Genomic DNA, 56,694 nt, shown 5'->3' on the forward strand with positions numbered 1-56,694 from the left:
GCCCGGCCCGTCTCACCCGCCGCGGCCTCCGCGACCGCGAGGCAGTACAGCGGCCAGCAGCTCCGGCCACGGGAAAGCGCGCGTTCCCAGCTGCGGACGGCCTGGGCGCGGTCGCCGGCGTGCCACTGGGCGACGCCGAGGTGGTAGTCGGACGACGGGCTCGGGCCCGCGGACTCCAGGAGGTCGCGCCAGGGCGGGGCGACCAGCGACGGGCCCGGCACGCCCGGCTCCTCGGGGAGGTCGCCGGTCCGCAGCAGCTCCAGCCAGGGCCGCTGTTCCTCGCCCAGGGTGTCCTCGGTGAACGGCGTGCCCGGCAGGTCGTACCCGGCGCGGGCCACCTCCAGCGCGCCCCAGCCGGAGCCGGTGGCGAGCCGCTCCTTCGGTTCGAGGTCGGCGTACGGCCGCCAGGCGGCGTACGCGGCGGCCACGTCGGCGCGCGGCAGCACCGCCTCGAGCCGTTCCGCGACCTCACCACGGGCCGCGCTCCAGTCCGCCCCGTGCACCGTTTCCGGGTCGGCGGCCAGCGGCCCGTACGCCTCCAGCCACGCGAACTCCGCCCCGGCTTCCAGGGGTACGTGCTCCAGCTGGGTGCGGGCGAGTCCGGCCTGGATCTCGGCGTACCCGGGGGTGCCCGGCTCGGTCAGCCACTCCTGCCAGTGCCGCCCGGCCCGGCCGGCTCCCCACAGGAAGAGCTTGCGGCCGCGCAGGGTGTCGGTGGAGGTGTGCACGAGGCCGTGCCCCTCGGCGTCGAGGGAGGCGATCCAGGGGCGGTCGCCGGGTCCGATCTCGTAGAAGTAGTCGGCGGGGTACTCGCCGCGCAGCGAGTACGTGCGGTCGGCGCCGCCGGACTCGGGGACCGGGACGCGGCGCAGCGTGCGCTCGTACCCGAAGTGCCACGCCTCGTCGGCGGGGGCGAGGACGCGGGTGCGCGCCTCCTCGGGTACCGCGATGTTGGACCACCAGTAGACGGGCGCGGTGTGGTGGTGCGGATTCTGTATGCGAACGCCCACATACAGAAAATCGGATCCGTCCGGGAGCCAGAGGTCGACCTGGAAGGGCAGGTCGCGCAGGCGCTCCCACTCCCACAGGCGCAGCATCTCCCCGCCGTCCGGCGCCGGCACCCGCGCGGCGTGCACGGGGGCGCAGGAGAGCGTGGTGTGTCCGGTCGCCCCGATGTTCCATTCGATGCCGCCGGAGAACCACGCGCCGTTGAGCGCGAAGTCGGCGGGCTGGAACACGGGGTTGCGGTAGAGCAGTTCACGTCCGGTGGGCTTGTGGTGCAGCGAGTGGACGCGGCCGCCGAGGCCCGGCAGGACGGTGGCGCGCAGCCGGTCGTTCTCGATCACCAGCGCGTCGAGGTCGGTACGGGTGCGGTCGCGGCCGTAACCGTCCCTGCGGCGTACGGGCAGCAGGGAGTCCAGCGGCCGGTAGGCGAGCTGCCGGGCCATGTCCGTGGGCACGCCCGCGTCCTCGGGGACGGTGATGCGGTGCACGTCACGGGGGCCGGCCAGCGCGGGCAGCGGATTGTCGGGGCCGACGGCCGCCGCGGGCAGGGAGAGGGTGGTGCGTCGCACACTCGTGGCCACAGCGCCTCGCAGTCGGACCGGGCCGCCCTGGTCACGGCGGCCGTCTGGTGACCATGGAACCCGCTCCCGGCCGCGCTGAACAGGGCGTCCTCCGGTCAGGGTTGCGCAAAAAGAATTCACGCGACACGGCGCCGGTGGATGATGGATGCTGGCCCCGTACACCGTATGACGCACACCGCATGGCGCGGACCGTATGGCATCGACCGTATGCCGCGGACTGTATGGCACCGACCGGATGCCGCCGACGCGCCGCGCGGCGAAGACGAGGACGAGGACGGACGAGATGGCCACCGAGCACACCTACCGCGTGATCGTGCGCGGCAAGTGGGACGGGCTGACCGAGGAGGACCGGGCGCGACTGCGGGCCGAGGCCGACGAACAGGGCCTGGCGCAGCTGCAGTTCACGCCCGAGGGGTCACTCGCGTGCGACCCGTCGATGACGTCCTTCGCGTACCGGTACGTCGTCGTCTCGGACGCGGCGGACGGCGAGGAGATGGCGGCCGCGCTCGCCGAGGAGAAGGCCGAGCACGCGCTGCGTGCCGCCGGGTACGGCTACCGCGACCTGCGCTCCTCCGCCACGGACATGGACACGATGAAGGTCAACCGGAAACGGCGCTGAGGGGGCGGGCCGGCGATGCGCGGATCACGGGCCTTCCGGGGACCACGAACCCTCCGGGGATCACGGGCCTTCCGGGGGCATCATCTCGCTGGTGATGGCCCAGCGCTCATGATCCCGCCAGGCCCCGTCGACGAAGAGGAAGTCGGGCGAGTAGCCCTCCTTGCGGAAGCCGTTGCGGCGGGCGAGCGCGATCGAGGCGGCGTTCTCCGGCTGGACGTTGACCTCGATGCGGTGCAGGCCGAGCGACCCGAAGGCGTACCGCAGTACCAGCTGCAGCCCTTCGCTCATCAGCCCGCGGCCCGCGGCGTGCGCGAAGGCGCCGTAGCCGGCCGCGCCGCAGCGGAAGCCGCCGTGCACGATGTTGTTGATCGTGAGGTAGCCCGCGATGCGGCCGCCGTCCTGGAGGTCGCAGATGAGGAAGCCCGCGCGCGAGGGGTCCTGCAGCCGGGCGTAGTACGCGTCGTAGGACGCATCGTCGGCGGGCGGGAAGAGCCAGGGGCGGTGCAGCTCCGCGCTCTCCCGCGCCCGCGCGGTGAACTCCGCCCGGTCCGCGCGACGGAACGGCCGGATGCCCACGCGGTGGCCGCGGGCGAGGTACGGGTCCGGCTCCGGCGCGGCGAGGGGCGCGGGCGCGGGGTGTCGGTCGTCGGCCATCGTCGGATGATATCGGTCAGGTGTGCGGGGTGCGGGTCCCCGGAGCCGCCCCGCCGTGTCGTGGCGGCGGGGCCGGAAGCCCGGTTCTCACCACCACGCGGGCGCGTCGCTGCCCCAATTGCTCGGTGGGCGCGACCAGTTGACAGGGCCGTCGGCGAAGGAGACCGGCGGCAGGGCGTGCCGGAGGCGGCCCAGGGGGCTGTCGGCGTCGGCGAGCCGGACCTCCGGGTCGAACGCGTCGGCGGCGCCGCGGGCGTCGGGAGCGTCGAGCGTGTGCCGCGGCACGACGTCGGTGAGCAGCGCGGCGGTCTGCGTGAGGGCGAGCGTCGCCAGCCGGGAGCCGCCCGTCCGGGACCGCTCGGTGAGCGCCCGCAGCACGGCGGCGGCCAGCAGGTAGCCGGTGCCGTGGTCCAGCGCCTGGGCGGGCAGCACGCCGGGGGTGCCGTCGGCCGCCGCCTCGGTCACGGCGATGCCGGTGGCGGCCTGGACGAGGCTGTCGAAGCCGCGGCGGGCGCCCCACGGGCCGTAGTCGCCCCAGGCGGACAGCCGCGCGACAACGATGCCGGGGCGGCGTTCGGCGAGCGCTTCCGGGGCCAGCCCGAAGCGGTCCAGGGCGCCCGGCCGGTAGCCGGTGACCACCACGTCGGCGAGCGCCAGCAGCTCCTCGAAGGACGCCCGTCCTTCCCGCGCACCGAGATCCAGTACGGCGGAACGTTTCCCGAAGCCGGTGTCGCCGTGCGTGTCCCGGTTCTCCGGCAGGCCGGGCGCGTCGATGCGCAGCACGTCGGCGCCGAGCAGGGCGAGCGTACGGGTGGCGACCGGCCCGGCGAGCACCCGCGTCAGGTCCAGTACGCGCAGCCCGGCGGCGGGCAGCAGCGGGTCGCCGGCCAGGCCCGGCGGCCGGACCGGCGGCGTGGCGGCGCCGAGCGGCGCGAGGGTGAGCAGCGGGCGGCGGGCCACCGCGGCGCCCTGCGGATGGGCGGCCCACTCCTTCGCGTCCCGTACGGCGACGGCCAGGCCGCCCGCCGCGTACACCGTCTCCTCGACCTCCTTCGCACTCCGGCCGGAGAGCTCGGCGGCGAGCGCCTCGGGCCCGGCGTCACCGGGCAGGCCGAGGGCGGCGAGCAGGCGGTCGCGGTGGTGCGGGTAATTGGCGTGCGTACGCAGTCGACCGTCGGCGGTGTCCCAGAAACCGGAGAGCGGCGCGAAGGCCGTGGGCGCCCGGCCGTCGATGCGCAGGTGGCGCTCGCTGAGGAAGGCGGTGGCCACGGCGCCGTCGTCGACGGTCACGGCGGGCACGGGACCGCCGGTACGGGCCGCGGCGAGTTCCGCGCCGGCCAGCGCGCAGACCGCGACGGCCGTCCTGGCCAGGTCCATGACCGGCAGCCGCGCGGGCAGCAGCCCGCGCGCGCCGCCGTACCGCACGCGTCCGGTCAGTCCGGCAGGCCCGCCGAGCGCGGCCCAGACCGGCGCCGCCGCGTCTCCTCGATACCCCGCTTCACCTCGATATCCCGCGTTGCCTCGATACCCCGAGTCGCCTTGATACCCCGTGTGGTCGTCCATCCCGCCAGTGTGGCACTGAGTGCCACCCACGAGAAGAGCGCCATTCGGGGCGCTGCTCGGCGCACCACTCGGGGCGGCGCTCGGGGCGGCGCTCGGGGCGGCGCTCGGGATGGCGAGCGGCGCGGCCCTCAGTACCGGATCGGCGCGAACCGCTCGCCGCACCCGGCACTTCTCGGCCACCGCGGCCCCGGCCGGACGGCGCCGCTGAGGAGCGGTGGCCTCCGCTCGGCCGCCCGCCGGACGGCCCGGCGCCCCGTCCCGCCCCGATACGTCCAGCTCAGCCGCCCGCTAGCAGACGCGCCGGTCAACTCGTGTCAGTAACCGACTACTTGGCCGAACATGGCGTAGTGGTTTCTCCTGACATGACATGAAATGAGAAGCGGCACAACCGAGTTAGCGCACCGGAGGTACGCCGTGTCGGAAGCCATAACCGAAGCGGCCGCGGAAGCCGTCAAGTTTCCGCAGGACCGCGCCTGTCCCTACCACCCGCCCACCGCCTACGCGCCCCTGCGCGAACAGGGGCCGCTCGCCCGTGTCCACCTCTACGACGGCCGGGAGGTGTGGGTGGTGACAGGGCACGCCGAAGCCCGCGCCCTGCTCACCGATCAGCGGCTGTCGTCCAACCGGTCGAACCCCGACTTCCCGATTCCCACCGCCCGGTTCGAGGCGCTGCGCAACGAGTCGCGCAGGAGCCGCGCCATGCTCCTCGGGGTGGACGACCCCGAGCACAACGCCCAGCGGCGGATGCTGATCTCCAGCTTCGGCCTGAAGCGGATCGCGGCGCTGCGCCCGCGCATCCAGCAGATTGTCGACCGGCTACTGGATGACATGGTGGCCGCCGGGCAGCCCGCCGAGCTGGTCTCGGCGTTCGCCCTGCCCGTGCCGTCCATGGTCATCTGCGAGCTGCTCGGCGTCCCGTACGCCGACCACGAGTTCTTCGAGGACGCGTCGCGGCGGCTGCTGCGCGGCCCGACCGCGGACGACTCCCGGAAGGCCCTGACGGACCTGGAGGAGTACTTCGGCGAACTGATCACCCGGAAGGAGGCCGAGCCCGGCGACGGGCTGCTGGACGAGCTGATCGCCGACCGGCTGCAGACCGGCGACCTGCCGCGCGAAGACCTGGTCGGCATGGCGATGATCCTGCTGGTGGCCGGGCACGAGACGACGGCCAACATGATCTCGCTGGGCGTGTTCACGCTGTTGCAGCAGCCGGAGAAGCTGGCGGCGCTGCGCGCGGATGCCTCGCTGATGCCCGGCGCGGTCGAGGAGCTGCTGCGGTACCTGTCCATCGCGGACGGGATGCTGCGGGTGGCGACCTCGGACATCGAGATCGGCGGCGTGACGATCGAGAAGGGCGAGGGCGTGGTGTTCTCCACCTCGCTCGTCAACCGTGACGCGGCGGCGTACGAGTCGCCGGACGAGCTGGACTGGAACCGCTCCGCGCGGCATCACATCGCCTTCGGGTTCGGCATCCACCAGTGCCTGGGGCAGAACCTGGCCCGCGCCGAGCTGGAGATCGCGCTGCACGCGCTCTTCACCCGGTTCCCCGGCCTGCGCCTCGCGGCGCCCGCCGAGGAGATCCCGTTCAAGCCCGGCGACACCCTCCAGGGCATGGTGGAACTCCCCGTCGCCTGGTAACAGTCGACCGACAACCGGATACCGCTCACCGCACCACCGGAGCCGGCCCCGTCCCCGACACGGCAGTACGACCACCGCGCCGGGCCGGCCCCTCCCCCACAAGCCACCCACGGACTCAGGGACCGACCATGCCGACCACCCAGCACATCAGCATCGACACGGACCGCTGCATCGGCTCGGGGCAGTGCGCCCTCACTGCGCCCAAGACCTTCACGCAGGACGACGAGGGATTCAGCGCGCTGCGCCCGCGCGCCGAGGACGCCCCCGCCGACCCCCTCGTGCGCGAGGCAGCACGCGCCTGCCCGGTACAGGCGATCACGGTCGCGGAGGACTGACGACTGTCGACGGCCCGACTACCGCCTTGCCAGCGGGAGTTCGAGCGTGCCCGTGTCGTCGGGCGCGCTGGTGACGGTCACCGGCTTGATACCGCGGTTGCCGTAGTACGCCGTGTCGCTCGCCGCGATGACGAACCGCAGCCGGTGGCCGGGCTGGTAGCGGTGCACGATGGCGGGCAGCTCGACGGTGAACGGGCGGGTCACGTCCGGCACCCGCGCGGGCGCCACGAGCCGGTGCACGAGCGTCTTGGAGCCGTCGGGCGCGATGTCGTACAGCTTGGCGAAGAGCACCAGCTTGTCGGCCGCGTCACCGGAGTTCTGCACGCGCTCGGTGCGCGGTGAGACCACCTTCAGGGTCGCCTTCGGGGCGCCGACCACGTCGACGGGCGTGCCCTCGACCGGCTCGGAGGTCCAGCCCAGGTAGGTCCCCTTGAGGTCGTACGGCTCGGGGTCCCGCAGTCCGATGAGCCCGGCCAGCGAGCTCTCCGAGTGGCTGGTGGGCAGCAGCCCGTTGCGGTACTCGCGGCTGCCGCGCGCCACCTTCGCCCGGTTGTCGACGAGCTTGCCGTCGCCGGAGAGGTACAGCTTCCAGGCGCCGCCGCTCGCGGGGAACGTGGCCGAGGTGCCGTACGTCTGGCCGACCGGCATCCAGTCCCGGTAGTAGGCGAACGCGGGCCCGGTGTCGGTGCCCTTCTTGTGCTGGAGGTAGCGGTCGAACCAGGCCAGGATGCGCTGCCCGACGTAGCTGGTCTCCAAGTTCCCCTGGGAGAGGTTCAGTTCGTCGGAGGCCGGGTCGGTCATGCCGCCGCTGTGGCCCCAGGACTGCCAGATCATCTTGGCCTCGGTGCCCTGCGCCGTGAGCGTCCGGTACGTGGCCGCCGCCTCGTTGAGATTGAACAGGCTGTCCGCCTGGCCCTGCACCAGCAGGGTCGGCGCCTTGACGGACTTCAGGTACGAGACGGGGCTGACGCTGCGCGCGTAGTCGAGGATCGACTGCTTACTGTCGTCGGTATACCGGCCCGAGTCCAGCCAGCGCTTGGTCTCGCACGCCTTGGCGACGAAGTGCAGACAGCCGGCGCCGCCGAGCCGGGACGGATCGAGGCTGGGGTTGAGCAGCCCCTGCGCCTCGCCGATGAGGAAGAACCCGTTGGTCCACTGGTGCTTGTACACACCGGGGACGTCGTTGCTGACGCTGCCCGCCGGCTGGTCGGCGTTGTTGGGGTCCAGGGCATACGCCAGGTCGTTCCAGGTGATCAGGGGGACGAGGGCGTCCACGCGGTGATCGACGGAGGCGGTGGCCAGCTGGATAGCACCGCCGTACGAGCCGCCGATCATGCCGACGCGCGGGTCGGCACCTCGCTCCCCGGGCCCACCCCGCCCGTCACCGTCCTTCGTCACGTAGTCGACGCGAGTCCCGTCGTCCGCCGTACGCGTACCGGCGAGGAAGTCGATGAGCTGACTGGCCGCCCGGCCGTCGGCCCGCGGGTCGTCGAGCGAGATGGGGCAGCCGGACTTGCCGAAGCCGAGTCCGGAGTAGGCCAGGCCGACGTAGCCGCGCTCGGCGAAGGCCCGGGCGGTGGCGGCGGTCGAGCCGTCCGCCTTGCTGCCGCCGAAGCCGTTGGTGGTCAGGACGGCGGGGGCGGGATGCGCCGCGTCGACGCCGGCCGGGCGGTAGAGGTCGGCGTCCACCGTGCAGTCGCGGTCGCCGGCCCGCACGGTCAGCTTCACGGCGGTGACGTCGTACGGGTCGGCGGCCGCGGCAGGGGCGGCAAGCGCGAGCGGCGCGGCCATGGTGACGGCGGCCAACAGGGCGAGGGACGTGCGCAGAACGGGGCGGGACACTGCTGGGTACACGCTGACCTCCACAGAGACACGCCATACCTACCAGTCAGTACGGCGCGCTCATGGTCCGGCATGCATTTCGGACATGTCAACGGAGGTGACATGAGTTATTACCGGGGAGTCAGTTGGGGTGACAGTCGGGGTGCCAGTTACCGCTGGTCACGGCCCGGTTGACCTGGACGGGAAGAGCCGAGAGGAATGCGCGGACGTGCCGCAGCCACGTCATACGGTCGACCGCATTCAATATGTGGGCCGCGCCGGGCAGTTCGATCAGCTCGGCGCCCGCGATGCCGGCCGCCAGGCGGTACGAGCTGTCGGGCAGGACCAGCCTGTCGCCCATCGGGGCCACCACCAGCGTGGGCGCGGACACCTCGGCGAGGTCCGCCCGGACGTCCACCCGGGACACCAGGTCGAAGTGGTCCACCATCCCCGGCGGCATCCCGGCCAGGGTCTGTGCCACCAGCGCGTCGAGGTCGGACGGCGCCAGGTCGGCCAGATCCGTACGCGACAGGCACGACACGCAGGCGAGCCGGGCAACGTCTTCCCAACGACCGACGGATGCAAGGGACTTGATGAGCCGAGCGGCCAGCTCCAGGACCGGGTCCGCGACCGGGAAACCGGCGGTGAGGACGAGCGCCCTGACCCGTTCGGGATGCCGGGTGGCGACCCGGACGGCCACGGCGCTCCCGAGCGACTCGCCGAGTACGGCGAACGACTCCTGCCCCGCCGCGACGGCGGAGGCGACCAGTTGGTCGGCGAGTACGTCCAGGTCCAGGGGCTCGGTGGCGGCGGGCGAGCCGCCCGCACCCGGGTAGTGCGGGCCGATGAGGGTGTGGTCGCGGGCGAGATCGTCGAGGACCAGCCCGAAGTTGCCGGCGATGCCGCCGCCGGCACCGTGCGCGAGCAACAGTGCGGGACCGCTGCCCTGCACGACGACGTCGAGCTGAGGGGCGGGGAGTACGCGCTCCGAGCGCGCTGGATTGACCGAGTGCTGTGAGTGCTGTGAGTGCTGTGAGTGCTCTGCGTTCATGTCGCCGACGCTAAACTCTGACATCAGTGTCAGAGTCAAGTCGCTGCGCCAGGGGGGCGAACCACGTGCGGATGAAGGAGATGGTCCGGCGCACGGGAGTCCACGAGCGGCTGCTGCGCTACTACGAACAGCAGGGGCTGCTGGCACCGCGGCGGCTGCCGAGCGGCTACCGGGTGTACGACGAGTCGGACGTGGAAACGGTGCACCGCATCCGCTCCCTGCTGGCGGCCGGGCTGACGACCTCGCTGATCGCGGAGGTACTGCCCTGCATCCGCACGGACGACGGCCGTCTCCTCCCCACCTGCCCGGACCTGGTCGCCCGGCTGGAGCAGGAGCGGGAGCGGATCAGCCGGGCCATCGGCGAACTGCAGGCGTCCCGCACGATGCTCGACTCCGTCATCACCGCAAAGCCGTCCTCGGCGTGAGGGTAATCGGGATACGGGCGGATTCCCTGGGGAAAATGGGCGGCAGAGTCCCAAGCCCCTTGGTACGGTGCGCCGATGTCGGCGATCAGGAAATTCCAAGTCACCTTTGACTGCGCGGAGCCTGAGCGCCTCGCTCGTTTCTGGTGCGAGGTGCTGGGGTACGTCGTACCGCCGCCGCCGGAGGGGTTTGCCACTTGGGATGATTTCAAGCGTTCGCAGCCGCCTGAGCAGCGGGATTCATGGTTCGCCTGCACAGATCCCTCAGGTGTGGGCCCGCGACTGTACTTCCAGCGCGTCCCCGAAGGGAAGGCCGCCAAGAACCGGGTGCATCTCGATGTGCGGGTCGGCACCGGACTTGTGGGGAAAGAACGCCTCGCCGCACTTGAGGCCGAATGCGCACGACTGGTCCCGCTCGGCGCAGTACACGTGCAAACGCTGTACGACGGCAATGATGCGTGCATCCCGATGCTGGACATCGAGGGCAACGAGTTCTGTATCGACTGAGCGTACGGGGCGGGAGTCGGCCGGCCGGCATGGCCGCTGAGCCGCGTATTCCAGGTTCAGAAAGAGGCTTTCAGGTCAGTGGCGGTGTCTCGAAGGTCAGGGTGCAGGTGTCCGCGTCGAGGGTGGCCGGTACGCCCAGGGGAAGCGTCAGCGCCGAGTCGCCGTGGCCGAAGCCGAATTCCTCGACCATGGGCACGCCGAGGCCGCCCAGCCGCTCCGTCAGTACCGCGCGCACCCGCTCGTACGGGCCGCAGCGGGCCCAGGAACCGAGCAGGACGCCGGCCACGCCGGTGAGCGTGCCGGAGCGCAGGAGTTGGGTCAGCGCGCGGTCGATGGCGTACGGCGGCTCGCCCACGTCCTCCAGCAGCAGGAGGCCGCCGGCCGCGGGCGGGCGCGCGTCCGGCGTGCCCGCCTCGCTCGCGAGGAGTGCCAGGCAGCCGCCGAAGGTGACGCCGTGCGCCCGGCCCGGTATCAGCGTCCGCGCCGTGCCGGGCGCCAGGGTCAGTACGGCCGGGTCCTCGGGGGTGAAGAGCGTGCGCCGCAGGTGGTCGCGGGTGGGCTCGTCCTTGAGGAAGACCTCGCCGGCCACCGCGGGGCCGTGCAACGTCGCCATCCCGGCGCGCAGTGCGAACGCCTCGTGCAGGACGGTCACATCGCTGAAGCCGATCAACGGCTTGGGCGGTGCGGCGCGTATCGCCGCCCAGTCCAGCAGGTCGACCATGCGCTGCGCGCCGTACCCGCCGCGGGCCGCGAACACCGCGGCCACCGCCGGGTCGCACCAGGCGTCCTGGAGATCGCGGGCCCGGTGCTCGTCCGGCGCGGCGAGGTACGTCAACTCCTCGTGTCCGGTGCGGACGTGGGCCGCCAGTACCGGGTCGAGGTCCCAGCCGCGCAGGATGTCCAGGCCGGCGTCCAGCCGCTCGGGGGCGACCGGGCCGCTGGGCGCGACGACGGCCACCCGGTCGCCGGGCCGCAGCCGGGGCGGCCTGGCCCCCTCCCGCACCGTCACCGCGGCCCCTCCCCCATGTGCCCGCCCCTCACGTGCCTGTCCCCACGTGCCCGTCCTCACTTGCCCAGTTCCAGTGTCGGCACGTCCGTCCGCGCGATGCCGAAGGTCTGCGCGTACAGGGAGAGTTCGGCCTCGACGGCGCGGACGATGGTGTCCTCGCGGCGGAAGCCGTGGCCCTCGCCCTCGAAGGACAGGTACGCATGCGGAATGCCGCAGCGGGCGACCTCGGCGAGGAACCGCTCGGCCTGCGCGGGCGGGCAGATCACATCGTCCAGGCCCTGGAGCAGCAGGAACGGCGCGGAGATCCGGTCGGCCCGATGCAGCGGCGAGCGGTCACGGTACCGGTCGGGGACCTTCGCGAGCGGGCCGACCAGCGACTCCAGGTACTGCGACTCGAAGTCGTGGGTCTCGCCGCCGGCCCAGGCCGTCAGGTCCAGCACCGGATAGCTGATCGTGCCGCAGGCATAGAGATCGGTACTGGCCAGCGAGGCCGCGGTGGTCCAGCCGCCGGCGCTGCCGCCCCGGATGGCGAGCCGGGAGCGGTCGGCGGTGCCCTCGTCGGCCAGCGCCCGGGCGACCGCGGCGCAGTCCTCGACGTCCACCACGCCCCACTGCTCGCGCAGCCGCTCGCGGTACTCCCGGCCGTATCCCGTCGACCCGCCGTAGTTGACCTCCGCGACGCCGAGGCCGCGCGAGGTGAAGTAGGCGATCTCCAGGTCCAGGACGAGCGGGGCATGGCCGGTGGGGCCGCCGTGCGCCCACACCACGAAGGGGGCCGGCTCGCCGTCCGGCGGGGCGTGCGTGGGGCTGTGCGGCGGATAGACGTGGGCGTGGATGTCCCGGCCGTCCGGGCCGGTGAAGGTGCGGATCTGCGGCTCGGGGTAGTACGCGGGGTCCAGCGCGTCGACGTGCCGGGCGGCGATGACCCGTGAGCGGCCCGTCAGCGTGTCCAGCTCGACGATCTCGTACGCGCTGCGCGGGCTGGCGGCGATGCCGATGACCCGTGTGCCGTGCACGGCGAGCGAGGGGGCCCACTCCGTCCACGGGCCGGCCGCGTCGACCAGCTCGCCGGTGACCGGGTCCAGTATGCCGAGACGGTTCGTGCCGTGGCCGTGGAGCGTGGCGATGGTGCCGCTCTCCAGCGGCAGGAACCAGCGCAGGCCGATCTTCCACAGCGGCCCGCCGAACTCCTCCCGCCGGCCCGGACACAGGCGCCGGACGGTCGCCGCAGCGCCCTCCGCCCCCGCGGCCGCCGCGTCCGGGTCGACGCTCCGCAGCTCCCACCAGCCGTCGGCGTCCGAGGCGTACAGCAGCGAGCCGTCCGCCGCCCACTCGATCTGCGCGACGGCCTCGTCGACGCCGCCGACCAGGACGCGGGCGCCGGTGAACGCGCCGTCCGCGGTCACCTCGGCGACCATCACGACCGTGCCGTCCCAGGGCATCCGGGGGTGGTCCCAGGCGATCCAGGCGGCCCGGCCGCCGTCCGGGGAGAGCCGCGGCCCGGTGACGAAGCGGTGCCGGTCGTCGCTCAACTCCCTTATGGCGCCCCGGTCTTCGGCGGCCGAGCCGTCCAGGGGCACGGCGGCGAGCACCCGGCGCACGTCCGTGGGCCCCTCGCCCGTGAACTCCTCCAGCACGCACCACACTTCGCCCCGGTCCGGCAGCACGACCGGGTCCACCCACCGCAGGCCGCCGCCGACGGCGGAGACCGGGGTGAGCGGGCGCGGCTCGCCGCCCCCGTCCGGCGCGTACACGTACAGCCGCTGGTCGGGGAAGTGGACGAAGACGAGGAGGGGCGCGCCGTCCGCGTCCAGGGCGCCGGCCCAGGGCTGGCCGCCGTACTCGATGACCCTGCTGCGGACGTTCCACGGCGGGGGCAGCACCGACTCCTCCACGCCCTCCGGCGTGCGCCGGACGAGCGCCCGGCGGCCGCCCTCCTCGGGGCGCGGCGCGGTCCACCACACCTCGTCACCCACCACGCCGAGGTACTCGGGGCGGCCGTCGTGGGCGGCGACCAGCCGGGCGTCGATGGGCGACGGCCAGGCTCCGTAGGGCGCCGTGGTCACCATGGCGGTGTTCCTCTCAGTCCGATCGGTCCGTTCGGTCCATGTCAGCGGCGCCCGGCCCGGGCGCTCTCACCCCGTACTGTCATCCCGTACAGTCACCCCGTGCTGTGCACCAGGAAGTCGTCCAGTACCCGCACACCGAAGTGCAGTGCCTCCACCGGCACCCGTTCGTCGACGCCGTGGAAGAGCGCCTGGTAGTCGAAGCCCTCGGGCAGCTTGAGCGGCGAGAAGCCGTACCCCTTGATGCCCAGCCGGGAGAACTGCTTGGCGTCCGTGCCTCCCGACATGCAGTACGGCACGACCTTCGCCTGCGGGTCGAAGCGCTCGATCGAGGCGCGCATCGCGGCGTACGTCGGCCCGTCCACCGGGGCCTGCAGCGCCACCTCGCCGTGGTGGAACTCCCACTCCACATGGGGTCCCGTGAGCCGGTCGAGGGTGGTGCGGAACTCCTCCTCGCCGCCGGGCAGCACCCGCCCGTCCACGAAGGCGGTGGCGCTCCCCGGGATCACGTTGACCTTGTAACCGGCGTCCAGCATCGTCGGGTTGGCGCTGTTGCGCACGGTCGGCGCAACCAGGTCGGCGGCCGGGCCGAGGGCCGCGAGCAGCGCATCGACGTCGCGCGCGAGGTCGTGCGGATCGGTGGCGTCCAGCCGGGCCTCGACGCCGTGGAGCGCGGCCAGCTCGCGCAGCGCGGCGCGGACCGTGGGGGTGAGCCGCACCGGCCATTCGTGCTCGCCGATGCGGGCGATGGCGGCGGCGAGCCGGCTGACCGCATTCGCGCCGTTCACCTTGGAGCCGTGGCCCGCCGTGCCCGTCGCCGTCAGCTTCAGCCAGGCCGTGCCCCGCTCCCCCGCCGCGATGGGGTAGAGCTGCATGCCGTCCCCGGCGTGGAAGGTGAAGGCGCCCGACTCGCTGATGCCTTCCGTGCAGCCCTCGAAGAGGTCCGGGTGCTCGTCGGCGAGGAAGCCGGAGCCGTCCTCGGCGCTGGCCTCCTCGTCCGCGGTGAAGGCGAGCACGATGTCCCGCCGGGGCCGGACGCCGGCACGCGCCCAGGCCCGCACGGTGGCCAGCACGATCGCGTCCATGTTCTTCATGTCGATCGCGCCGCGGCCCCAGACCACGCCGTCCCGGACCTCGCCGGAGAACGGGTGCACGCTCCAGTCGTGCGGCGCGGCGGGCACCACGTCCAGATGGCCGTGGACCAGCAGCGCGTCGGCTCCCGGATCGCTGCCCTCGATACGGGCCACCACATTCGTCCGGCCCGCGCTCCGCTCCAGGAGGGTCGGCTCGATGCCCGCCGCCGCCAGCCGCTCCGCGACGTACTCGGCGGCCGGGCGCTCCAGGCAGTCGCCGTTCCCCCGGTTCGTCGTGTCGATCCGGATCAGCTCGGAGGTGAAGCGGACCACCTCGTCCAGCGCCTGGGCATCCACCGCGCTGTCCTGCCGGATGCCAGGCTCGGGTCTTTCGCCCGCGAGCGCATCCTCCACATCGATCATCTGCTCAGCCATACTGCTCCTCCACATGGGACGAGACGAGGGTGGTGACCGCCTTGAAGCAGCGGATACCTTCGTACATGTTCGGGCTTTCGTAGCTGACGCGGCGGGTGCCGCTGCGCTCCACACCCGGCACGCAGGTCGCTGCGCCCACCAAGTGCTCGGCGTCGAACTCCACTTCCACGGTGAACGGACCGCGCCGCACGGGCTCGTGCCGCCGCGCCAGCGCCGCGGCCTCCCGGGCCGCGGCCCGGATGTCGGCGGCCGTGCGCGCGGGCGGGCGGCACACCGCCGCATACCGCGACACATAGTCCTTCACTGCGATGCCCCGCGCCCCGGGCGCGTACCCCTTGGCGTCCTCGCACGTCCGGTCGTCGCCCGTCACGAGCACGACCGGCACGCCGTACTCCGCGACCACCAGTGCGTTCAGATAGCCCTCGCTCGCCGGGGTCCCGTCGACCCAGACGCCGGTGATCGAATTGGCGAGGTAGGTGTGCGCCAGCACGCCTTCCGTACCGGCGCCCGTGTGATAGCCGACGAAGGCTATGCCGTCCACATCGCCGTGCTGCACGCCCTCGACCATGCTCAGCGACTTGTGCCGCCCGGTGAGCATCTGTGCCCGCTCGTCCAGCTGCTCCAGCAGCAGATTGCGCATCGTCCAATGCGCCTCGTTCACGAGCACGTCATCGGCACCGCCGTCGAAGAACCCGGCGATCGCCGCATTGACGTCGGAGGTGAACATGTGACGGCAGCGCTCCCACTGGCTCGTCCCCGGCAGCACATCCGCAGGCCAGGTCACGCCGGTGGCGCCTTCCATGTCCGCGGAAATGAGGATCTTCATGTGCCGCACGTTACGCGACCGCGCAGGCTCCGACCATGCCTGTGGATAACTCCGGAGGTCCAGACCGATGGCGGTCCCCGGAGCCGTACGGCGAAGGCCGTGAACACCCCTTCCGGGACGACTCGCGCCAGTACGGTGAGTGGGTGAACGAGACGTGGAACGAGGGCGGTACGGGGGTGCTGCGGCTGCCGTCCGGGCGGCTGGTGCGCGGGCGCGGACTGCGGCGGCCGCTGCCGGCCGGGCCGGTGCCGACGTACGCCGTGTACCTGCTCGGCAAGGAGCCGCCCGAGGTGCCCTGGGAGGCGCGGTGGCTGCGCTGGCCGGACTTCTGGCTGCCCAGCGACGGACGGCAGCTCCGCGCCGCGCTCGGCGAGGCGTGGGACCGGGCCGGTGCCGGACGGGTCGAGGTGGCGTGCGACGGCGGCCGGGGGCGCACGGGGACGGCGCTGGCGTGCCTCGCCGTACTGGACGGCGTACCGCCGGAGCGCGCGGTGGAGTTCGTCCGCCGGAACTATGACCGCCATGCGGTCGAGACGCCGTGGCAGAAACGGTACGTCCGCCGTTTCGCCCCCTGAGCGGGACAGCCGGCCGCCCCGGTCGCCGCGCTAGGCCAGACGCTCCACCAGCAGCAGGCCGCCGATGAGGATCATGGCCGCGCCCGAGAGGCGGGTGACGGCGCGCGCGACGACCGGCCGGGCACGCAGCACGGTACGGGCCAGCACGCCGACACCTGTGTAGACCGCCCCGCAGTTGGCCATGTGCACCAGGCCCAGTACGGCGATCTGAGCGGCCAGCGGCCAGCCGCTGCCGCCTCCGTGGGCCGCGGCGAACTGCGGGAGCAGGGCGATGTAGAGCAGCAGCGCCTTGGGGTTGAGGCCGCTGATGCCGGCGCCCTTGAGGATCCGGGCGCCGGGGGCCGCGCCCGCCGGGACGTCGGACGGGTCGGCCGACGCGGGCGCCGCGGGCGCCGCGGGCCGGGCCAGGGTCATGACGCCGAGCCAGATCAGGTACAGGGAGCCGAGCACCGTCAGGGTGGTGAGCACCGCCGGGTTGTTCGCGACCACGGCCGCCACGCCGGCGACGACCACCAGGGTGAGTCCCACATAGCCGAGCATCAGGCCGCCGACCGCCGGGAGAACGGACCGGTCGCGGAGACCGGCGGTGATCGCGTACGCCCAGTCCGCGCCCGGCACCAGGACGAGGAGGACGGACACGGCCCAGAAGGCGGCTATGGAGTTGGCGGCCATGGAGTATTTCTCGCTGGTTCTCGCTGTGCGGATGGGGCGAGAGGGAGAATAGACGCGACAGCGCGGAAAGTGTTTCCCGATACTGTCGCCTCACGAGGTAACAGTGGAAGGATTTTCCCCGTGGATGACCTGGACCGGACAATTCTTGCCGAGCTGCAGAACGACGGCCGCCTGACGGTCACGGAGCTGGCGGCGCGCGTCGGGCTCAGCCTCTCGCCGTGCCACCGCCGGCTGCGCGAACTGGAGCGCAGCGGCGCGATCCGCGGCTACCGCGCGGTCGTGGATGCCGAGGCCGTCGGGCTGAAGTTCGAGGCGCTCGTCTTCGTGACGATGCGCCAGGAGGACCGCAGCACCGTCTCCGCCTTCGAGGAGGCCGTCGCGGACATCCCGCAGGTGCTCCAGGCGCAGCGGCTCTTCGGTGACCCCGACTACCTGCTGCGGATCGTCAGCGCGGACCTGCCGGCCTTCCAGCGGCTGTACGACGAGAAGCTGGCGACGCTCCCGGGCGTGCAGCGGCTGAGCTCCACGCTCGTGATGAAGCACGTCGTGTACGAGCGCCCGCTGCCCGCGTGACGACATGTACGAACCGCTGCCCTATGAGACGACGCGGCCGCGCAGCCCGAAGGCGCGCGGCCGCGTACGAAGGCGGGCGCTCAGCCGGACGTGTCGGCTCCCGTGGGGAGCGGCGGCTCGGCCTCGATGTCGGCCAGCTCCTCGTCGGTGAGCAGCCGGGAGCGGATGAGGAAGCGGACCCCCTCGGGGGCCTCCAGCGAGAAGCCGCTGCCCCTGCCCGGCACCACGTCGACGGTGAGGTGGGTGTGCTGCCAGTAGGTGTACTGGTCGGCGCTCATCCAGAAGGGCACGTCGTCGTGGAAGACGTGGCCCAGGAGGACGTCGGCTCCGCCGACCTTGAACTCACCGCGCGGGTAGCACATCGGAGAGCTGCCGTCGCAGCAGCCGCCGGACTGGTGGAACATCACCGGACCGTGGGTCTCCGTCAGCCGGGCCACCAGCTCCTCGGCGGCCGGCGTCAGGTCGACGCGTCGGGTGAGGCCGCCCATCAGAAGAACCCGAGCTTCTTCGCCGAGTAGCTGACCAGCAGGTTCTTGGTCTGCTGGTAGTGGTCCAGCATCATCTTGTGGTTCTCCCGGCCGATGCCGGAGTTCTTGTACCCGCCGAACGCCGCGTGCGCCGGGTAGGCGTGGTAGCAGTTGGTCCAGACGCGACCGGCCTTGATCTCACGGCCCAGGCGGTAGGCGGTGTTGCCGTCCCGGGTCCACACGCCCGCGCCCAGCCCGTACAGCGTGTCGTTGGCGATCTTCAGGGCCTCGTCCACCGAGTCGTACGTCGTCACCGACACCACCGGACCGAAGATCTCCTCCTGGAAGATCCGCATGTCGTTCGTGCCGCGGAAGATGGTCGGCTCGATGTAGTACCCGCCCTCATGCTCCGGCACGGTGCGCGAGGAGCCGCCGGTGACCAGCTCGGCGCCCTCCTTCTTGCCGATGTCGATGTAGGAGAGGATCTTCTCGAACTGGTCGTTGCTGGCCTGCGCACCGATCATCGTGGCCGGGTCCAGCGGGCTGCCGCTGGTGATCGCCTTGGTGCGCTCCACGCAGCGGGCCATGAACTCGTCGTAGATCGAGGAGGGGATCAGTGCCCGGGACGGACAGGTGCACACCTCGCCCTGGTTCAGCGCGAACATCACGAAGCCCTCGATGGCCTTGTCCAGGAAGTCGTCGTCCGCGGCCATCACGTCGGGCAGGAAGATGTTGGGGCTCTTGCCGCCCAGCTCCAGCGTGACCGGGATGATGTTCTCGCTGGCGTACTGCATGATCAGGCGCCCGGTGGTGGTCTCACCGGTGAAGGCCACCTTGGCGATCCGCGGGCTGGAGGCCAGCGGCTTGCCCGCCTCCACACCGAAGCCGTTCACGACATTGACCACGCCCGGCGGCAGCAGATCGGCGATCAGCTCGATCATCACCAGCAGGCTGACCGGGGTCTGCTCGGCGGGCTTGATGACCACACAGTTGCCCGCCGCGAGGGCGGGAGCCAGCTTCCACGTGGCCATCAGCAGCGGGAAGTTCCACGGGATGATCTGGCCGACCACGCCCAGCGGCTCGTGGAAGTGGTACGCGACGGTGTCCGCGTCGATCTCCGAGATGGAGCCTTCCTGGCCGCGTACGGCGCCCGCGAAGTAGCGGAAGTGGTCCACGGCCAGCGGCAGGTCGGCGGCGAGGGTCTCGCGGACCGGCTTGCCGTTCTCCCAGGTCTCGGCGACCGCCAGCTTCTCGAGGTTCTCCTCGATCCGGTCCGCGATCTTGTTGAGGATGTTGGCGCGCTCCGTGGTGGAGGTGCGGCTCCACTTCGGGGCCGCGGCGTGCGCGGCGTCCAGGGCCAGGTCGACATCGGCCGCCGTGGACCGCGCGACCTGGGTGAACGTCCGGCCGTCCACCGGGGAGGGGTTGTCGAAGTACTGGCCGTTCACCGGGGCGACCCAGTCGCCGCCGATGAAGTTGTCGTAGCGCTGCTTGAAGCTGACGATGCTGCCTTCTGTGCCGGGCTGCGCGTACACCATTGTCGGCGCTCCTCGGTGAGTACGGGTACGGGGTGCAGCCCACTCTCACCCCGTGAGGTTGGCAAAAGGTTGGCGTCGCCTCCGTTGCCGTCAGTCGTCGTCAGTCGCGCAGCGCGGTGCTCAGGCGGCCCGCCGCGAGGGCCCGGCGGGGGTCGCCCGGGGGCAGTACGCGGAGCGCGTGCTGGTGGATCTCGGTGTCGTGCGGGGCGCGCGCTCCGTAGTCGAGCGCGTGTTCCGGTACGGGGCTGGCCAGGACGGCCTCGCGGACCGCGACCTCCAGGTGCTCGCGCCAGGCGCGGATGCCCGGCGCCTCGGACCGCGGCAGCAACGGGCCTCTGTACCGGGTGAGCGCACCGTCCGTGTCCCCGGCCTCCAGCGCCCGCAGCACCTCGACGGCGTCGCAGGCGACGGGCGTGGTGAGCGCGTACCGGCGGGTGGCCACCGCGCCGCCGAGCGCGCGCCGCAGGTGGGAGACCTCCGCCTTGAACGTGGAGGCGGACACCGGGCGTTCACCGTACAGCGCGTCCCGCAGCCGGTCGGGGGTGTAGCCCGCGGGCTCCAGCGCCAGCAGGGTGAGGATCTCCAGTTGGCGGGGGCGCAGCGGCAGCCGGGCGCCGGCGCGCACGGCCACGTCCGTACCGAGGCAGGACAGCCGTACGCCGGTGTCGGTGCGCGGGTCGGCGCGCGGACCGCTGCCGAGATCGGCCCGCAGCCGGGTCTCGATCGTCGACACCAGACTGCGTACGGTCGACATCGCCAGTGGGTGCGAGCGGTCCCAGGTGGTGGAGAGGTCCAGTACGCCGAGGATGCGGCCGTCGGGGGCGTGGATCGGGGCGCAGTAACAGGCCCAGCCGTGCAGCGCGGCGACCAGGTGTTCGGCGGAGAAGATCGCGCTGGGGCGGCCGGTGCGGAGCGCGAGCGAGAGCGCGTTGGTGCCCATGGCGGACTCGTCCCAGCGGCCGCCGGGCGCGAAGTTGACCTGCTCGGCGCGGCGTCGCATGACGCGGCCGCCGCAGGTCCACAGGAGGGTGCCGGACTCGTCGGTGACGCCGGCGACGAAGCCGGCGTCGTCCGCGATGCTGTTCAGCTCGTCCGCGAGATCGCTGACCGGGCGGCGCAGCGGCGAGTCGTCCCAGCGGGGGCGCACCTCGCCGCCGTCGGTCACCGGGGCGCTGCCGACGCCGGGGTCCACGGTGTGCAGCGAGCGGATCCAGGAGTCGGCCACCTCGGGGCGCAGCGGCGCCTTCCCGGCCGGGGCCCGCCGGGCCGCGCGCAGCTCCGGAACCCAGCGGGACCATTCGCTCTCCAGCGCGGCCCTGCGCTGCCGGAGGTCACTTCGCACTGATGACATGGGCGTCCCGCACCTCGTCGTCTCCAGGAGGACCACCGGTCAGTACCACCGGCCCGCCGTAGGAAGCTGTGCCCAACCGTAAGAAGCCGTTCCTCACCGTAAGAAGCCGTGCCCAAAAATAGTGCGTGCGGTGCGCGGGGCACAGCCCCCGTGGGCCGCCCGCCTTACGCCGCCCGCGCTCTCGCCACCAGCCAGTTGGTGGGGATCTCGACCGGGGTGCCGTCGGCGCGGGTCTCGGTGGTGATCAGCGGGAGGCGGCCGGAGCCGGTCGTCTCCAGACCCTGGCCGGCCAGCAGGTCCGGTATGACGCCGTCGGCCATCTCGGCGGGCGCGATGCCGTGGGAGAAGATCGCGCGCACCTTGGCCGGCGGGCCCTCCGGGCGCTGCGCCAGGGACATCAGGACGCCCTTGGCGTCCTCGGACGGCTCGACGAGGAAGAGCCGGCCGCGCTTGCCGAGGAGACGGGCGATGTTCTCGATGATGCGCGGCCGTTCTTCGGGGGCGCATTGGTGCAGTACGCCGCGCACGTAGACATTGGCATCCCCCACGTCGTCGTGCAGCGCCTGTATCCGGTCGGCGTCCGCCGCGTCCACCTGGTGGAATTCGGCCACCCGGTCCGGGTCCTCGCGACGAGCCCGGTCAATCGCGGACGCTGATACGTCAATACCGATCGCGCGGGGGAAGTGTTCAGCCAGAAAGCGTGTCTGGGTGCCGTTCCCACAGCCGAGGTCGATCACCGGGAGGGCCGGGTCGAAGTACTCGGCGAAGAGGGGCAGGTGGCGGGCGACCGCCAGTTCCGGTGCGGCATCCCAGAAGACCTCGCCCTCGCCCACCGGCGCATCGCGCCAGAAGCCTTCCCATGCCGTCGTGTTGTGGCTCGATGCGCTCATGGCCAATTGCTACTGCCGGGACTCGGCCAGACGCAAGAGTGGTAACCGTTCTTTCAGGAGCGATGGCCGCTCTCTCACCTTATGTGCGAACGTGATCCGCGCCGCACGCGCCAGGGGATGCGCGCCGCCGTTGCTACCGGGATCCGCGCCGCGTCCGTGGCAGTGACTGTTCGAACCACACCGTCTTGCCCGTGGACGTCCGGCTCGTACCCCATTCGCGGGCCAGCCGGCTCACCACCCGCAGACCGCGCCCGTACTCGTCCTCGTCGCCGACGCTCAGCAGCTGCGGCAGGCTGTGGTCGTCGTCCGACACCTCGCACAGCAGCGCGTCCGTACGCACCAGGCGCAGCACGACGTGCTCGGTGTGGGCGTGCCGTACGGCATTGGTGACGATCTCGCTGACCAGCAGCTCCGCCGTGTCCGCCGCCGACTCCAGCCCCCACCGGGAGAGCTGGGCGCGCACCAGCAGCCGGGCCCGGGAGACCTCGCGGGCCTCGATGGGCAGCCGCCACTCCGCCACGTCCGCGCGCTCGATGCCGTTCAGCCGCGCCATCAGCAGCGCGACGTCGTCCTTGCGGCCGCCGCGCCCCTTGTTCAGCGTGGCGGCGAGCGAGCGGATGATCGTGTCGCAGGCTTCGTCCATGGAGGCGGCCGGGTGCGCCGCGGACTCCGCGAGCGCCGCGAGCCCAACGCCGATGTCCTCGCCGCGCACCTCGACCAGCCCGTCCGTGCACAGCACCAGCCGGTCACCGGGCGCGACGGGCACGGTCACCGCGTCGAACGGCACGCCGCCGACGCCGATCGGCGCGCCCGTCGGCAGGTCGAGCAGCTCGCTGCGGCCGTCGGCGGCGCGCACGATCACCGGCGGGATGTGCCCGGCGTTGGCGATGGTCAGCCGGGACTCGATCGGGTCGTAGATGACGTACAGACACGTCGCGAGATAGTTGTCGCCGAGGCGCTGGGCGAGGTCGTCCAGGCTGCGCAGGAGCTGCGCCGGCTGCATGTCGATGGCGGCCATCGTCTGCACGGCCGTCCGCAACTGGCCCATCATCGCCGCGGAGTTCAGGCCGTGGCCCATGACGTCGCCGACCACCAGCGCCGTACGGGAACCGGGCAGCTTGATCGTGTCGAACCAGTCGCCGCCGACCCGGCCGAGGCGGGTGCCGGGCAGATAGCGGGTGGCCGTGTCGCAGCCCGCCATCCGGGGCTCGATGTGCGGGAGCATGCTGTCCTGCAGCGTCTCCGCGACGTTCTCCTGGTACGTGTACATGCGGGCGTTGTCGAGCACGAGGCCCGCACGCGCGGCCAGTTCGGCGCCCGTGACCCGGTCCATGTCGTTGAATTCCGTACGCTCCGGGTGGCGCAGCAGGATCATGAAGCCCAGTACGACGTTCCGCGCCTTCAGGGGGACGACCAGCATGGAGCGGAGGCTGATCAGCGGGCTGATGTCGCGCTTCTCGAACTGCGAGGCGATGCGGTGGGCCATCTCCTCGCTGATGCGCGGGATGAGCACCGGCTCGCCCGTGGTCATGCACTGGAAGAACGGCGTGTGGGCGGGGAACGGCATGGACTCGCCGACCGGCACCACGTCGTCCCAGCGGCCCGGCTCGTCGTTGTGCTCCAGGGCGACGCGGTGCCACATCGTCGTGGTGTCCGGCGGGCCGTCGGGGAAGCCCTCGCCGGCGATGACCTGCTCGCGCAGATACGTGCCCGCCACATCGGTGAAGCGCGGTACGACCGCCTCGCTGACCTCCTGGATCGTGCGGGCCAGGTCGAGCGAGGAGCCGATGCGGCCGCTGACCTCGTTCAGGAACTCCAGGCGCTCGCGGACCGCCGCGTATTCGAGGTCCGACTCCAGCTCCGCCGCGGCCGCCGCCGCGGTCTGCGGGTCGGCGGCCTCGGAGGCGGTGCGCAGCAGCCGCGCGCGCCGCTCGACGCGGCGCGGCACGCCCCAGTCCGGCGTGACCGGAAAGCGCTCCTGCTGGCTGATCTCCAGGACGGGATAGCCCAGTTCGAGTACCTGGGAGACGATGCGGGCGCTTTCCTGCGGGCTCATGCTCGGCAGGATCTCGGGCAGCCGCCGGGCGAGGTCGTGCGCGCCGGGGAAGTCCGTGTGCAGCGCAAAACCTGGCGCGAATCGCTCGCGGTCCCGCTCGTCCCCGTCCGCGCTCTCGCCATGCAGCTGCCCGGCGTCGGCCGCCAGCACCAGCAGCCGCTCCTCACCCGGTCCGACCAGGGGATACGCCCACCACAGTATGTCGACGCGGCCGCGCTCCGGATCCGCCGTACGGGCCCGCCCGGCGCGCGGGAACGAGGTCTCGCCGCCGAGCGCGGACTCCAGGTCGGGGCCGTGCGGATCCTCGACGCCGTCGGCGCCGTCGGCGCTGTGCCATTCGTCGGAGCCGAGCGCGCCCGAGACGGGCATCAGGTCCACGGCGGGCGCGCCCACCGCTTCCTCGCGCGAGGGCCCGAAGAGCCGGCGTGCGCCCCGGCTCCAGTGGGAAACCAGACCATGGGCGTCGACCACGACGACGGCCAGGGGGATCCGGCCGGGCTCAGGGTCCCGCGGCGCGGGCACCCCTGGTGCCGCGCTCACCATGTCGTCGCCGTGCGACGGGCCACGCTCCATGGGCGGTTGCTCCTTCGTACGCGTACGCATGATCTGCGTCCCGCTACCACGGTACGGCCACACGCTTCCTGACGGGGCGCATTCCGCGAAGTGCGGCACCCGGTGCGCAGGCCGTGCTGCCTCGCATTACTCCCGGACGAACGTGCTGGCTCAGCACTCCGCACTCCCCACTGTGGCCCCATGAACGACGGTCGTCCATGGGAAGGGGACCGTAGCGGAAAGGAGCGCCGCGCGGTGGCCGCGGACGCAGGAGGGTGCATATTTCCGCCTCGTGCGCGCCGCGGATGCGCGTGCACTCGGGGAGCACGCGCGCCCGCGAGCGCATCCTGACACACCCGCATACGCGCCCTTCGGGGCCCAGCGGTCAGTCCTCGTGGCCCAGTTGGAGATCGCGCTCCGTGCGGCCGCCGCCCGCGACCTGGAGGACCGTGGCGACCGGCGGATAGCCCGCGGCGACGACGGTGTACTCGCCGGCGGCCATGTCCACGAAGCGGAACAGGCCGTCGGGGCCCGTGGTCGCGGTGTCCACGACGTTGCCGCCCGCGTCCAGGAGCGTGACCCGGGCGTCCTCAACAGGGCGCCCGCCACCGGCCCGTACGGTGCCGCGCAGCACGGCGCCGCCCGCGAGTTCGACGTCCTGCCGGGTCTCGCGGGACGCCTGGACGGTCACCGGGAGCGCGGCGGGCCGGAAGGCGGGGGCGCTGGAGGCGAGCGTGTACTCCCCCGCCACCAGCTCGCCGATCACATAGCCGCCCTCGCGCCCGCTGCGGGTCGTCGCCACGACCTCGCCGCGCACGTCCGTGAGCGTCACCATGGCGTCGCGTACGGGGGTGCCGTCGGCCGTGGTGACCGTGCCCGCGAGCCGGCCCGCGCCGCCCAGGACCACGTCCAGGTCGACCGGCCGGTCGCCGACCGTGACGCTGACCGCCTGCGGCTGGTGGCCGCCGGCCGAGGCGATCAGTACGTACGCGCCGCTGCCCGGAGTGCTCAGCGCGTACCGCCCGTCCTCGCCGGTGGCGCCGCGTCCGATCTGCCGGCCGGAGACGTCGATGAGGGTGAGCGCGGCGCGCGGGACGACGGACCCGTCGTGGTGCTGCACGGTGCCGCAGACCGGGACGCCGGCCGGGGTGTACGGGGCAGCGGCGGGCGCGGCGCGGGCGGCGGGGACGGTCGCGACGGCCTCCGCGCTCCCCTCGCCGAGTGTGCTGTGCGGGGCGTGCGGGGAGTGAGGAGCGTGGGTCACCAGGGGGTTCTCCTTGAGGAAGAAGGCGAGCAGGAGCCCGAGGAGGAGCACGGGCACGAGGTAAGGGAAGGTGCCGGGCACGGCCTGTACGTATGCGGCGACTTGGCCGTCGTGCGGCGGGCCGGGCAGGGTACGGGGGCGGGCCGCCCGCTCGGCCAGGACCGCGGCCAGGACCGCGGCGAGGACGGCCACGCCGGCGCTGCCGCCGAGCTGCCGGACGTACGCACCGGGGGCGGTGCCGCGGCCGGTACGCCGTGCCGCGCGCCGCACGGCGTGCACGAGGACCGCCAGGACGAAGCCGAGACCGAGGCCGAGGATGCCCGTCCAGAGGCCGTACGTGCCGCGGCCGGTGTCGGCCCGCAGGTGGGCCAACAGCCACATGCCCTCGGCGGCCAGCGCGCAGCCCAGTACGGCGAAGATCCGGTGCTGTCCGGTACGGCCGATGAGGCGGGCCGCGACGGCGGCGGCGAGCACGGCGCCGCCCGTCATGGGCAGCGTGAGCAGCCCGGCCCCGGTGGCCGAGGAGGCCGGGAGGTGGCCCGCGGCCCCGTGGAGCGCGATGCCGTGGAGTGCGATGCCGAGGGCCGCGCCGACCGGGCCGATGACGCGGAAGGCCGGGTCGCGGAGGAGGCCGGGGGGCAGGATCGGTTCGGCGGCGAAGTGTTCGACGGCCACGAAGAGCAGGGCGCTGCCGAGCGCACCGCAGCCGAGCCCGAGGACGACGCGCGAGTCCCAGGCGTACTCCGTACCGGCCCAACTGACCAGCAGCGCCAGGCAGGTGGCGAGGGCGGCGAGCAGCAGGACGCCGAGGACGTCCGGCCGGGGGCGGCGGGCCGTCCGGGGCAGCCGCAGCGCGACGGCCAGGACGAGGAGGACGGCCAGCCCCACCGGGACGTTGAGCGTGAAGCACCAGCGCCAGGAGGCGTGGTCGGCGAGGAGGCCGCCGAGCACCGGGCCCGCGACGGCGGCGAGCCCGAAGGTCGCGGCGGCCAGCCCCAGGGCGCGGCCGCGCGCACGCGGCGGCACGAGTGCCGCGAGGGCGGCCTGTACGCCGGCCACGACCCCGCCGGCGCCGAAGCCCTGGACCGCGCGGAAGGCGGTCAGTTCGCCCATCGTGCGGGCCTGTCCGGCCGAGGCTGCCCCGGCGACGAACACCAGGAGCGCGAGGAGGAGGGCCGGCTTGCGGCCCAGGTGGTCGCCCAGCCTCCCGAGGAGCGGCAGGCCGAGGGCCGCGGCGAGGAGGTACGACGTCGGCACCCAGGACATCCGGTCCGGTGCGCGCAGTTCGGCGGCGAGCTCCGGGAGCGGGGTGGCGACGATCGTCTGGCCGAGCGCCGCGAGCAGCAGCGCGGGCAGCAGGCCGAGGAGCAGTACCGGGCGGAAGCGGCGGGGTCCGGGCCGCTCCGGGGCGGGACCGGGTGGGCCGCCGGTGTCCAGTACGGCCGTCACCGCTCCGGTCGCCGGCGGTCCCGACCGCTCGTCCGGCTCCGCCAGGATCGTCCCGCCCACGTGCTGCTCCCCTCGTCACGCCTGTGCCGCGCCCTGTTCTCGCATCGGGCGACAACTGCGATCAAGCGTGACGAATCGGCACGTAAGGGGTGGGGATGCCCGCCAACGGCCGTACGGGAGCGCCCTACCGGGCCCTCATCAGGGCTTTAGCCTCCGGATCACGGGTGGTCCGCGTCATGCGGGCACGACGGGAAACCACCCGATCCGGTGAGCGCTCAAGCCTCTTTCAGGGGCTCACTTCTCCGCGTGGGAGCCTCACTTCTCCGCGTGCGCCGCGAGGTTGGCGAGGATCGCGTCGTAGATCCGGCCGAGGCCCTTGGGCGCGAAGGTGCGCTCGAAGAAGCCGCCGACGCCGCCCGCGCCCTGCCAGGTGGTGGTGACGGTGACCCGGGCGCGGTTCTCGCCCGCCGGGGTGACGGTCCAGGTGGTCACCATCGAGGAGTTGCGGTCCTTCTCCACGAGCTGCCCCTCGGCCGGCTCGTCGACGTCCAGCAGGCAGTCGCGGACGCGCTTGCTGGTCGCCTGGAGCTTCCAGTGCACCAGGGTGCCCTTGCCGTCGCCGCCCTCGCGGACCTCGTACTCGCTGAAGTGCTCGGGCAGCAGCTTCGCGCGGGTGCCGGAGTAATCCGCGAGCGCGTCGAAGACGTCCTCCGGCTTCGCCGCGATCTCCCGCTGCGTGGTGGCTTCGACCTGGCCCATGTGTGCTGCCCTCCGGTGCTCGCTCGCTGGTCCTGCACTGTGCGGGGCAAGCCAACCACTCCGGCGCGGCGCGCCCAAATCCGGGTTGACAGCAGTCACGGGAACACCTGTTCTATTATCTCGAGCGGGGGCCGGCACCACCCAGAAGGAGGCGCGATGCGCTGGGAGAATCTGAGCGAGCAGACGGCGGGCCCGTCGGGCCCTGCGCGTACGGCCGCGCTCTTCGGTACGGACGTGGTGAGCCGGACCATCAACAGCCCCGAGTTCCGCGGGGTGACCTTCCACGAAGTACGGGCCCGGTCGATCGTGAACCGGGTGCCGGGCGCCTCCCGTATGCCGTTCGAATGGACGGTGAATCCGTACCGGGGCTGCACGCACGCCTGCGTGTACTGCTTCGCGCGGCGCACCCACAGCTACCTCGACCTGGACACCGGGCTCGGCTTCGACAGCCAGATCGTGGTGAAGGTCAACGCGCCGGACCTGCTGAGACGGGAGCTGTCCGGCAGACGCTGGCGCGGCGACCACATCGCCATGGGCACGAACGTCGACTGCTACCAGCGGGCCGAGGGCCGGTACCGGCTGATGCCCGGCATCATCGAGGCCCTCCGCGACCACGCGAACCCCTTCTCCATCCTCACCAAGGGCACGCTGATCCTCCGCGACCTGGACCTGCTGCGCGCGGCCGCCGAGGTCACCGACGTCGGCATCTCGATGTCCGTCGGCTTCCTGGACCGCGAGCTGTGGCGCACGGTCGAGCCCGGCACGCCCTCCCCGGAGCGCCGCCTGGACACGGTCCGCACCCTCACCGAGCACGGCATCGGCTGCGGCGTCCTGATGGCCCCGGTCATCCCGTTCCTCGGCGACCACCCCGACCAGTTGCGCGCCACCGTGCGGGCCATCGCGGCGGCCGGCGCGTCCTCCGTGACGCCGCTGGTGCTGCACCTCCGGCCGGGCGCCCGCGAGTGGTTCATGGCCTGGCTGGCCGAGCACCACCCGCACCTGGTGCAGCGGTACGAGCGCCTGTACGCGGGCGGCGCCTACGCCCCCAAGTGGTACCAGCGGCGCATCACCCGTCAGGTCCACGACCTGGCCACCGAATACGGCATCGGCCCCAACGGCGCCGCCTCCCACCGCCGCATCCCGGCCCAGCGCACCCCTGCCGCCCCCGAGGCGCCGACCCAGCTCACGCTCCTGTAGCGCCACTTCTCAGTGCCGCCCAGTAATGCCGCGCTCAGCCGCCCCCGGTGTCGAGCCTCGCCAGAGAGGCCGCTGCCGCGGCTGCCAGGCGGGGGTGATCAAGGGCCGCGGTGAGGGCCGGGACCGCGCGCCGGTCGCCGAGGGCGCCGAGGCCCTCCACGCAGGCCAGGGCGACGCGCCAATAGGGGGTGTGCGGGGTGAGGAGGCGTTCGAGGGTGGAGATCAGGGCGGGGACGGACTCGGGGGCGCGGAGGTCGGCGAGGAGGCGCACGGGGTGGAGCGCGTAGGCCGTGCGGAGGGGGTTCGTGGCGAGGGCGGCGGCCGCGCGGGCGGTGCGGGGGTCGCCGAGGCGGGCCAGCGCGTGCGCGGCGGTGGCGCAGCGGACCGGGTCGCGGTAGTTCAGGAGGAGGACGAGCGTCTCGAAGGCGCGGCGGTCGCCGGCGCAGCCGAGGGAGAAGGCGGCGATCTCGCGCGTCCAGAGCGGGCGCTCGACAGCCGTGAGCATTCTGGCCAGCTCTTCTCTCCCCGCCGGGGTGTTCTTGCGGGCAAGTCCCAGCAGGCGTTCGTAGGTGACGAGATCGGCCGGTGACCGCAGCTCGCCCCGCACCCGGTCGGTCAACTCGTGGAATCGGTCTTCCATTTGCGATGCTCCTCCCCGCCGCCCCGGCGTGGCCCGCGCCACAGATTAATTCCCCCCTTTCCCCCTGGCGCTTGCCATTACCCGCGGGTTAATCTGCCGGTACGAGCAGCACCCCTGCTCCGGCGGCCTGGTGACGCAGCCGCCATGAGTGAAGTCGGTTCGGCACCGCACAGCACGACATCAGAGTGACCGGCCGTGGCCCCGGGACAGGGTCCGCCGCGCAGCTCCTTCCGTACACGCCCCTCGACCGCATCCTTCGATGGCGTCGACCGCATCGATCGCGGCTGCCGCGTGTGCGCTCACCCTCAGTCGTCACTTCTCCCCTGCTTGCAGGGGAACACCCTCTGGAGTCTCGCGATGGGCCTCTCGTCCACCCCTGATTCGCCCCTGTCCCCCGCCACCGCCGCCTCCGGCATCGCCACCGTCGCCGTCGTCGGCCTCGGCACGATGGGTACCGGCATCGCCGAGGTGCTCGCCCGTGCCGGCCGCGAGGTCATCGGCATCGACATCGACGACGCCGCGGTCCGCCGCTCGGTCACCGCGCTGGAGGCGTCCACCGCCCGCGCCGTGCGCCGCGAGCGGCTCACCGAGCGCGAGCGGGCCGATGTGCTGGCCCGCTTCCGTACCTTCTCCGATCTGCAGGCCGCCGCGGAGGCCGATCTCGTCATCGAGGTGGTGCCGGAGGACTACGAGCTCAAGCGGCAGATCATCACCGCACTGGACGGCATCGTCCGCCCGGACACCGTGCTGGCCACCGGCACCAACTCCCTCTCCGTGACCCGGCTGGCCGCCGACTCGCAGCGCCCCGAGCGCGTGCTCGGCCTGCACTTCTTCGCCCCGGCGCCGGTCATGAAGCTGGTCGAGGTGGCCTCCTCCGTGCTGACCGCGCCCACCGCCGTGGCCGCCGTCACGGAGCTCGCCCGCGAGCTGGGCAAGGACCCGATCGCGGTGGGCGACCGCCCCGGCTTCGTCGCCGACGGCCTGCTCTTCGGGTACCTGAACCAGGCCGCCGCGATGTACGAGTCCAAGTACGCGACCCGTGAGGACATCGATGCGGCGATGCGCCTGGGCTGCGGGCTGCCGATGGGGCCGCTCGCGCTGCTGGACCTGATCGGCATCGACACCGCGCGCACCGTCCTGGAGGCGATGTACGCGGCCTCGCACGACCGGCTGCACGCGCCCGCGCCCATCCTCGGCCAGCTCGCCGAGGCGGGCCTGACGGGCCGCAAGGCGGGCCGCGGTTTCTACACGTACGAGGCGCCGGGCTCCGCGGCCGTCGTGGCGGACGCGGACACCCCGGCCGCCGCCGGGGAGCAGGCCGGGGCCCGTACGGTCCGCAGCGTCGGCGTGGCCGGGTCGGGGACGATGGCGAGCGGCATCGCGGAGGTCTTCGCGAAGGCCGGTTACGCGGTCGTGCTCGCCGCGCGCAGCCAGGAGAAGGCGGAGAAGGCCAAGGCCCGGATCGAGAAGTCGCTGGGCCGGTCGGTGGCCAAGGGCCGGATGACCGAGGAGGCGCGGGACGCGGCGCTCGCCGCGATCACCCCGGCGGACTCGCTGGACGCCTTCGCCGAGGTGGACCTGGCCGTCGAGGCGGTGGCCGAGGACCTGGAGATCAAGCAGCAGCTGTTCGCGACGCTGGACAAGGTCTGCAAGCCGGGCGCGGTGCTGGCCACCACGACCTCCTCGCTGCCCGTCGTGGCCTGCGCGCGGGCCACTTCGCGCCCGCAGGACGTGATCGGGATGCACTTCTTCAACCCGGCGCCCGCGATGAAGCTGGTGGAGGTCGTGCGGACGGTCCTCACGGCCGACGATGTCCACGCGACCGTGCGGGAGGTCTGCGCCAAGGTCCGCAAGCACCCGGTGGACTGCGGCGACCGGGCGGGCTTCATCGTGAACGCGCTGCTCTTCCCGTACCTGAACAACGCGGTGAAGATGGTCCAGGAGCACTACGCGTCCCCGGACGACATCGACGCCGCGATGAAGCTGGGCGGCGGCTACCCGATGGGCCCGTTCGAACTGCTCGACGTGGTGGGCCTGGACGTCTCGCTGGCCATCGAGAAGGTGCTGCACGCGGAGTTCCGCGACCCGGGCCTGGCGCCCGCGCCGCTGCTGGAGCACCTCGTCGCCGCGGGGTGCCTCGGCCGCAAGACCGGCCGCGGCTTCCGTGAGTACGCCAAGCGCTGACGCCGGGGGCGGCTGGGGCGGGCTGCTGGAGCCGGGAGGCGGCCCTCGCGCGGCCTCCCGGCCGCCCGTCCCCCGGGCGAATAACGCAGGCCGAGGGATTATGAAGTACCGTCCCCACATGTCCCAGCCCGCTCGTACGCAGCCTTCAGACGGTCCCGACACCACGACGCCCGGCTCGCGCCGCGCGGCCGCCCAGCGGCTCAAGATGCGCCGCGAATTGGCGGCGGCGGCGATGGAGCTGTTCGCGACCAAGGGCTACGAAGCGACGACCGTCGACGAGATCGCCGCGGCGGCCGGCGTCGCCCGGCGGACGTTCTTCCGCCACTTCCGTTCCAAGGAAGAGGCGATCTTCCCCGACCACGACGACACCCTCGTACGCGCCGAGGCCGTGCTGGACGCGGCGCCCGCGCACGAGAACCCGCTGGACACGGTGTGCCGCGGCATCAAAGAGGTCATGCGGATGTACGCGGCCTCGCCGGCCGTGGCCGTGGCCCGCTACCGCCTGACCCGCGAAGTGCCCACGCTGCGCGAGGCGGAGATCGCCTCGGTGGCCCGGTACGAACGGCTCTTCACGCGCTATCTGCTGGGCCACTTCGACGAGGGCGCGCACCGCGAGGGCAACGACGATCCGCTGCTCGCGGAGGTCGCCGCCTCCGCGGTGGTCACCGCGCACAACCACGTACTGCGGCGCTGGCTGCGGGCGGGTGCCCAGGGGGATGTGGAGGCGCAGCTCGACCACGCCTTCGCGATCGTCCGCGAGACGTTCGGCACGGGTATCGGGGCAGGGCGTACGCCCGCGGGGCCGCAGCCCGCCGCGACGGCGGCCCGGGAGGGCGAGGTACTGGTGACGGTGGCCCGTACGGACGCGCCGCTCAGCGAGGTCATGCGCACGATCCAGAAGGCGCTGCGCGAGCACAAGTGATCAAGTAACGGCACGAATAACAGCAGACGGGAGCGCCGTCACGCCCTGGGCGTGGCGGCGCTTTGCTGTGTGCCGCCATGCGACCCACGAGTAACAAACGTCACGTGCCGCGCCTCACGGCGGCGGATCGTCCGCTTTCGCGGTGATTTATGTTGCTCATGCGTGCCGCGTGGATGACATCTGAGAGAAATTGTTGGCACCGAGTGCCTTGTCGGCTGGCACGCGGTGTCATACGTTGATGTTGTCCGGGCGGCCGGTACACCCGATCTTCGGCGTACCGGTTGTCCCCGCGAACCACTGGTCCGCGCGCCCGGATGCCTGCGTCACAGGCAACCTCCCGCGCACACCCGCGCCTGCCGAGCACCACACAGCCGAACCGACGGCACCGCCTCTGCACCACCCCCGACGTTCCCTCAAGCCGTTCCCTCAGCGTGCTTCGCCGGAGGCATACCGTGAACCACATTCTTGACGCGATCACCGCGCCCGACAGCAACCGCGAAGACTTCGCGAACCTGGCCGTCCCCGAGTCGTACCGCGCGGTCACCGTGCACAAGGACGAGGCCGAGATGTTCGCCGGCCTCCCCAGCCGGGACAAGGACCCGCGCAAGTCGCTGCACGTCGAAGACGTGCCGGTGCCCGAGCTGGGCCCGGGCGAGGCCCTGGTCGCCGTGATGGCGTCCTCGGTCAACTACAACTCGGTCTGGACCTCGATCTTCGAGCCGGTGTCGACCTTCGCCTTCCTCGAGCGGTACGGCAAGCTGTCACCGCTCAGCAAGCGCCACGACCTGCCGTACCACGTCATCGGCTCCGACCTGGCCGGCGTCGTGCTCCGTACCGGCCCCGGCGTGAACTCCTGGCACCCCGGCGACGAGGTCGTCGCGCACTGCCTCTCCGTCGAGCTGGAGTCCTCTGACGGCCACAACGACACGATGCTCGACCCCGAGCAGCGCATCTGGGGCTTCGAGACCAACTTCGGCGGCCTCGCCGAGATCGCGCTCGTGAAGTCCAACCAGCTGATGCCCAAGCCGGACCACCTGACCTGGGAGGAGGCGGCGGCCCCGGGCCTGGTGAACTCCACCGCGTACCGCCAGCTGGTCTCCCGCAACGGCGCCGGCATGAAGCAGGGCGACAACGTCCTCATCTGGGGCGCGTCCGGCGGCCTCGGCTCGTACGCCACCCAGTTCGCGCTGGCCGGCGGCGCCAACCCGATCTGCGTCGTCTCCAGCGAGGACAAGGCGGAGATCTGCCGGAAGATGGGCGCCGAGGCGATCATCGACCGCAAGGCCGAGGGCTACAAGTTCTGGAAGGACGAGCGCACCCAGGACCCGAAGGAGTGGAAGCGCTTCGGCAAGCGCATCCGCGAGCTCACCGGCGGCGAGGACATCGACATCGTCTTCGAGCACCCCGGCCGCGAGACCTTCGGCGCCTCCGTGTACGTCACCCGCAAGGGCGGCACCATCACCACCTGCGCCTCGACCTCCGGCTACATGCACGAGTACGACAACCGCTACCTGTGGATGTCGCTGAAGCGCATCATCGGCTCGCACTTCGCCAACTACCGCGAGGCGTGGGAGGCCAACCGCCTGATCGCCAAGGGCAAGATCCACCCGACGCTGTCGAAGACGTACTCCCTGGAGGAGACCGGCCAGGCCGCGTACGACGTGCACCGCAACCTCCACCAGGGCAAGGTCGGCGTCCTCGCGCTGGCCCCCGAGGAGGGCATGGGCGTGCGCGACCACGAGAAGCGCGCGCAGCACATCGACGCGATCAACCGCTTCCGGAACGTCTGAAAACCCCGAGGGCTGGCCAGACATGACTGAGCGTCAGAAGGATCGTCCGTGGCTGATGCGGACATACGCGGGACACTCCACCGCCGAGGCGTCCAACGAGCTGTACCGGCGTAACCTCGCCAAGGGCCAGACCGGCCTGTCGGTCGCGTTCGACCTCCCGACGCAGACCGGTTACGACCCCGACCACGTCCTCGCCCGCGGCGAGGTCGGGCGGGTCGGGGTCCCGGTCTCCCACCTCGGCGACATGCGCCGGCTGTTCCAGGACATCCCCCTGGAGCAGATGAACACCTCGATGACCATCAACGCCACCGCCATGTGGCTGCTGGCGCTGTACGAGGTGGTCGCCGAGGAGCAGGGCGCGGACATCTCCAAGCTGTCCGGGACCACGCAGAACGACATCGTGAAGGAGTACCTGTCGCGGGGCACGCACGTGTTCCCGCCCGGGCCCTCGCTGCGGCTGACCACCGACATGATCACGTACACGGTCGCGCACATCCCCAAGTGGAACCCGATCAACATCTGCAGTTACCACCTGCAGGAGGCCGGGGCCACGCCGGTGCAGGAGATCGCGTATGCGATGTCCACCGCCGTCGCGGTGCTGGACGCCGTACGGGACTCCGGGCAGGTGCCGCCGGAGAAGTTCGGCGACGTCGTCGCGCGGATCTCCTTCTTCGTGAACGCGGGCGTCCGCTTCATCGAGGAGATGTGCAAGATGCGCGCCTTCGGCCGCATCTGGGACAAGATCACCCGCGAGCGGTACGGCATCGAGAACCCCAAGCAGCGCCGCTTCCGGTACGGCGTCCAGGTCAACTCCCTGGGCCTGACCGAGGCGCAGCCCGAGAACAACGTCCAGCGCATCGTCCTCGAAATGCTGGCCGTCACGCTCTCCAAGGACGCGCGGGCACGTGCCGTACAGCTCCCGGCCTGGAACGAAGCGCTGGGCCTGCCCCGTCCCTGGGACCAGCAGTGGTCGCTGCGCATCCAGCAGGTCCTCGCGCACGAGTCGGACCTGCTGGAGTACGAGGACATCTTCGCCGGCTCGCACGTCATCGAGGCGAAGGTGGACGCGCTGGTCGAGGAGTCGCTGGCCGAGATCGACCGGATCCAGGAGATGGGCGGCGCGATGGCCGCCGTCGAGTCCGGCTACCTGAAGTCGCAGCTGGTCGCCTCGCACGCGGAGCGGCGCGGCCGGATCGAGGCCGGCGAGGAGAAGATCGTCGGCGTCAACTGCTACGAGTCCACCGAGCCCAACCCGCTCACCGCCGACCTGGACACCGCCATCATGACGGTGGACCCGGAGAACGAGGCGCGGGTCGTGCAGGCGCTGCACGAGTGGCGGGACTCCCGGGACGAGCACCGGGCGCAGGAGGCCCTCTCCGCGCTGAAGAAGGCGGCGGCCGGGGACACCAACCTCTTCGCGGCCACTCTGGAGTGCGCCAGGGCCGGTGTGACGACCGGGGAGTGGGCCTGGGCCCTCCGGGACGTCTTCGGCGAGTTCCGGGCCCCTACGGGCGTCTCCAGCGCTCCGCTGGCCGTCGCCGCCGAGGCGGGCACCCCGCTCGCCGCCGTCCGCGAGAAGGTCGCCCGTACCGCCGAGGAGCTCGGCAGCGGCAAGCTGCGCCTCCTGGTGGGCAAGCCGGGCCTGGACGGGCACAGCAACGGGGCCGAGCAGATCGCCGTACGGGCCCGTGACGCGGGCTTCGAAGTGGTCTACCAGGGCATCCGGCTGACCCCCGAGCAGATCGTCTCGGCGGCCGTCGCCGAGGACGTGCACTGCGTCGGCCTGTCCATCCTCTCCGGCTCGCACGCCGAGCTGGTGCCGGACGTGCTCGCCCGGCTGCGCCGCACGGGAGTGGACGACATTCCCGTCATCGTCGGCGGCATCATCCCCTCGGCGGACGCGGCAGCGCTGCGCGAGGCCGGTGTCGCCGCCGTCTTCACCCCGAAGGACTTCGGTATCACGGAGATCATCGGCCGTATCGTCGACGAGATCCGTACCGCGAACAAGCTCGATCCCCTGGAGGTCCCCGCATGACCAGCCCTGCCACCCCGGTCAACCGGCTTCGCCCCCGCCGCTCCTGCCTCGCGGTACCGGGCTCCAACCCCCGCTTCCTGGAGAAGGCCCAGGGCCTCGCCGCCGACCAGGTCTTCCTGGACCTGGAGGACGCCTGCGCGCCGCTCGCCAAGCCGGACGCGCGGCACAACATCGTGAAGGCGCTCAACGAGGGCGACTGGACCGGCAAGACGCGCGTGGTGCGGGTCAACGACTGGACCACCCACTGGACGTACCGGGACGTCATCACGGTCGTCGAGGGCGCGGGCCCGAACCTGGACTGCATCATGCTGCCGAAGGTCCAGGACGCCCAGCAGGTCGTCGCGCTGGACCTCCTCCTGACCCAGATCGAGAAGACGATGGGCTTCGAGGTCGGCAGGATCGGCATCGAGGCGCAGATCGAGAACGCGCAGGGCCTCAACAACGTCAACGAGATCGCGCAGGCGTCGCAGCGCACCGAGACGATCATCTTCGGCCCGGCCGACTTCATGGCGTCCATCAACATGAAGTCCCTGGTCGTCGGCGAGCAGCCGCCCGGCTACGGCGCCGACGCCTACCACTACATCCTGATGAAGATCCTGATGGCCGCGCGCGCCAACGACCTCCAGGCGATCGACGGTCCCTACCTGCAGATCAAGAACGTCGACGGCTTCCGCGAGGTCGCCGGCCGCGCCGCGGCGCTGGGCTTCGACGGCAAGTGGGTGCTGCACCCCGGCCAGGTCGAGGCCGCCAACGAGGTCTTCTCGCCCTCGCAGGAGGACTACGACCACGCCGAGCTGATCCTCGACGCGTACGAGTACTGCACCTCCGAGGAGGGCGGCAAGAAGGGCTCGGCGATGCTCGGCGACGAGATGATCGACGAGGCCAGCCGCAAGATGGCGCTGGTGATCGCCGGCAAGGGCCGCGCCGCCGGCATGACCCGTACGTCCAAGTTCGAGGCCCCGGAGGCGTAAGCGCGATGCAGTTCGGCCGCACCTACGAAGAGTTCACCGTCGGCGACGTGTACAAGCACTGGCCCGGCAAGACGGTCACCGAGTACGACGACCACCTCTTCTGTCTGCTCACCATGAACCACCACCCGCTCCACATGGACACGAACTACGCGGAGCAGACGACCGACTTCGGCAAGAACGTCGTGGTCGGGAATTACATCTACTCGCTGCTGCTGGGCATGTCCGTCCCGGACGTCTCCGGCAAGGCGATCGCGAATCTCGAAATCGAATCGCTCAAGCACGTGGCGCCGACCTTCCACGGCGACACGATCTACGGCGAGACGACCGTGCTGGACAAGACACCGTCGAAGTCGAAGAACGACCGCGGCATCGTGTACGTCGAGACCAAGGGCTACAAGCAGGACGGCACGCTCGTCTGCGTCTTCCGGCGCAAGGTGATGGTGCCGACGGCCACGTACATCAAGGAGCGCGGCGGCGAGCAGCCCGGCCGTCCCGAGCTCCGGACCCCCGCGGCGAAGGAGAAGTAGCCATGGCGCGCCTGGCACAGACCGAGGGTCTGACGGACATCCAGCGGGAAATTCTCTCCACGGTCCGCGATTTCGTGGACAAGGAGATCATTCCGGTCGCCACCGAGCTGGAGCACAAGGACGAGTACCCGACGCAGATCGTCGAGGGCCTCAAGGAACTGGGCGTCTTCGGCCTGATGATTCCCGAGGAGTACGGCGGCCTCGGTGAATCCCTCCTGACGTACGCGCTCACGGTCGAGGAGATCGCCCGCGGCTGGATGTCGGTCTCCGGCATCATCAACACGCACTTCATCGTGGCGTACATGCTCAAGCAGCACGGCACGCAGGAGCAGAAGGACTACTTCCTGCCGAAGATGGCGGCCGGCGAAATCCGCGGCGCCTTCTCGATGTCGGAGCCGGCGCTCGGCTCGGACGTGTCGGCGATTTCGTCCAAGGGCGTCAAGGACGGCGACGAGTACGTCCTCAACGGCCAGAAGATGTGGCTGACGAACGGCGGTTCGTCGACGCTGGTGGCCGTGCTCTGCCGGACGGACGAGGGGCATCCGGAAGGCACGGCGCCGCACAAGTCGATGACGACCTTCCTCGTGGAGAAGGAGGCCGGCTTCGGCGAGGTCCGTCCCGGGCTCACCATCCCGGGCAAGATCGACAAGATGGGTTACAAGGGCGTCGACACGACCGAACTCATCATGCAGGACCTCCGGATCCCGGCGAACCGCGTCCTCGGCGGCGAGACCGGACGTGGTTTCTATCACATGATGGACGGCGTCGAGGTCGGCCGGGTGAACGTCGCTGCGCGTGGCTGCGGCGTCGCGCAGCGTGCGTTCGAACTGGGTGTGGACTATGCCCAGCAGAGGCATACGTTCGGCAAACCGATCGCAAAGCATCAGGCCATCCAGTTCAAATTGGCCGAAATGGCGACAAAGGTCGAGGCCGCCCATGCGATGATGGTCAACGCCGCCCGCAAGAAGGACTCCGGCCAGCGGAACGACCTGGAGGCGGGCATGGCGAAGTACCTCGCCTCCGAGTACTGCAAGGAGGTCGTGGAGGACGCCTTCCGCATCCACGGCGGTTACGGCTTCTCCAAGGAATATGAAATCGAACGCCTGTACCGCGAGGCGCCCATGTTGCTCATCGGTGAAGGTACCGCTGAGATCCAGAAAATGATCATTGGGCGCCGGCTACTGGAGGAGTACCGCATCCAGGGCTGAATGTCCGTTTCGGGGTGTTTTCTTCGAGAAGAAGATCACACCCCGTCACCGGACTCAGGCCACGGATTGGCGTTGGCTCTTGGCCAGTTGCCGCTCGCAACCGATAGCATCCCCGGAAAGCCGCCGTCCCCCATCCCTACGCGGCATCCTCCGCTACGAAGGTCATCCATGCCCCACAGCCAATCCTCTGCACATCGCGGTCGCGTGCGCCTCGCGCGCGGAGCGTCGCCGTGGCTCCTGCCGACCGTCGCGACGGCCGCGGTCAGCCTGGCCCGTTCCCGGCGCTCGGGACGCTGGGCCGCCGTCGCCGTGCCCGCCACCGCTCTGGCGGCGGGCATGCTGTGGTTCTTCCGCGACCCCGAGCGCGACATCGCTCAGGGCCGCGTCATTTCCCCGGCCGACGGCGTGGTGCAGAGCATCATGCCGTGGAAGGACGGGCGCACCCGCGTCGCGATCTTCATGAGCCCGCTGAACGTCCACGTGAACCGCGCGCCGCTGGCCGGCACGGTCACGTCCGTCGAGCACATCCCCGGCGGCTTCGTTCCGGCGTTCAACAAGGAGAGCGAGAACAACGAGCGGGTGGTCTGGCACTTCGACACCGAGATCGGTGACGTCGAGATGGTGCAGATCGCCGGTGCGGTGGCCCGCCGCATCGTTCCGTACGTCCCGGAAGGCACCAAGGTCGAGCAGGGCGAGCGCATCGGTCTGATCCGCTTCGGCTCGCGCGTCGACGTGTACCTGCCCGAGGGCGTCGAGGCCGCCGTCGAGGTCGGCCAGGCCACCACAGCGGGGGTGACTCGTCTTGACCGTGATTGATCCCGATACCCAGGCGGGCTGGGCGGCCGAGGAGGAGGACGACGACATGCCGCTGTCGACGCGGCTGTCGATAGCGGACACGCTCACCCTCGGCAACGCGATCTGCGGCTTCATGGCCGTCTACTTCACGACCACCGGCGTCCTGATCCCGCACCTGACGGGCACCGAGGACGGCGGCATGGCGCGTCACAGCGCCGCGATGGCCGTGATCCTGATGCTGCTCGCGTCGGTCTTCGACCTGTTCGACGGCCTGGTCGCGCGCAAGCTGCGGGCCTCGGCGATGGGGGCCGAGCTCGACAACCTCTCCGACCTGATCAGCTTCGGCCTGGCGCCCGCGTACTTCGTGGTGACCTGGGGCATGGTCGCGCAGGACGCGAACCAGCGGGTCTCGGTGGTCGCGGCGGTGGTGGTGCTGCTGGCGGTGATCCTCCGCCTGGCCCGCTTCTCGTGCGTGACGGTGCCGAACGGGATGTTCCAGGGCATGCCGAGCCCCTTCGGGGCGCTGACCGTCGTGGCGATCGTGCTGCTGGAGCTGCCGTTCCTGCCGACGCTGCTGGCGATCATCGGCGTGGCGTGGCTGATGGTGAGCCGGGTGGAGTACCCGAAGCCGCGGGGGCGCCTCGCGGTCGCGATGCTCTCCTGGATCGTGGCGAGCATGGCCATGCTCGCGGCGTGGGCCCTGGACGCCCCGGCCGGCCAGCTGCTGCTGCAGACGGGCTGCGCGCTGCAGGTCGTGACGGGCGCGATGATCCCGCTCTTCGCGACGGCGCGCCGGGTGAACACCTTCCGCGACAACCGCCGCGAGGCGCGGGCAGCCCAGCTGCCGTAGGACCGACACACGCACCGGAGGCCCGGCACGAACCTTGGGTTCGTACCGGGCCTCCGGCGTTTGTACGCCCGTGAGGGTCCCGCCGCGGGCGGTTGCGGTCGCCGGCCGAGTGCACCGCCGCTGTGGCTGGTCGCGCAGTTCCCCGCGCCCCTGAAACGGCCCTTCGGGCCGAGAAAATCAAGCCCGTCCGGCGATTGAGGACCGGGGTCCGGGGCAGCGCCCCGGTTTCGGGAAGGGGCGGGTCCGGGGCCTGCTTCCCCAGGCCCGCCCCAGCGGACTTAAGCCAGGAAGTCCCGCGCGAGGGACTCCGCGGCCTGCTCCAGCAAGGGGCCCGCCTCGGCCATGCACCGCGCCGGGTCCGGCTCCAGGGCCGTCAGGGGGTACGCCCGCTCGATCCCGGCCTGGAGGAGCGCCGACGGTGGGAGGAGGAGGCGGCCGCAGACCGCGACGACGGTCAGGCCGCGGGCGCGGGCCGCGGCCGCCACGCCCGCCGGGGCCTTGCCGTGGAGGGTCTGCTCGTCCAGGGAGCCCTCGCCGGTGATGACGAACGTGGCGCGCTCCAGCGCGGGGCCAAATCCGAGCACGTCGAGCATGACGTCGATGCCGGGCCGGAACGTCGCCCCCAGTCCGACCAGCGCCCCGTACCCGATGCCGCCCGCCGCGCCCGCGCCGGGCGCCACCGCGTACTCGGCGGCCTTCGGGCCCACCGCCGCCTCCAGCACCTTCGCGTAGTGCGCCAGCGCCGCGTCCAGCGTGGCGACGTCCGCCTCGCTCGCGCCCTTCTGCGGGCCGTACACGGCGGGCGCGCCCTTCGGGCCGGTCAGCGGGTTGTCGACGTCGCTGGCGAGCACGATCTCCGTGGCGGCCAGCCGCGGGTCGAGGCCGCTGAGGTCGGCGGAGGCCAGGCCGGCCAGCGGGCCGCCGCCCGGCGCGACCGGCTCCCCCGCACGGTCCAGGAAGCGCGCGCCGAGCGCCGCGAGCATCCCCGCGCCGCCGTCGTTCGTGGCGCTGCCGCCCACGCCGAAGACGATGGAGCGGGCGCCCGCGTCCAGCGCGGCGAGCAGCAGTTCGCCGGTGCCGTACGTGGTGGCCGTCAGCGGCGCGAAGACGCCCTCCGGCAGGTGCTGGAGGCCCGACGCCTCGGCCATCTCCACCACGGCCGTACCGTCGGCGCTCAGCGCGAACGTGGCCGTGACGGGCTCCCCGAGGGGCCCGGTGACCCGCGCCTCGTGCCGGGCGAAACCGGCAGCCAGCGCCGCCGCGACCGTGCCGTCCCCGCCGTCCGCGACCGGCACGGCCGCCACGGAGAGGTCCGGTACGGCGCGCCGCAGCCCGGCCGTGACATGCTCGGCGACCTGCACGGCCGTCAGCGAGCCCTTGAACTTGTCCGCGGCGATCAGCACGTGTGCTGCCGGTGCCTCTGTCGTTGCTGCGTCCACGTCCGCCACCCTGACTCCCCTTGCCGTCGCACTGCGTCGCGCCGCTGTGACCCTATCCGGCGGTGGGCAGGGAGAACAGAGACGCCGATCACGTTTTCCACGAAGCGGATTTTATTTTCCGCTACAACGCCGCCTACGGTACCCCCCGTCCGCGTGCGGCGTCCCGGTTCGGCGCGTTCGGACCCGCGCGCACCCCCGCGGACTTCGGTACACCTGTACGCATGACGCCGTCGCAGAGCAGTGCGCCCACCGAGGCCGCCCGGCCGCCCGGCCTCGCCGACCGGATCCACGGCGGCTGGCTCGGCCGGATCGCCGGGAACATGCTCGGCAAGCCCGTCGAGCACGGCGGCCTGTGGACCCGCGAGCGCATCGACCGCTACCTGCGCCGGGCCGGCGGGCTGCCGCTCACCGACTACCTCCCCCCGCCGCCGTCCGCCGAGGACGCCGAGCGGCTGCGCCCCGAGTGGCGGAGCTGCGTGCGCGGCCGGGTCGACGGCAGCTGCCGCGACGACGACATCGACTACTCCGTGCTGGTACTGGACCTGCTGGAGACCCACGGCACGGACTTCACCACCGAACAGCTCGGCACGCTCTGGCTGCGCCGGCTGCCCTACCTGCAGACCTTCACCGCCGAGCGGGCCGCGTACCGCAATCTCGCCACCGGCATCCAGCCCCCGCTCGCCGCCACCACCGACAATCCGTATCAGGAGTGGATCGGGGCGCTGATCAGGGCGGACGTGTACGGCTGGGTGTCTCCGGGGCAGCCGCGCCGGGCGGCGGCCCTCGCCCGCCGGGACGCGGTCCTCTCGCACACCGGCAACGGCGTGTACGGCGCGATGTGGGCGGCCGCGCTGATCGCGGCGGCCTTCGAGGCGAGCGGGCCGCGCGAGGCCGTGGAGGCGGCGCTGGCCCGTATCCCCGCGAGCAGCAGGCTCGCGCGTACCGTCCGGCACACCACGGCGCTGTACGAATCCGGCGTCGCCTGGGCGGACACGCTCGCCGAGATGGAGCGCGAGGTCGGCCATCTGCACTGGATCCACGTGGTCCCGAACGCCGCCGTCCTCACCGCCGGGCTGCTCTACGGCGAGGGCGACTTCACCTCCACGATCGCGCTGACCGTACGCGGCGGCCTGGACACCGACTCCAACGGCGCGACGGCCGGCTCGGTGGCGGGCGTGCTGTGCGGCGCCGCGGCGATCCCTCCCCAGTGGACGGAGCCGCTGCACGACCGCCTGCGTACCGCCGTCTTCGGCTTCGACGGCATACGGATCAGCGAACTGGCCGCGCGGACGTACCGGCTGGCGGCCGGCGGCCCGGACAGCCCTGACGGTTCCGACGGTCCCGGCACCTGAACGCCCGTGCCCCGTGCGGCGGATGAGGTTAGGCTCGCGAGCGTGACCTTGGATTACGCCGCTTACATCGCAAGCCTGCCCCGGGTGCTCGCGGGCGCCGGCACCATCTTCCGCGACGCCGCCGGGCGCGTGCTGCTCGTCGAGCCCAACTACAAGGACAACTGGATCCTGCCCGGCGGGACGGTGGAGTCCGACCAGGGCGAGTCGCCGCGGCAGGCGGCCCGCCGGGAGACCGCCGAGGAGATCGGCCTGGACATCGAGCCGGGCCGGCTGCTGGCCGTGGACTGGGTGCGCGGCCCGGCGCGGCCGCCGCTGGTGTCGTACCTCTTCGACGGCGGTGTACTGGACGAGGCCCAGCTCGCCGCGATCACTCTCCAGGAGGAGGAGCTGCTCTCCTGGCGCCTGGTGGACCCGGCGGAGCTGGGCGGTTACGTGGACGGGCCGATGGCGCTGCGGCTGGGCGCAGCGCTGGAGGCGCTGGCGGACGGCCGCGGGCCGGCCGAGCTGGAGGACGGCGTACCGCCGCGGCGCCCGGCGTAGCCCGCGGCGCCGCAGCACAGCCCGCGGCCGCCGTCACGCGGCCGCCGCCACCTCCCGCTCGAAGTCGAGCAGGTGACGCTTGCGGTCCAGGCCGCCGCCGTAGCCGGTCAGGCCGCCGCCCGCACCGACGACGCGGTGGCAGGGCACGATGATCCCGATCGGGTTCTTGCCGTTGGCCAGCCCCACCGCGCGGGCGGCCGACGGCTTGCCGAGCCGGCCGGCCAGCTCTCCGTACGAGACCGTCCCGCCGTACGGGATGTCGCACAGCGCCGCCCACACGCGCCGCTGGAACGGCGTCCCGTCGAGCCGGAGCGGCAGGTCGAAGGCGGTCAGCTCGCCGGCGAAGTACGCCCGCAGCTGCCGGATCGCGGTGGCGAAAGGCTCGGCCGCCGGCTCCTCCGGGTGCCCGAAGGTCTCCTGCGGCGGCCGGTGCCGCTGGTCGGTCATGTACAGGCCGGTGAGCGCGCCGTCCCGGGCGACGAGCGTGAGCGGCCCGACCGGCGTGCCGGTCATGACGGCGTGCGTGTACGTGTCTGTTTCCGTGTCCGTGTGAACAGGCATGGCGCTTCCCTCAGTCGGTGGGGAGGTGGTTGATCGGGTGGGCGTCGGTGGCCCAGAGGTACTGGACCGCGTACGCGCGCCAGGGGCGCCAGGCGGCGGCCCGGGCGAGCAGCGCGGCCGGTGTGCCGGGCAGCCCCAGGCCCTGCGCCGCGCGGCGCACGCCGAGGTCGGTGGCGGTGAACGCGTCGGGTTCGCCGAGCGCCCGCATCGCAATGCACTCGACCGTCCAGGGCCCGAAGCCGGGCAGTGCGGCGAGCCGGGCGCGCGCCTCCTCGCGGTCACTGCCGGGCCCGAGCTGCAGCTCCCCGCCGGCCAGCGCGGCGACCAGGCCGGTGAGCGTGGCGCGCCGGGTACGCGGCATCGCGAGGGTCTCCGGGTCCAGCTCCGCCAGCGCGGCGGCGCTCGGGAAGAGGTGGGTGAGGCCGCCCTCGGGGTCCTCGATCCGCTCCCCGTACGCGGCGGCCAGCCGCCCCGCGTGCGTACGCGCCGCCGCCGTCGAGACCTGCTGCCCGATCACCGCCCGTACGGCGAACTCGTCCGCGTCCACGGTGCGCGGCACCCGCCGCCCCGGCGCCTTCGCGATCAGCGGCGCCAGTACCGGATCGTCGGCCAGCAGCGCGTCCACCGCCTCGGGGTCGGCGTCCAGGTCGAGCATCCGGCGGCAGCGGGCGATGGCTCCGGCCAGGTCGCGCAGGTCGGTCAGGGAGAGCCGGCAGTCGATGTGTCCGGGGCGCGGGGTGAGCGCCACGATGCCGTGTCCGTACGGGAGGCGCAGGGTGCGGCGGTACGCGCCGTCCCGCCACTCCTCCACGCCGGGGACGGCGGTGGCGGCGAGGTGCCCGAAGAGGTTGTCGGGGCACAGCGGCTTACGGAAGGGGAGGCGGAGGGTGAGGGTGGTGAGCGCCGGGGAGTCCGGCGCCGCGGGCTGCGGGCCCGGCGCGGCGGCCGGGCCCGCGGGCCGGGCCCGCTGCCGCAGCTCGCTCGGCGACAGCGCGAAGACCTCCCGCACGGTGTCGTTGAATGTCCGGATCGAGGCGAAACCGGCGGCGAACGCGATCTCCGCCATCGGCAGCGCGCTGGTCTCGATGAGCAGCCGCGCGGTCTGGGCGCGCTGGGCCCGGGCGAGGGCGAGCGGCCCGGCGCCCAGCTCGGCGAGCAGCTGGCGTTCCACCTGCCGCGGGCTGTACCCGAGGCGCGCGGCCAGCCCCGGTACCCCGTCCCGGTCCACCACGCCGTCGCCGATCAGGCGCATGGCCCGGGCGACCGCGTCGGCCCGCTCGTTCCACTGCGGGGAGCCGGGGCTGGCGTCGGGCCGGCACCGCTTGCAGGCCCGGAAGCCGGCCTGCTGCGCGGCGGCCGCGCTGGGGTAGAAGCGCATGTTCGCGGGCTTGGGAGGCACCACCGGGCAGCTGGGCCGGCAGTAGATCTTCGTCGTGGTGACGGCGGTGAAGAACCACCCGTCGAAACGGGCGTCCTTGGACTGCACGGCGCGTACGCACCGCTCGGTGTCGGTGTGCATGCCTCAAGGATTTCGCAGGCGGCGCGCGGTGGCTGGCGAGAATCCGACATGGACGTGCGGCGGGCGGGCCGGGAGCGCGGAAGGCCGGCTCCGGCGAGCGGCCGGCGTCGCTCGACATCGCGGCAGCCGCCGCACTGCTCCTGGACGCCCGGGGACGGGTGGAGAGCTGGCCGGGGACGGCCCGGCGACTGCTGGGCCATGCCCCCGCCGAGGCCGTCGGGCGGCGCGCCGCCCGATCTGCTCGCCCCGGACGACGCGGCGCGGCTGCCCGCGCCGGCCGCGGAGTGCCGGGAGCACGGCAGTTGGTCGGGGCTGCTCTCGGCGCGGCGCCCGGACGGCGGCAGGACCGGTCTCCAAGTACAGGTGGTGCCGCTGACCGATGGCGCGGGGCGGGAGCACTGGCTGCTCCTCGCGGCCGCGGCGCCGCCCCCCGCACGGCTGGGAGATGAGCCGCGGTCCACCACCATGCGGCAGCTGGCGCGCTGGGGCCTCGACGAGCTCGCGTTCACCACGGAGCTGGTGGTCAGCGAGCTGGTCACCAATGCGATCCGGTACGGGGGCGGGCCCATCCGGCTGCGGCTGATCCTGGATCAGCTCCTGACCTGCGAGGTCTCCGACGGCAGCAGCACCTCGCCGTATCCGAGGCACCCGAACACGACCGACGAGGGCGGCCGCGGGCTCTTCCTGATCTCCCAGTTCACCGAGCGGTGGGGCACCCGGTACACCACCGAAGGCAAGGTCATCTGGACGGAACAGGCGCTCACCGTGGGTGCGGACGCGCCTGCAGCCTGACGAGAACAGCGGGCAGGAGCAGCGGCCAGGCAATGTCTTTGGAACATTCTATTGACAGGACATTTGAACAAGAGCCATCTTTCTGCCCACGGATGTCGACCCACGGCAGGAGACGGCCATGAACGTCACGGACGGCGCATCGGCACGCACCATCCCACCACCCGCCCTCGGCGGGGACACACCGCGGCCCGTACGGCGCCGCCTGCGTGTCATCACCGTCATCGCGACCTTCGGAGGACTCCTCTTCGGATACGACACGGGCGTCATCAACGGCGCCCTGCCGTACATGAAGGACGACCTCGGGCTCACCCCCTTCACGGAGGGCCTGGTCACCAGCTCGCTGCTGCTCGGCGCCGCACTCGGCGCGGTGGCCGGCGGCAAGCTCTCCGACGCCCGGGGGCGCCGCCGCAACATCCTCGTGCTCGCCGTGCTGTTCTTCTTCGGCGCGCTGGGCGCGTCCCTCGCGCCGAGCACCGAGGTCATGATCCTGGCGCGCTTCGTGCTCGGCCTCGCGGTCGGCGGCGCGTCCGTGTCCGTACCCGTGTACCTGGCGGAGATCTCGCCCGCCGAGTGGCGCGGCGGCCTGGTCACCCGTAACGAACTCATGATCGTCAGCGGCCAGTTGCTCGCCTTTTCCTCCAACGCGGTCCTCGCCGGGCTGGGCGGCGAATCCGGCGGCATCTGGCGCTGGATGCTCGTCCTCGCGACCGTCCCCGCCGTCGTGCTGTGGTTCGGCATGCTGGTCATGCCGGAGAGCCCGCGCTGGCTCGCCGCGCAGGGCCGCTTCAAGGACGCGTTCGACGTACTGAAGCAGGTCAGGTCCCAGCAGCGGGCCGAGGCCGAGCTGAGCGAGGTCTCCGCGCTCGCCGTCAAGGACGAGCAGGAGAAGATCGGCGGCTGGCAGGATCTGCGGAGCACGCCCTGGATCCGCCGCCTGATGTGGGTGGGCTTCGGCATCGCCGTCGTCCAGCAGATCACCGGCGTCAACACGATCATGTACTACGGCACCCAGATCCTCACCGATGCCGGCTTCGCCGCGGACAGCGCGCTCACCGCCAACATCGCCAACGGCGTGATCTCGGTCCTCGCCACCTTCGTGGGCATCTGGCTGCTGGGCCGCACGAACCGCCGCCCGATGCTGATGGCCGGTCAGGTCGGTACGACCACCGCGCTCCTGCTGATCGGCGTCTTCTCCATGGCGCTGCCCGCGGGCGACGGCCGTGCCTACGCCGTCCTGGCCATGACCGTCACCTTCCTCGCCTTCCAGCAGGGCGCGATCTCCCCGGTCACCTGGCTGATGCTCTCCGAGCTCTTCCCGATGCGGATGCGCGCCTTCGGCATGGGCGTCGCGGCCGTCATCCTGTGGCTGACCAACTTCGCGATCGGCCTGGTCTTCCCGTCCATGGTCGCCGGCCTCGGCGTCTCCGGCACGTTCTTCCTCTTCGTCGCCTTCGGCCTCCTCGCCCTCGCCTTCGTCAAGCGCTACGTACCGGAGACGAAGGGCCGCACCCTGGAGGCCCTGGAGACGGAGCTGAAGCAGCGGTACTCGTAGGACGGGGCGCGGCGCGTCTCGCACGACCGGGCGTGGGGCGCGGCCGAATCAGCCCGGTTGTCAGCCCAGTTGTCAGCCCAGTTGCGCGGCGAAGGCCGCATACGCCCGCTCGTCGAAGAGGACGAACCGCACCTCTTCCGCGCTCGTCGCCACGCTCCGCACCGTCTCGACGGCGATCCGCGCCCCGTCCTCCAGCGGCCAGCCGTACACCCCGGTCGAGATCGCCGGAAACGCGACCGTACGGGCACCGAGCCCCTCCGCCACCCCCAGCGACTCCCGATAACAGGAAGCGAGCAGCGCGGACCGGTCCTCCTCCCGGGAGTACACTGGCCCCACCGTATGAATGACCCAACGGGCCGGAAGATCCCCCGCCGTGGTCGCCACCGCCTGCCCGGTCGGCAGCCCCCGCCCGTACCGCGAAGCCCGCAACGCCCGGCACTCCTCCAGGATGCGCGGCCCGCCCCGCCGGTGAATCGCCCCGTCCACTCCCCCGCCACCCAGCAACGAGGAGTTGGCGGCATTCACGATGGCGTCCACGTCCTGGTCGGTGATGTCGCCCTTGATGACAGTCAGCTTTCCCTTGGCCGTGCTCATACGGCCATCGTCGCGCACCGGCCACCGGGCGGCGCGGCAATTCGACGGTTCGGTGTCAGCCCCGGGTCTGCCTGATGCGGCGCCAGGCGGCCTTGGCCGCGTTGTGGCCGCACATGCCGTGGACGCCGCCGCCCGGTGGGGTGGCCGAGGAGCAGAGGAAGACGGCGGGGTGGGAGGTGGTGTACGGGATGCGGCGGGGCTTGGGGCGGAGGAGGGTCTGGAGGCCGGAGAAGGCGCCTACGCCGATGTCGCCGCCCACGTAGTTGGCGTTGCGCGCGGCCAGTTCGGGCGGGCCCGCGGTGGCGCGGGCCAGGACGAGGTCGCGGAAGCCGGGGGCGAAGCGTTCCAGCTGGCGTTCGATGGCGTCGGTGAGGTCGCCCGTCCAGCCGTTGGGAGCGTGGCCGTACACCCAGAAGGTGTGCTTGCCCTCGGGGGCGCGGCTGGGGTCGATCAGGCTGGGCTGGGAGGTGATGAGGAACGGGCGCTCGGGGGCCCGGCCCTCATGGACGTCGCGCAGCGCGCGGCCGATGTCGCCCTCGGTGGGGCCGACATGGACCGTACCGGCGCGGCGGGCCTCCTTGGAGGTCCACGGGACGGGCCCGGACAGCGCGTAGTCGATCTTGAAGGCGGAGGGGCCGTAGCGGTACGAGGAGAAGGCGTTGCCGAGCCCTGCGATGCGGGCCAGCGCCGTGGGTGAGGTGTCGAAGATGTAGGCGCGAGCGGGCGGGAGGTCGTCCAGGCGCTTGACCTCGTAGTCCGTATGGAGCACACCGCCCTGGTCACGGAGGTACCCGGCGAGCGCGTCCGGGATGGCCTGCGAGCCGCCGCGGGCGATGGGCCAGCCGTACGCGTGCGCCGCCAGCATGAAGGTCAGGGCGATGGCGCCGGTGGCGATGCCGGTGAGCGGGTGGATGACGTGCGCCGCGCAGCCGGCGAAGACGGCGCGTGCCTTCTCGTCGCGGAAGAGGCGGTTCAGCACGGCCACGGGCGGGATGCCGGCCAGGCCGAAGCGGGCGAGGGTCACCGGGTCGCGCGGGAAGCCCTCGAAGACGCCGCGCATCATGTCGCGCGCGAGCGTGTCCCACTTGCCGCGGAAGGGGTCGACCAGACGGCGGTACGGTCCGGCGTCGCGGACGCCGAAGGACCGCGCGGTCTCGCCCACGGAGCGGGAGAGCACGGCGGCGCTGCCGTCCGGGAAGGGGTGCGCCATGGGGAGTTCGGGGTGCAGCCACTCCAGGCCGTACCGCTCCAGGGGGAGGTCGCGGAAGGCGGGCGAGCCGATGCCGGTGGGGTGCACGGCCGAGCAGGGGTCGTGCCGGAAGCCGGGGAGCGTCAGCTCCTCCGTACGCGCGCCGCCGCCGATCGTGTCGCGGGCCTCGAAGACCTCGACGGACATGCCCCGGCGGGCCAGTTCGACCGCCGCCGTCAGGCCGTTCGGTCCGGCTCCGATCACCACGGCATCGAGCATCGTCGGCACCTGCGCCACTCCCCTCGTGTCGATCCTCCGCGTCGAGGATCAGTCGGCGGCTGAGCCCGTGTCACCTGCCATGGAGCCGGTGACACCGACCAGCAGGTCGAGGATACGCCGGGCGGTCGCCTCGTCCCGCGCCGCGGTGAACGGCAGGGTGTTGCCCCCCGCTATCCGGAACGGCACGCCGGAGAGGGTCATGCTCGCGCCGCCCGCCTCCTGGACGAGCAGCAGGCCCGCCGCGTGGTCCCAGGGGTTCTCCCAGGTGAAGGCGATCGCCTCCAGCGTGCCGCGGGCGATGGCCAAGTACTCCAGGCCCGCCGAGCCGCAGGGGCGGGGCGCGATGCCCTCGCAGACCAGGCCGGACAGCGCGCGCTTCTCGGCGACGGTGGTGAAGTCGTGGTGCGACATGGCGACTTCCAGGGTCTTGCCCTCGTGCGGCGCGCCGGCGCGGAGCCGGCGGCCGTTCAGCCGGGCGCCGCCGCCGCGCACCGCGACGGCCATCTCCTCCAGCGCCGGCGCGTACGTCCAGGAGGCCAGCAGCTCACCGCGGTACGCGAGCGCGACCAGGGTCGCGAAGCCGGGGTCGCCGTGCACGAACTGCCGCGTGCCGTCGACCGGGTCCACGATCCATACCGGTACGTCACCGTGCAGCGCGTCCAGCACCGCGGGGTCGGCGTGCACCGCCTCCTCGCCCACCACGGCCGAGCCGGGCAGCAGGGCGGTGAGGGCGGTCGTGAGGTGCTCCTCGGCGCGCTGGTCGGCGATGGTGACCAGGTCGTGCGGGCCGTTCTTCTCCACCACCTCGTGGGCGGCGAGCTGCCGGAAGCGCGGCAGGATCTCGGCCGCCGCGGCCTCGCGGACGGCCTTCTCGACGGCGTCCAGGTCGACGGCCGCGAGCACGGCGTCCGCGGCGGTACCGGCGGTCCCGGCACTCGCGCCGGCTGTCCCGGCCGGGCCCGTCATGTCCGCCCTGTCTTCCCTGTCCGCCCTGTCCGTCCTGTCGTCGTTGTTTGCAGGAATCACAGGAATTGCTTCGATCATGTCTCCATGGAAGCACGGACCACTGACACGGCACCTGGCGTCCAGATGAACCCCAGGTGCACGCGGTCGACGATCAGCTGCATGGGTGACCGTCGGTGATCAGTCGTGGTGGGACGGGTCAGCGGCCCACCGCGTACCCCTGCATCCCCCGCGGGTTCGCGGCGGCGGAAAGCACTCCGGTCTCCGGGTCGCGCGCGACCGCGCACAGGCGGCCCTCGGACCAGGCGTCACCGACGGTCACGTCGTGACCGCGCTCCCGCAGCCCCGCGACGACCTCCTCGCCGATGCGGGACTCCACGGTCACGCTGCCCGGCCGCATGGCGCGCGGGAAGAACGACCCCGGGAAGGAGTCGGTGTGCCAGTTCGGCGCGTCGATCGCGCCCTGGAGGTCGAGGCCGCCCCGTACGGGCTCGCGCACCGTGACGGCCAGGAAGAAGTGCAGCTGCCACTGGTCCTGCTGATCGCCGCCCGGCGTACCGAAGGCCATGACCGGCACCCCGTCACGCAGCGCCAGGGAGGGGGTGAGGGTCGTGCGCGGGCGGCGGCCCGGGGTGAGGGAGTTCGGCAGCCCCTCCTCCAGCCAGGCCATCTGCAGCCGCGTACCGAGGGGGAAGCCGAGGCCCGGGATCACCGGGTTGGACTGGAGCCAGCCCCCGGAGGGGGTGGCCGAGACCATGTTGCCCCAGCGGTCGACGATGTCGATGTGGCAGGTGTCGCCGCGGGTGGCGCCGGTGCGGTCGACCTCGGGGGCGACGGCGGCCTTGCCCGCGCCCCCGGTGCCGGTCGCGACGGTGGGCTCGCCCGCGCCGCTTCCGGAGACGCCGAGCGCATCGAAGCCCGGCTCTCCGGCGGCCACGGCGGCGGCGTGCTTACTGAGGCGCGGGGCGCGGCCCTCGGGGCGGCCGGGGCGCAGCTCGTACGAGGCGGTGCCGCCGATCAGCGCCCGGCGCTCGGCGTTGTACTCCGGGGACAGCAGGGCCCCTACGGGTACGGCGTCGGCGCCCGTACCCTCCGCGTCGCCGTACCACGCCTCGCGGTCGGCCATCGCGAGCTTGGTGCCCTCGATGAGGGTGTGGACGTACTCGGCGCTCCCGTAGGCGGGCAGCTCCTCGGGGAGCAGCGCGAGCTGCTGGAGCAGGGCCGGGCCCTGGGACCAGGCGCCCGCCTTGGCGACGGTCCAGCCGTTCCAGTCGTACGTGACCGGCGCCTCGTACGTGGCCCGGAAGGCGGCGAGGTCGTCACCCGTGAGCGTGCCGGCGTGCCGCTCGCCGGAGGTGTCCATGGCGGGGCGTGCGGCGAACGCGGCCATCGCCTCGCCGATGAAGCCCTCGCGCCAGATGCGGCGGGCCGCGTCGATCTGTGCCTCGCGGCCGGGGCCCGCCGCCTCGGCCTCGCGGACCAGCCGCTCCCAGGTGTCGGCGAGCGGCTGGTTCCGCAGGAGTCCGCCGGGGGCCACGGAGCGGCCGCCGGGGAGGTAGATCTCGGCCGAGGTCGGCCACTCGTTCTCGAAGAGCTCGCGGACGGTCTCCACGGTCTCGCCGACGCGTTCGACGGCCGGGTGGCCGTTGCGTGCGTACCCGATGGCGTACGACAGGACCTCGGCGAGCGTCTTCGTACCGTGGTCCCGGAGCAGCAGCAGCCAGGCGTCGAACGCGCCCGGTACGGCGGCGGCGAGCGGGCCCGTACCGGGGACGAGGTCCAGGCCGAGCGAGGTGTAGTGCGCGACGGTGGCGCCGGCCGGTGCGGGGCCCTGGCCGCACAGCACCTGTACGGGGCCGCCGGCCGGGGCGAGGATGATCGGGACCTCGCCGGCCGGGCCGTTCAGGTGCGGCTCGACGACGTGCAGTACGAAGCCGGCGGTGACCGCGGCGTCGTAGGCGTTGCCGCCGCCCTCCAGGATCGCCATGGCGGACTGGGAGGCCAGCCAGTGGGTGGACGAGGCCATTCCGTAGGTGCCGGTGAGGGTGGGGCGGGTCGTGAACAAGCTGGCTCCTGTCGGTGACTTGGTGCGGGTGCGGTGTGGTGCGCGCCGGGATCGCCCTGCGGGCGCGTCCTCACTCGCCGGACGGGCTTGAATTCGCTGGGCTTCGTCCTTCGAGCGGACGGCCGGAGGCGTCCACCAAGTGGCACGAAACTCTGCGGCCCCCCGGCAGTCCCCGCAGCTCCGGTACTTCCGTGCGGCAGCGGGCCTCCGCCACCGGACACCGCGTGTGGAAGTGGCAGCCCGGGGGCGGGGACAGGGGGCTCGGGAGGTCGCCGTGGAGGACGATGCGTTCGCGGGTGCGCTGGGTGGCGGGGTCCGGTACGGGGGCCGCTGAGAGGAGGGCCTGGGTGTACGGGTGCAGCGGGTCGGCGAAGAGCCGATCCGTCGGGGCCTCCTCGACGATCCGGCCCAGGTACATCACGGCGATCCGGTCCGCCAGGAACTCCACGGCCGCCAGGTCGTGGGTGATGAAGAGGCAGCCGAAGCCGCGGTCCCGCTGCAGGTCGGCGAGGAGGTTCAGGACGGACGCCTGGACGGAGACGTCCAGTGCGGAGGTCGGTTCGTCGGCGATGAGAAGGTCCGGCGCCACGGAGAGCGCGCGGGCCAGGGAGATGCGCTGGCGCTGGCCGCCGGAGAGCTCGTGCGGGTGCCGGTCGGCGTGTTCGGGGCGCAGCCCGACCTGCCCGAGCAGCTCCTCGACGCGGTCCCGGAGGCCGGATCTCGGTACCAGGCGGTGCAGCCGCAGCGGCTCGGCGACGATCTGACCGATCGTCATGCGTGGGTCCAGCGAGGAGGACGGGTCCTGGAAGACCAGGTGCATGTCGGTGCGGAGCGGGCGCAGGGCGCGGCGCGAGAGGTGGGTGATGTCGGTGCCCTTGAGGGCGATGCGGCCGCCGGTCGGCTCGTCCAGGCGGACCACGCAGCGGCCGACGGTGGACTTGCCGCTGCCCGACTCCCCCACCAGGCCGAGAACTTCGCCGCGCCCGATGGTCAGGCTGACGCCGTCCACGGCCCGTACGGTGCCACCGGACGTGGTGAAGTGGCGCTCCAGATCGCGTACTTCGAGCACGGGGACGGCGCCGTCCGCGGCACCGGCGTCGTCCGCGGCGCCCTCGCGCGGGCCCGGGATCTCTCGTACGGCGCTCATCGGGCGGCCTCCTCATGCGTCACCGTGATCGGGTGCCAGCACGCGACCTGGTGGCCCGTATCGGGAGTCAGTACGGGCCGCGCGGTGCCGCAGCGTTCATCCGCGTGCGCGCAGCGGTCGGCGAAGGTGCAGGCGTCCGGCTGGGCGGTCAGGCTCGGTACCAGTCCGGGGATCTCCGGCAGCCGGCGCTTGCCTTCCTGGCCCGGCCGCAGCACGGCGCCCAGCAGGCCCCGCGTGTACGGGTGCCGGGGCGCGGCGAACAGCTCGCCCACCGGGGCCTGTTCGACGGCCCGGCCCGCGTACATCACCAGCACCCGGTCCGCCGCGTCGGCGACCACGCCCAGGTCGTGGGTGATGAGCACGATGGCGGTGCCCAGGCGTTCGCGCAGCGACCGGAGGACTTCGAGGATGCCGGCCTGGACGGTGACGTCCAGCGCGGTGGTCGGCTCGTCGGCGATGAGGACGGCCGGGTCGCAGGCCACCGCGATGGCGATCATGACGCGCTGCCGCATACCGCCGCTGAGCTGGTGCGGATACTCCGCCACCCGGCGCTCCGGCGCGGGGATGCCGACCAGGCCGAGCAGTTCGACGGCCTTCTCCTTCGCCTCCCCGCGGGTCAGGCCCTGGTGGCGGCGGAGTACCTCGCCGATCTGGCGGCCGACGGTGAGGACCGGGTTCAGCGAGGTCATCGGCTCCTGGAAGATCATCGCGAGGTCCTTGCCGCGGACCTTCGCCAGCTCCTTCTCGTCAGCGCCGGCCAGCTCCCGGCCGCCGAGCCGGACGGAGCCGGTGACGGTCGCGGTCGGCGGCAGCAGTCCCATGACGGCCATCGAGGTCACCGATTTGCCGCAGCCGGACTCGCCGACGATGGCGAGGACTTCGCCGGGCGCCACGTCGTACGAGAGGGAGTCGACGGCGTGCACGGTACGGGTGTCGGAGCGGAAGGAGACAGAGAGGTCGCGGACGCTCAGTACGGGTGTGCCGGGTGCCCCGGGTGCGCCGGGCGCGTCAGAAGCGTGGGGCGCGCCGGAAACCTCGTACGGGGTGCTCATCGGGTGCCTCCGCGGGGGTCGAGGACGTCGCGCAGTCCGTCGCCGAGCAGGTTGAAGGCCAGCGTCGCGGCGACGATGGCGAGGCCGGGGAAGACCGCCATCCAGGGCGCGGGGCCGAGGAAGGGCTGGGTGCCCGCGAGCATCACGCCGAGCGAGGGGGCCGGCGGCTGGACGCCGAGGCCGAGGAAGCTGAGCAGCGCCTCGCCGATGATCGCGGCGGGGATGCCGACGGTGGCCTGGACGATCAGCGCCGAGGTGGCGTTCGGGAGGATGTGCCGCGCGAGTACCGTGCCGTCGCCGCCGCCGTTGACGATCGCGGCGCCCACGTAGTCCAGGTGTCTGAGGCGCAGCGTCTCGGCGCGTGTGATGCGGATGACGGCCGGTACCTGCGAGATCCCGATGGCGAGCGTGGCGTTGAGCAGCGACGGGCCGAGGACGGCCGCCAGCCCCACCGCGAGGACGAGGAAGGGGAAGGCGAGCAGGGTGTCGGTGAGCCGGGAGACGGCGGAGTCGGCGTACTTGCCGTAGTACCCGGCGGCAAGGCCCAGCGGTACGCCGATGAGGAAGGCCAGTACCACGGCGAGCAGGCCCACCTGCATGGACGCGCGGGCGCCGTAGATCACCCGGGAGAGCTGGTCGCGGCCGAGGTCGTCGGTACCGAGCCAGTGCGCCCAGGAGGGCGGCGCCAGCGCGGCCTCGAAGTCGGGCCCTGCCGGGTCGTACGGGGCGAGCAGCGGGGCGCAGAGCGCGGCCAGCACGAAGACGGCGGCGATCACGGCG

General features: G+C 72.3%; 48 protein-coding genes and 1 pseudogene (2 of these 49 running past the window's edge). 21 read left to right on the top strand and 28 right to left on the bottom strand.

Annotated elements, in window-relative coordinates; all coding sequences use genetic code 11:
• Window positions 1-1,586 carry the 5' portion of a DUF5107 domain-containing protein gene (locus ACIGXO_RS05290; protein WP_399780552.1) on the bottom strand. It extends 472 nt beyond the left edge of the window, so the window shows 1,586 of its 2,058 coding nt (coding positions 1-1,586); it begins with the start codon at window positions 1,584-1,586; its stop codon lies beyond the left edge, outside the window.
• 283 nt (window positions 1,587-1,869) lie between these two features.
• Between ACIGXO_RS05290 and ACIGXO_RS05295 the strand changes: the two genes are divergently transcribed.
• Window positions 1,870-2,205 (top strand): DUF6204 family protein, encoded by a 336-nt coding sequence (locus ACIGXO_RS05295; protein WP_399780555.1) that lies wholly within the window; start codon window positions 1,870-1,872, stop codon window positions 2,203-2,205.
• Between the two features lie 60 nt (window positions 2,206-2,265).
• Here ACIGXO_RS05295 and ACIGXO_RS05300 read toward each other — a convergent pair whose 3' ends face one another.
• Both ACIGXO_RS05300 and ACIGXO_RS05305 read right to left on the bottom strand, forming a co-directional pair.
• A complete protein-coding gene (locus tag ACIGXO_RS05300) occupies window positions 2,266-2,859 on the bottom strand; it encodes a GNAT family N-acetyltransferase (protein WP_399780558.1) in 594 nt (197 codons plus the stop codon).
• A gap of 87 nt (window positions 2,860-2,946) precedes the next feature.
• Entirely contained in the window at window positions 2,947-4,422 is a 1,476-nt protein-coding gene (locus ACIGXO_RS05305; RefSeq protein WP_399780562.1) for a CoA transferase, read from the bottom strand.
• 372 nt (window positions 4,423-4,794) lie between these two features.
• On the opposite strand from ACIGXO_RS05305, the gene ACIGXO_RS05310 reads away from it, so the two are divergent.
• Both ACIGXO_RS05310 and ACIGXO_RS05315 read left to right on the top strand, forming a co-directional pair.
• Window positions 4,795-6,060, top strand: coding sequence for a cytochrome P450 (locus ACIGXO_RS05310; RefSeq protein ID WP_399780565.1), 1,266 nt, complete (start codon window positions 4,795-4,797; stop codon window positions 6,058-6,060).
• Between the two features lie 128 nt (window positions 6,061-6,188).
• Window positions 6,189-6,395 (top strand): ferredoxin, encoded by a 207-nt coding sequence (locus tag ACIGXO_RS05315; protein ID WP_399780568.1) that lies wholly within the window; start codon window positions 6,189-6,191, stop codon window positions 6,393-6,395.
• A gap of 18 nt (window positions 6,396-6,413) precedes the next feature.
• Here ACIGXO_RS05315 and ACIGXO_RS05320 read toward each other — a convergent pair whose 3' ends face one another.
• Together ACIGXO_RS05320 and ACIGXO_RS05325 are read right to left on the bottom strand one after the other, a co-directional pair.
• Window positions 6,414-8,186, bottom strand: coding sequence for an alpha/beta fold hydrolase (locus tag ACIGXO_RS05320; protein ID WP_399781916.1), 1,773 nt, complete (start codon window positions 8,184-8,186; stop codon window positions 6,414-6,416).
• A gap of 172 nt (window positions 8,187-8,358) precedes the next feature.
• Window positions 8,359-9,267 (bottom strand): alpha/beta fold hydrolase, encoded by a 909-nt coding sequence (locus ACIGXO_RS05325; protein ID WP_399780571.1) that lies wholly within the window; start codon window positions 9,265-9,267, stop codon window positions 8,359-8,361.
• Window positions 9,268-9,332: 65 nt separating this feature from the next.
• Here ACIGXO_RS05325 and ACIGXO_RS05330 point away from each other — a divergent pair, with 65 nt between their 5' ends.
• Together ACIGXO_RS05330 and ACIGXO_RS05335 are read left to right on the top strand one after the other, a co-directional pair.
• On the top strand, window positions 9,333-9,692 hold the full coding sequence (locus tag ACIGXO_RS05330; RefSeq protein ID WP_399780574.1) for a MerR family transcriptional regulator: 360 nt from the start codon (window positions 9,333-9,335) through the stop codon (window positions 9,690-9,692).
• A gap of 75 nt (window positions 9,693-9,767) precedes the next feature.
• A complete protein-coding gene (locus tag ACIGXO_RS05335) occupies window positions 9,768-10,196 on the top strand; it encodes a VOC family protein (RefSeq protein ID WP_399780577.1) in 429 nt (142 codons plus the stop codon).
• A gap of 70 nt (window positions 10,197-10,266) precedes the next feature.
• Here ACIGXO_RS05335 and ACIGXO_RS05340 read toward each other — a convergent pair whose 3' ends face one another.
• From ACIGXO_RS05340 to ACIGXO_RS05355, 4 genes are all read right to left on the bottom strand, one after another.
• Window positions 10,267-11,205: an LD-carboxypeptidase gene (locus tag ACIGXO_RS05340; RefSeq protein ID WP_399780580.1), complete on the bottom strand. Its 939-nt coding sequence runs from the start codon at window positions 11,203-11,205 to the stop codon at window positions 10,267-10,269.
• A gap of 56 nt (window positions 11,206-11,261) precedes the next feature.
• On the bottom strand, window positions 11,262-13,274 hold the full coding sequence (locus tag ACIGXO_RS05345) for a prolyl oligopeptidase family serine peptidase (RefSeq protein WP_399780583.1): 2,013 nt from the start codon (window positions 13,272-13,274) through the stop codon (window positions 11,262-11,264).
• 92 nt (window positions 13,275-13,366) lie between these two features.
• On the bottom strand, window positions 13,367-14,767 hold the full coding sequence (locus ACIGXO_RS05350) for a M20/M25/M40 family metallo-hydrolase (RefSeq protein ID WP_399781918.1): 1,401 nt from the start codon (window positions 14,765-14,767) through the stop codon (window positions 13,367-13,369).
• A 4-nt stretch (window positions 14,768-14,771) separates the two neighbouring features.
• Complete coding sequence (locus ACIGXO_RS05355) at window positions 14,772-15,605, bottom strand: M55 family metallopeptidase (RefSeq protein WP_223731919.1); 834 nt, start codon at window positions 15,603-15,605, stop codon at window positions 14,772-14,774.
• A gap of 143 nt (window positions 15,606-15,748) precedes the next feature.
• Here ACIGXO_RS05355 and ACIGXO_RS05360 point away from each other — a divergent pair, with 143 nt between their 5' ends.
• Window positions 15,749-16,180, top strand: coding sequence for a protein phosphatase (locus ACIGXO_RS05360; RefSeq protein WP_399780586.1), 432 nt, complete (start codon window positions 15,749-15,751; stop codon window positions 16,178-16,180).
• Between the two features lie 30 nt (window positions 16,181-16,210).
• Here ACIGXO_RS05360 and ACIGXO_RS05365 read toward each other — a convergent pair whose 3' ends face one another.
• On the bottom strand, window positions 16,211-16,852 hold the full coding sequence (locus tag ACIGXO_RS05365) for a LysE family translocator (protein WP_399780589.1): 642 nt from the start codon (window positions 16,850-16,852) through the stop codon (window positions 16,211-16,213).
• Between the two features lie 120 nt (window positions 16,853-16,972).
• Between ACIGXO_RS05365 and ACIGXO_RS05370 the strand changes: the two genes are divergently transcribed.
• A complete protein-coding gene (locus ACIGXO_RS05370) occupies window positions 16,973-17,425 on the top strand; it encodes an Lrp/AsnC family transcriptional regulator (RefSeq protein WP_399780592.1) in 453 nt (150 codons plus the stop codon).
• Between the two features lie 80 nt (window positions 17,426-17,505).
• Here the strand turns inward: ACIGXO_RS05370 and ACIGXO_RS05375 are convergent, their stop codons facing one another.
• The 7 genes from ACIGXO_RS05375 to ACIGXO_RS05405 form a co-directional block, all read right to left on the bottom strand.
• A complete protein-coding gene (locus tag ACIGXO_RS05375) occupies window positions 17,506-17,913 on the bottom strand; it encodes a DUF779 domain-containing protein (RefSeq protein ID WP_399780595.1) in 408 nt (135 codons plus the stop codon).
• Window positions 17,913-19,430 (bottom strand): aldehyde dehydrogenase, encoded by a 1,518-nt coding sequence (adh, locus tag ACIGXO_RS05380; protein ID WP_399780598.1) that lies wholly within the window; start codon window positions 19,428-19,430, stop codon window positions 17,913-17,915. The genes ACIGXO_RS05375 and adh overlap by 1 nt, the downstream gene beginning before the upstream one ends.
• Window positions 19,431-19,530: 100 nt before the next feature.
• On the bottom strand, window positions 19,531-20,781 hold the full coding sequence (locus ACIGXO_RS05385; protein WP_399780601.1) for a GAF domain-containing protein: 1,251 nt from the start codon (window positions 20,779-20,781) through the stop codon (window positions 19,531-19,533).
• A gap of 164 nt (window positions 20,782-20,945) precedes the next feature.
• On the bottom strand, window positions 20,946-21,671 hold the full coding sequence (locus tag ACIGXO_RS05390) for a class I SAM-dependent methyltransferase (RefSeq protein ID WP_399780604.1): 726 nt from the start codon (window positions 21,669-21,671) through the stop codon (window positions 20,946-20,948).
• A 133-nt stretch (window positions 21,672-21,804) separates the two neighbouring features.
• Window positions 21,805-24,300: a SpoIIE family protein phosphatase gene (locus ACIGXO_RS05395; RefSeq protein WP_399780608.1), complete on the bottom strand. Its 2,496-nt coding sequence runs from the start codon at window positions 24,298-24,300 to the stop codon at window positions 21,805-21,807.
• Between the two features lie 364 nt (window positions 24,301-24,664).
• Window positions 24,665-27,052, bottom strand: a complete 2,388-nt coding sequence (locus ACIGXO_RS05400; RefSeq protein WP_399780610.1) for an MFS transporter — start codon at window positions 27,050-27,052, stop codon at window positions 24,665-24,667.
• A gap of 255 nt (window positions 27,053-27,307) precedes the next feature.
• Window positions 27,308-27,751 carry an SRPBCC family protein gene (locus tag ACIGXO_RS05405; protein ID WP_399780613.1) on the bottom strand — a complete coding sequence of 148 codons (444 nt, stop codon included), beginning with the start codon at window positions 27,749-27,751 and terminating at the stop codon, window positions 27,308-27,310.
• A gap of 156 nt (window positions 27,752-27,907) precedes the next feature.
• Here ACIGXO_RS05405 and ACIGXO_RS05410 point away from each other — a divergent pair, with 156 nt between their 5' ends.
• The gene (locus ACIGXO_RS05410; protein ID WP_399780616.1) at window positions 27,908-28,948 is read left to right on the top strand and encodes an Rv2578c family radical SAM protein; all 1,041 of its coding nucleotides are present in this window, start codon (window positions 27,908-27,910) and stop codon (window positions 28,946-28,948) included.
• 34 nt (window positions 28,949-28,982) lie between these two features.
• Here the strand turns inward: ACIGXO_RS05410 and ACIGXO_RS05415 are convergent, their stop codons facing one another.
• Window positions 28,983-29,588 (bottom strand): HEAT repeat domain-containing protein, encoded by a 606-nt coding sequence (locus ACIGXO_RS05415; protein WP_399780618.1) that lies wholly within the window; start codon window positions 29,586-29,588, stop codon window positions 28,983-28,985.
• Between the two features lie 357 nt (window positions 29,589-29,945).
• Between ACIGXO_RS05415 and ACIGXO_RS05420 the strand changes: the two genes are divergently transcribed.
• The 9 genes from ACIGXO_RS05420 to pssA all read left to right on the top strand — a co-directional run bounded on the left by ACIGXO_RS05420 (window position 29,946) and on the right by pssA (window position 40,870).
• Window positions 29,946-31,772, top strand: a complete 1,827-nt coding sequence (locus ACIGXO_RS05420) for a 3-hydroxyacyl-CoA dehydrogenase family protein (RefSeq protein WP_399780621.1) — start codon at window positions 29,946-29,948, stop codon at window positions 31,770-31,772.
• A gap of 118 nt (window positions 31,773-31,890) precedes the next feature.
• Complete coding sequence (locus tag ACIGXO_RS05425) at window positions 31,891-32,694, top strand: TetR family transcriptional regulator (protein ID WP_399780624.1); 804 nt, start codon at window positions 31,891-31,893, stop codon at window positions 32,692-32,694.
• Window positions 32,695-33,146: 452 nt separating this feature from the next.
• Window positions 33,147-34,484, top strand: a complete 1,338-nt coding sequence (ccrA, locus tag ACIGXO_RS05430; protein ID WP_399780626.1) for a crotonyl-CoA carboxylase/reductase — start codon at window positions 33,147-33,149, stop codon at window positions 34,482-34,484.
• 22 nt (window positions 34,485-34,506) lie between these two features.
• Window positions 34,507-36,519, top strand: a complete 2,013-nt coding sequence (locus tag ACIGXO_RS05435) for a protein meaA (RefSeq protein ID WP_399780629.1) — start codon at window positions 34,507-34,509, stop codon at window positions 36,517-36,519.
• Window positions 36,516-37,490: an HpcH/HpaI aldolase/citrate lyase family protein gene (locus ACIGXO_RS05440; RefSeq protein ID WP_399780632.1), complete on the top strand. Its 975-nt coding sequence runs from the start codon at window positions 36,516-36,518 to the stop codon at window positions 37,488-37,490. Before ACIGXO_RS05435 ends, ACIGXO_RS05440 begins: the two co-directional genes overlap by 4 nt.
• A 5-nt stretch (window positions 37,491-37,495) precedes the next feature.
• Entirely contained in the window at window positions 37,496-38,017 is a 522-nt protein-coding gene (locus ACIGXO_RS05445; RefSeq protein ID WP_103834584.1) for a MaoC family dehydratase, read from the top strand.
• A 2-nt stretch (window positions 38,018-38,019) separates the two neighbouring features.
• Window positions 38,020-39,225 (top strand): acyl-CoA dehydrogenase family protein, encoded by a 1,206-nt coding sequence (locus ACIGXO_RS05450; protein WP_399780634.1) that lies wholly within the window; start codon window positions 38,020-38,022, stop codon window positions 39,223-39,225.
• A gap of 168 nt (window positions 39,226-39,393) precedes the next feature.
• Window positions 39,394-40,041, top strand: a complete 648-nt coding sequence (locus ACIGXO_RS05455) for a phosphatidylserine decarboxylase (protein WP_031060608.1) — start codon at window positions 39,394-39,396, stop codon at window positions 40,039-40,041.
• Complete coding sequence (pssA, locus tag ACIGXO_RS05460) at window positions 40,028-40,870, top strand: CDP-diacylglycerol--serine O-phosphatidyltransferase (RefSeq protein ID WP_030252842.1); 843 nt, start codon at window positions 40,028-40,030, stop codon at window positions 40,868-40,870. The genes ACIGXO_RS05455 and pssA overlap by 14 nt, the downstream gene beginning before the upstream one ends.
• A gap of 278 nt (window positions 40,871-41,148) precedes the next feature.
• On the opposite strand, the gene ACIGXO_RS05465 is transcribed toward pssA, so the two are convergent.
• Complete coding sequence (locus tag ACIGXO_RS05465) at window positions 41,149-42,273, bottom strand: glycerate kinase (RefSeq protein ID WP_399781921.1); 1,125 nt, start codon at window positions 42,271-42,273, stop codon at window positions 41,149-41,151.
• A gap of 257 nt (window positions 42,274-42,530) precedes the next feature.
• On the opposite strand from ACIGXO_RS05465, the gene ACIGXO_RS05470 reads away from it, so the two are divergent.
• The gene (locus tag ACIGXO_RS05470) at window positions 42,531-43,661 is read left to right on the top strand and encodes an ADP-ribosylglycohydrolase family protein (RefSeq protein ID WP_399780639.1); all 1,131 of its coding nucleotides are present in this window, start codon (window positions 42,531-42,533) and stop codon (window positions 43,659-43,661) included.
• 42 nt (window positions 43,662-43,703) lie between these two features.
• The gene (locus ACIGXO_RS05475; protein ID WP_399780642.1) at window positions 43,704-44,201 is read left to right on the top strand and encodes an NUDIX domain-containing protein; all 498 of its coding nucleotides are present in this window, start codon (window positions 43,704-43,706) and stop codon (window positions 44,199-44,201) included.
• Window positions 44,202-44,234: 33 nt separating this feature from the next.
• Here the strand turns inward: ACIGXO_RS05475 and ACIGXO_RS05480 are convergent, their stop codons facing one another.
• Together ACIGXO_RS05480 and ACIGXO_RS05485 are read right to left on the bottom strand one after the other, a co-directional pair.
• On the bottom strand, window positions 44,235-44,762 hold the full coding sequence (locus ACIGXO_RS05480) for a methylated-DNA--[protein]-cysteine S-methyltransferase (RefSeq protein ID WP_399780646.1): 528 nt from the start codon (window positions 44,760-44,762) through the stop codon (window positions 44,235-44,237).
• A 10-nt stretch (window positions 44,763-44,772) separates the two neighbouring features.
• The gene (locus ACIGXO_RS05485; protein ID WP_399780649.1) at window positions 44,773-46,281 is read right to left on the bottom strand and encodes an AlkA N-terminal domain-containing protein; all 1,509 of its coding nucleotides are present in this window, start codon (window positions 46,279-46,281) and stop codon (window positions 44,773-44,775) included.
• Window positions 46,282-46,710: 429 nt separating this feature from the next.
• Between ACIGXO_RS05485 and ACIGXO_RS05490 the strand changes: the two are divergent.
• Window positions 46,711-47,073, top strand: a pseudogene (locus ACIGXO_RS05490) (ATP-binding protein); the annotation flags it as partial.
• Window positions 47,074-47,191: 118 nt separating this feature from the next.
• The gene (locus ACIGXO_RS05495) at window positions 47,192-48,625 is read left to right on the top strand and encodes a sugar porter family MFS transporter (RefSeq protein WP_399780652.1); all 1,434 of its coding nucleotides are present in this window, start codon (window positions 47,192-47,194) and stop codon (window positions 48,623-48,625) included.
• A 72-nt stretch (window positions 48,626-48,697) separates the two neighbouring features.
• On the opposite strand, the gene ACIGXO_RS05500 is transcribed toward ACIGXO_RS05495, so the two are convergent.
• From ACIGXO_RS05500 to ACIGXO_RS05530, 7 genes are all read right to left on the bottom strand, one after another.
• Window positions 48,698-49,219 (bottom strand): O-acetyl-ADP-ribose deacetylase, encoded by a 522-nt coding sequence (locus tag ACIGXO_RS05500; protein WP_399780655.1) that lies wholly within the window; start codon window positions 49,217-49,219, stop codon window positions 48,698-48,700.
• Window positions 49,220-49,274: 55 nt separating this feature from the next.
• Window positions 49,275-50,687, bottom strand: coding sequence for a phytoene desaturase family protein (locus ACIGXO_RS05505; protein ID WP_399781923.1), 1,413 nt, complete (start codon window positions 50,685-50,687; stop codon window positions 49,275-49,277).
• A 48-nt stretch (window positions 50,688-50,735) separates the two neighbouring features.
• On the bottom strand, window positions 50,736-51,653 hold the full coding sequence (locus ACIGXO_RS05510; RefSeq protein WP_399780657.1) for an inositol monophosphatase family protein: 918 nt from the start codon (window positions 51,651-51,653) through the stop codon (window positions 50,736-50,738).
• Window positions 51,654-51,849: 196 nt separating this feature from the next.
• Window positions 51,850-53,715 (bottom strand): gamma-glutamyltransferase family protein, encoded by a 1,866-nt coding sequence (locus ACIGXO_RS05515; protein ID WP_399780660.1) that lies wholly within the window; start codon window positions 53,713-53,715, stop codon window positions 51,850-51,852.
• Window positions 53,716-53,785: 70 nt separating this feature from the next.
• A complete protein-coding gene (locus ACIGXO_RS05520; protein WP_399780663.1) occupies window positions 53,786-54,862 on the bottom strand; it encodes an ABC transporter ATP-binding protein in 1,077 nt (358 codons plus the stop codon).
• A complete protein-coding gene (locus tag ACIGXO_RS05525) occupies window positions 54,859-55,914 on the bottom strand; it encodes an ABC transporter ATP-binding protein (protein WP_399780665.1) in 1,056 nt (351 codons plus the stop codon). The genes ACIGXO_RS05520 and ACIGXO_RS05525 overlap by 4 nt, the downstream gene beginning before the upstream one ends.
• Window positions 55,911-56,694: the 3' portion of an ABC transporter permease gene (locus ACIGXO_RS05530; RefSeq protein ID WP_399780668.1), read on the bottom strand. It continues 152 nt past the right edge of the window; the window shows 784 of its 936 coding nt (coding positions 153-936); the start codon falls outside the window, past its right edge — the gene reads right to left on this strand; it ends in the stop codon at window positions 55,911-55,913. Before ACIGXO_RS05530 ends, ACIGXO_RS05525 begins: the two co-directional genes overlap by 4 nt.

This window comes from Streptomyces sp. NPDC053542, assembly GCF_044544685.1.
Lineage (GTDB): Bacteria > Actinomycetota > Actinomycetes > Streptomycetales > Streptomycetaceae > Streptomyces.

Bases quoted from the DNA above. Each gene is read 5' to 3' on its own strand.
- ACIGXO_RS05295 (WP_399780555.1), top strand. From the start codon at position 1,870: ATGGCCACCGAGCACACCTACCGCGTGATCGTGCGCGGCAAGTGGGAC.
- ACIGXO_RS05300 (WP_399780558.1), bottom strand. From the start codon at position 2,859: ATGGCCGACGACCGACACCCCGCGCCCGCGCCCCTCGCCGCGCCGGAG.
- ACIGXO_RS05305 (WP_399780562.1), bottom strand. From the start codon at position 4,422: ATGGACGACCACACGGGGTATCAAGGCGACTCGGGGTATCGAGGCAAC.
- ACIGXO_RS05310 (WP_399780565.1), top strand. From the start codon at position 4,795: ATGAGAAGCGGCACAACCGAGTTAGCGCACCGGAGGTACGCCGTGTCG.
- ACIGXO_RS05315 (WP_399780568.1), top strand. From the start codon at position 6,189: ATGCCGACCACCCAGCACATCAGCATCGACACGGACCGCTGCATCGGC.
- ACIGXO_RS05320 (WP_399781916.1), bottom strand. From the start codon at position 8,186: ATGGCCGCGCCGCTCGCGCTTGCCGCCCCTGCCGCGGCCGCCGACCCG.
- ACIGXO_RS05325 (WP_399780571.1), bottom strand. From the start codon at position 9,267: ATGAACGCAGAGCACTCACAGCACTCACAGCACTCACAGCACTCGGTC.
- ACIGXO_RS05335 (WP_399780577.1), top strand. From the start codon at position 9,768: ATGTCGGCGATCAGGAAATTCCAAGTCACCTTTGACTGCGCGGAGCCT.
- ACIGXO_RS05345 (WP_399780583.1), bottom strand. From the start codon at position 13,274: ATGGTGACCACGGCGCCCTACGGAGCCTGGCCGTCGCCCATCGACGCC.
- ACIGXO_RS05350 (WP_399781918.1), bottom strand. From the start codon at position 14,767: ATGATCGATGTGGAGGATGCGCTCGCGGGCGAAAGACCCGAGCCTGGC.
- ACIGXO_RS05355 (WP_223731919.1), bottom strand. From the start codon at position 15,605: ATGAAGATCCTCATTTCCGCGGACATGGAAGGCGCCACCGGCGTGACC.
- ACIGXO_RS05365 (WP_399780589.1), bottom strand. From the start codon at position 16,852: ATGGCCGCCAACTCCATAGCCGCCTTCTGGGCCGTGTCCGTCCTCCTC.
- ACIGXO_RS05375 (WP_399780595.1), bottom strand. From the start codon at position 17,913: ATGGGCGGCCTCACCCGACGCGTCGACCTGACGCCGGCCGCCGAGGAG.
- adh (WP_399780598.1), bottom strand. From the start codon at position 19,430: ATGGTGTACGCGCAGCCCGGCACAGAAGGCAGCATCGTCAGCTTCAAG.
- ACIGXO_RS05385 (WP_399780601.1), bottom strand. From the start codon at position 20,781: ATGTCATCAGTGCGAAGTGACCTCCGGCAGCGCAGGGCCGCGCTGGAG.
- ACIGXO_RS05390 (WP_399780604.1), bottom strand. From the start codon at position 21,671: ATGAGCGCATCGAGCCACAACACGACGGCATGGGAAGGCTTCTGGCGC.
- ACIGXO_RS05395 (WP_399780608.1), bottom strand. From the start codon at position 24,300: ATGGAGCGTGGCCCGTCGCACGGCGACGACATGGTGAGCGCGGCACCA.
- ACIGXO_RS05405 (WP_399780613.1), bottom strand. From the start codon at position 27,751: ATGGGCCAGGTCGAAGCCACCACGCAGCGGGAGATCGCGGCGAAGCCG.
- ACIGXO_RS05410 (WP_399780616.1), top strand. From the start codon at position 27,908: ATGCGCTGGGAGAATCTGAGCGAGCAGACGGCGGGCCCGTCGGGCCCT.
- ACIGXO_RS05415 (WP_399780618.1), bottom strand. From the start codon at position 29,588: ATGGAAGACCGATTCCACGAGTTGACCGACCGGGTGCGGGGCGAGCTG.
- ACIGXO_RS05420 (WP_399780621.1), top strand. From the start codon at position 29,946: ATGGGCCTCTCGTCCACCCCTGATTCGCCCCTGTCCCCCGCCACCGCC.
- ACIGXO_RS05425 (WP_399780624.1), top strand. From the start codon at position 31,891: ATGTCCCAGCCCGCTCGTACGCAGCCTTCAGACGGTCCCGACACCACG.
- ACIGXO_RS05435 (WP_399780629.1), top strand. From the start codon at position 34,507: ATGACTGAGCGTCAGAAGGATCGTCCGTGGCTGATGCGGACATACGCG.
- ACIGXO_RS05440 (WP_399780632.1), top strand. From the start codon at position 36,516: ATGACCAGCCCTGCCACCCCGGTCAACCGGCTTCGCCCCCGCCGCTCC.
- ACIGXO_RS05445 (WP_103834584.1), top strand. From the start codon at position 37,496: ATGCAGTTCGGCCGCACCTACGAAGAGTTCACCGTCGGCGACGTGTAC.
- ACIGXO_RS05450 (WP_399780634.1), top strand. From the start codon at position 38,020: ATGGCGCGCCTGGCACAGACCGAGGGTCTGACGGACATCCAGCGGGAA.
- ACIGXO_RS05455 (WP_031060608.1), top strand. From the start codon at position 39,394: ATGCCCCACAGCCAATCCTCTGCACATCGCGGTCGCGTGCGCCTCGCG.
- ACIGXO_RS05470 (WP_399780639.1), top strand. From the start codon at position 42,531: ATGACGCCGTCGCAGAGCAGTGCGCCCACCGAGGCCGCCCGGCCGCCC.
- ACIGXO_RS05480 (WP_399780646.1), bottom strand. From the start codon at position 44,762: ATGCCTGTTCACACGGACACGGAAACAGACACGTACACGCACGCCGTC.
- ACIGXO_RS05485 (WP_399780649.1), bottom strand. From the start codon at position 46,281: ATGCACACCGACACCGAGCGGTGCGTACGCGCCGTGCAGTCCAAGGAC.
- ACIGXO_RS05495 (WP_399780652.1), top strand. From the start codon at position 47,192: ATGAACGTCACGGACGGCGCATCGGCACGCACCATCCCACCACCCGCC.
- ACIGXO_RS05500 (WP_399780655.1), bottom strand. From the start codon at position 49,219: ATGAGCACGGCCAAGGGAAAGCTGACTGTCATCAAGGGCGACATCACC.
- ACIGXO_RS05505 (WP_399781923.1), bottom strand. From the start codon at position 50,687: ATGCTCGATGCCGTGGTGATCGGAGCCGGACCGAACGGCCTGACGGCG.
- ACIGXO_RS05510 (WP_399780657.1), bottom strand. From the start codon at position 51,653: ATGACGGGCCCGGCCGGGACAGCCGGCGCGAGTGCCGGGACCGCCGGT.
- ACIGXO_RS05520 (WP_399780663.1), bottom strand. From the start codon at position 54,862: ATGAGCGCCGTACGAGAGATCCCGGGCCCGCGCGAGGGCGCCGCGGAC.
- ACIGXO_RS05525 (WP_399780665.1), bottom strand. From the start codon at position 55,914: ATGAGCACCCCGTACGAGGTTTCCGGCGCGCCCCACGCTTCTGACGCG.